Raw genomic sequence first — 56,080 nt, forward strand, 5'->3', positions numbered from 1 at the left:
CAAAACTCTATGCCTGTCTTTTTTCACCCGCCCATTACTGGGGATTCCTCAGCGCCTTCGCGGGGTTTTTTTATTTTGTCTTATACTGGCACAGGCAGCGTAAAGCATTTTGGTTGATCCCGGTCAAACATATCGGCTATGGCGTAAAAGGAAAAAGGCGGTATAATCCGGCGATTTTTTTTGTGGCTGCCCCTCAGAGGAGAAAGAGAATGAAGATCGTGGAAGTGAAACACCCACTCGTCAAACACAAGCTGGGCCTGATGCGTGAGCACGACATCAGCACCAAACGCTTCCGTGAACTCGCCTCAGAAGTTGGCAGCTTACTGACTTATGAAGCAACTTCCGATCTGGCGACCGAAAAAGTCACCATCGAAGGCTGGAACGGCCCGGTAGAAATTGAGCAGATCAAAGGCAAGAAAATTACCGTAGTGCCGATTCTGCGCGCGGGTCTGGGGATGATGGAAGGCGTGCTTGAGCACGTGCCGAGCGCGCGCATCAGCGTGGTGGGCATCTATCGTAACGAAGAGACCCTTGAGCCGGTGCCTTACTTCCAGAAGCTGGTATCCAACATCGACGAACGCATGGCGCTGGTGGTTGACCCGATGCTGGCGACCGGCGGCTCCATGATCGCCACCATCGACCTGCTGAAAAAAGCGGGCTGCTCCAGCATTAAGGTGCTGGTTCTGGTGGCGGCGCCGGAAGGCATCGCCGCGCTGGAGAAAGCGCATCCGGACGTTGAGCTGTACACCGCGTCCATCGACCAGGGCCTGAACGAGCACGGATACATTATTCCGGGGCTCGGCGACGCCGGCGATAAGATTTTTGGTACGAAATAAATGATGAAGTAGAAAAAGCCGACTTTGAGAGTCGGCTTTTTTTTGAATAAAACACACCAACAGCAATCAACAAACGACTCTCAGAGGAAAATGCCATGACGCGCCGTGCTATCGGGGTGAGTGAAAGACCGCCGCTTTTACAGACAATCCCGCTTAGTTTGCAACATCTGTTCGCCATGTTTGGCGCAACGGTACTGGTGCCCGTTCTGTTCCATATCAACCCGGCCACGGTACTGCTGTTTAACGGCATCGGAACGCTGTTATATCTTTTCATCTGCAAAGGCAAAATTCCGGCTTATCTCGGATCGAGCTTTGCGTTTATCTCCCCGGTGCTGCTTCTGCTGCCGCTGGGCTACGAAGTCGCTCTCGGCGGCTTTATCATGTGCGGCGTGCTGTTTTGCATCGTCTCCTTTATTGTCAAAAAAGCCGGAACCGGCTGGCTGGACGTGATGTTCCCACCGGCGGCGATGGGCGCGATTGTCGCGGTTATCGGCCTGGAGCTGGCGGGCGTGGCGGCGAATATGGCCGGTCTGCTGCCCGCTGACGGGCAATCGCCGGACAGCAAAACCATTATTATTTCGATGGTGACGCTGGCGGTGACGGTTTTCGGTTCGGTGCTGTTCCGCGGTTTCCTGGCGATTATCCCGATTTTAATCGGCGTCCTGGTCGGCTACGCGCTCTCCTTCGTGATGGGCGTCGTCGATACCACGCCCATCGCCGAGGCCCACTGGTTCGCGCTGCCGACCTTCTACACCCCGCGCTTTGAATGGTTTGCGATTTTCACCATTCTCCCCGCCGCGCTGGTGGTGATCGCCGAGCACGTTGGACATCTGGTAGTCACGGCCAATATCGTCAAAAAAGATCTGATCCGCGATCCGGGCCTGCATCGTTCAATGTTTGCCAACGGCCTGTCTACGGTGATCTCCGGCTTCTTTGGCTCCACGCCAAACACCACCTACGGCGAGAACATTGGCGTGATGGCGATCACCCGCGTCTACAGCACCTGGGTTATCGGCGGCGCGGCGATCATCGCGATTCTGCTCTCCTGCGTCGGCAAGCTGGCGGCGGCGATCCAGATTATCCCGCTGCCGGTAATGGGCGGCGTCTCGCTGCTGCTGTACGGGGTTATCGGCGCTTCGGGTATCCGCGTGCTGATCGAATCTAAAGTTGATTACAACAAGGCGCAGAACCTGATTCTGACCTCCGTTATCCTGATCATCGGCGTCAGCGGGGCAAAAGTGCATATCGGCGCCGCCGAGCTGAAAGGCATGGCGCTGGCGACCATCGTTGGCGTCGGGCTGAGCCTGATCTTCAAACTGATTAGCGTGCTGCGTCCGGAAGAGGTGGTTCTCGACGCTGCGGATAGCGAAGAAGCAAAACATTGATCCTTATACCGGGCGGCGATCCTGCCCGGTTCTCTCCTTGCGTATTTCTGTGCTAAACTCTCCGCGTTTTTCTGCAAGCCTATGTTGAGGTCCATCTGAACGCACCGGCACAGCTCTCTTTGCCACTGTATCTTCCCGATGATGAAACTTTCGCGAGTTTCTGGCCGGGCGATAACCCTTCTCTTCTTGCCGCCCTTCAGAACGTGCTGCGGCAGGAACATAGCGGATACATCTACATCTGGTCACGCGAAGGGGCGGGGCGCAGCCATCTCCTGCACGCGGCCTGCGCGGAGCTCTCCCAGCGCGGCGATGCGGTGGGCTACGTACCTCTGGATAAACGGACGTGGTTTGTTCCTGAAGTGCTGGACGGGATGGAGCACCTGTCGCTGGTTTGTATCGATAATATTGAGTGCGTAGCGGGCGATGAACTGTGGGAAATGGCGATTTTCGACCTCTACAACCGCATTCTCGAGTCCGGTAAAACCCGACTGTTGATTACCGGCGACCGACCGCCGCGCCAGCTCAAGCTTGGCCTGCCGGATCTGGCTTCGCGTCTTGACTGGGGGCAAATCTACAAGCTGCAGCCGCTGTCGGATGAAGACAAACTCCAGGCGCTTCAGCTTCGCGCCAGACTGCGCGGTTTCGAAATGCCGGAAGACGTCTGTCGGTTCCTGCTTAAGCGGCTGGATCGCGAAATGCGTTCGCTGTTTATGACGCTCGATCAGCTCGATCGCGCTTCCATTACCGCCCAGCGCAAGCTGACCATTCCTTTCGTGAAAGAGATCCTCAAGCTTTAGCGGGCCGCGGCCTGAGGATCAACAACTTAGTTAACGATTTCCAGAACCTGCTCCGGCGGGCGACCGATACGGGCCTCACCGTGGCTAACGACGATAGGCCGTTCAATCAGCTTTGGATTATCAACCATCGCCTGGATCAGCGCATCTTCGCTCAGCTGCGGGTTAGCGAGATCGAGGGATTTATAGAGATCTTCTTTCTGGCGCATTAAGTCGCGCGCGCTGGCCATCCCCAGCATCTTCAGCAGCTGGCGCAGCGTGGCGGCATCCGGCGGCGTCTCCAGATAGAGCACCACTTCGGGATCGATGCCGTTAGCCTTCAGCAGGCTCAGCGTGTCGCGACTCTTGGAGCAGCGCGGGTTGTGATAGATTTTGACCGTATCGGACATGAGGTCTCCTTACATTTTCTGGTACGGTTTGAAGCGTTCCTGCAGCTGACGCAGCTGATCGATACGCGCATCGTAGCGGGCCTGCTGCAGGCTGCCTAATTTTACCTGTGAGCTGGCGCTGCTGAGCAGGGTAATGGCCTGATCGAGTCGGCCAACCAGCGCCATGCCTTCCGCTCGGGCTGCCAGCTCCTGATCGCGATTTCCCAGTTTTGCTTCCGCTTGCGCCAGCAAATCCCAACCATTGACGTCATCTTTATTATTGAAGGTATAGCGGTTAAGGATCGTCGCCGCTTCCCCCGGCTGCCCGCCTTCCAGCAGTGCGTTGGCGAGGTTGAGCTGCAGCACCGGATTAGTACGCAGCTCGCGGGCGCCCTTCAGGCGATTAATCGCGTCTGTGGCTCTCTTTTGCCCGAGATCGATATCGGTCGCCAGGTCAAGGTACCAGGCGTTCTGCGGTTCGGCGCTAAGCAGCGGCTGCAGCGTTTTGCGCGCCAGATCGTAATTGTTATTGCCCATGGCCAGCAGCGCGCGGCCGTACTGGGCGGCGTGCTGCTCGCGAATATTGCCTTTTTCCCAGCTGCTCAGCAGGTCGTTGCCCAGCTTATTGTCGCCGGAGGTGTACATGCCCAGCGTTCTGGCCTTCGCCAGGTAGAAGTCAGCGGAGGACTGCACGACAACCGGGCGCATCTGGTTCGCACGGTTGCGGGCGTCGGCGAGACGGCTTTCCGGTAAGGGGTGGGTCAGCAGCATTTCCGGCGGCCGGGTGGAGTAGCGCGACTCGTCGAGCAGCTTACCCATAAACGCCGGCATCGCCTGCGGGTCGAACCCGGAGCGCTGAAGGACCTGAATGCCAATGCGGTCGGCCTCTTCTTCGTTTTGACGGGTAAAGCTGATCAGCCCCTGCTGGCTGCCCGCCAGGGTGCCGGTCAGCGCGGCCATCCCGGCCTGCGGGCTGGCCATCGCCAGCAGAATTGACCCCAGCGCGCCGACCCAGGTCAGCGGAGCGTTACGCTTTTGGTCTTCCATCGCGCGGGCGAGATGGCGCTGGGTGACGTGAGAAATTTCGTGCGCCATTACTGACGCCAGCTCGCTTTCGTTATCTGAATAGCGGAACAGTGCCGAGTGCAGTACGACGTTACCGCCGAAGAAAGCAAAGGCGTTTATTTGATCGTTATTAATCAGATAAAAGTGGAACGGGGTGCGAACGGAATTGGCGTGCGACACCAGGCGCATGCCTAAACCGTTAATATACTGCACCAGCAGCGGATCGTTGATTAACGGCGCGCTGCCGCGCAGCTGGCGCACGTAGTAATCTCCCATCTGCATTTCCTGGCCGATGGAGAGCGTGCTTCCTGCGGAGGTGCCCATGTCCGGCAGAGTGTCTGCGGTATCGGCAAAAGCAGGTAATATTGAACCCAGCGTCAGCGACGCTATGACGGTCGCCACCAGCGTTTTCTTCAACTGCCTGAACATAACCTCTGTCCTGTAATGTAGGTGTGCCAGTTTGACCGATTGTGCGGCGTAATGTTCCCTGACCGCAAGCAGGTCCAGCGAGTTTAGCCGTCGTTCGCGGCGTTGCAAATATGATATTCATCCGGCCAGTAATGTTTGTGGTTTTACCCATAAAAAGCGAAGTCTTTTTTGTGACATTTCGATACAATTCCTGAGATTGTTACAGCTCCGCTCTTCAGGGAAGGGTTTTATGCTCCAGATGTTAATGCAGTGGTACCGTCGTCGGTTCAGCGACCCGGAGGCGATAGCGCTGCTGGTCATTTTGCTGGCTGGGTTCGGCATTATGTTTTTCTTCAGCGGCCTGCTGGCGCCTTTGTTAGTGTCGATTGTTCTGGCCTATCTGCTGGAGTGGCCCACCGTCAGACTGGAGCGTATCGGGTTTTCACGTACCTGGGCCACCTCGGTCGTTCTGATTCTGTTCGTCGGCATTCTGCTGCTGATGGCGTTTGTGGTGATGCCGGTTGCCTGGCAGCAGGGCATTTATCTGATTCGCGATATGCCCGGGATGCTGAATAAACTTTCCGATTTCGCCGCCACGGTGCCGCGCCGTTATCCGGCCCTCATGGATGCCGGCATTATCGACGCGATGGCGGAGAATATGCGCAGCCGCATGTTAACCGTCGGCGACTCGGTGGTGAAATATTCGCTGGCCTCCCTGGTCGGGCTGCTGACCCTGGCGGTCTATCTGGTGCTGGTGCCGCTGATGGTTTTCTTTCTGCTGAAAGATAAAGAGCAGATGCTTAACGCCGTACGCCGGGTGCTGCCGCGCAACCGCGGCCTGGCCGGGCAGGTATGGAAAGAGATGAACCAGCAAATTACCAACTATATTCGCGGTAAGGTGCTGGAGATGATCGTCGTCGGCGTGGCGACGTGGATTGGCTTTATCCTTTTTGGCCTCAACTATTCGCTGCTGCTGGCGGTGCTGGTGGGGTTCTCGGTATTAATCCCCTATATCGGCGCGTTTGTGGTCACTATTCCGGTGGTGGGCGTGGCGCTGTTCCAGTTTGGCGCGGGAACCGAGTTCTGGAGCCTGTTTGCGGTGTACCTGATTATTCAGGCGCTGGATGGCAACCTGCTGGTGCCGGTACTCTTCTCGGAAGCCGTTAACCTGCATCCGCTGGTGATTATTCTGTCGGTGGTGATTTTTGGCGGTCTGTGGGGATTCTGGGGCGTGTTCTTCGCTATCCCGCTGGCGACGCTCATCAAAGCGGTGGTGCACGCCTGGCCGGATGGCCTGATAGTGGAAGACGAGCATTAGCGCGAAGCCGCAAGGAATACCCTAAAAAAAGACGCCGGGTGGTTGAGAACGACCCGGCGTCTTGCGTTTATCTTAGCGTCAGGCGTTTTCTTTCAGCCAGTTCAGCACCACGTCGTGGTGATTGCTGGTTTTGAAATCATCAAACACATGTTCGATTTTGCCGTTGGCGTCGATGAGGAAGCTAATACGATGGATACCGTCGTAGGTTTTCCCCATAAAGGTTTTTTCACCCCAGATACCAAACTGCTCGCATACCTGATGATCTTCATCAGACAGCAGAGTGAAGTTCAGCAGCTCTTTTTCGGCGAAACGGGAGAGTTTTTCTGGTTTATCCGTACTGATACCCAGTACTTCAACGCCTGCTTTTTTCAGGTCGTCCATATTATCGCGTAAACCGCACGCCTGTACGGTGCAGCCCGGGGTCATGGCTTTCGGATAAAAATAAACCAGAACACGCTGTCCCTGGAAGTCGGTCAAATTTACTTCCTCGCCGTCCTGGTCCGGTAAGCTAAATTTCGGTGCAATATCACCGGCTTTCAGTGGGTTCATCACTCAAACTCCATCCTGTTCATCATGCTGTGAATAATTAACAATGTTAATACTGCCTTGTGCATTCAGTTCTGTACATAGGGCTTTGAACGCTTGTTCGATATTTGATGCATTTTGCGTAGTCGGGCTGTGGGCGGTGATTTGAATAAAAAGCTGTGCTGACTCGTCGTTCGCTCCGGGCTGAGTGCGGGAAACCAGCTCGGCAATGTTCATTTTCCACGTATCGCACAGCGCCGTAAATCGCTCAATGATATGCGGCGAATCCGGCACCTCAACCTGAACCCAGACGGTGTTCTGCATCGCCTGAGGCGGTCTCGCGGTTGTACGCTTCATCACGATAAGCAGATCCAGCTCGGCGCCTTTCAGCGGCAGAGTGGATTCAATCAGGTTAATTGCATTCCACGAGCCGGAAAGCAGCATGATAAACGTAAACTCATCGCCAAGCATGGCCAGCCGACTGTCTTCAATATTACAGCCGCAGCTGCTGACGTGACGAGTGATCGTATTCACGATGCCTGGGCGGTCAGCACCCAACGCGGTAATAACCAGATAGTGTTGTAATGAGGCTGTCAAACCTGTTCTTCCTTTAAAAAGGTGAGGTAACGTTAGGAAAGCATAAAAAAAACCGGCATACAACATCCCTGATGGCATCGGGTCTCTTGCTTTTATTACGACTCCAAACGTAACATTGAGAATCTTGTCCCACTTATGCTCTGAGGATGGCCCATGTTTACGGGAAGTATTGTAGCGCTTGTCACGCCAATGGATGAAAACGGCAACGTCTGCCGGTCAAGCCTGAAAAAACTGATTGATTATCATGTCGCCAGCGGAACCTCGGCGATCGTTTCGGTAGGGACTACCGGAGAGTCCGCAACATTGAGCCATGAAGAGCATGGTGATGTGGTGATGCAGACGCTGGAGCTGGCCGACGGGCGTATCCCGGTCATTGCCGGTACCGGTGCAAATGCAACCGCAGAGGCGATTAGCCTGACCAAGCGATTTAACGATAGCGGCGTGGTTGGCTGCCTGACGGTAACGCCGTATTACAACCGTCCGACCCAGGAAGGGCTGTTCCAACACTTTAAAGCTATCGCAGAACATACTGACCTGCCGCAAATCCTGTATAATGTGCCGTCCCGTACCGGTTGCGATATGCTGCCTGAAACCGTTGGTCGTCTGGCGGAAATTAAAAATATTATCGGTATTAAGGAAGCGACGGGGAACTTAAGCCGCGTTCATCAGATCAAAGAGCTGGTTTCAGATGACTTTATTCTGCTGAGCGGCGATGACGCGACCGGAATGGACTTTATGCAGCTTGGCGGTCATGGCGTGATTTCCGTAACGACAAACGTTGCGGCGCGCGAAATGGCCGAGATGTGCCGACTGGCGCTAGCAGGTCAATTTGCCGAAGCTCGTGCGATTAACCAGCGTCTGATGCCATTGCATACCAAATTATTTGTCGAACCCAACCCTATTCCGGTCAAATGGGCCTGTAAGGCGTTGGGTCTTGTGGCGACCGATACGCTACGCCTGCCGATGACCCCGATTACCGAAAACGGTATTAAGGTTGTGACCGCAGCGCTGAAGCATGCCGGTTTGCTGTAAAGTTTAGGGAGATTTGATGGCTTACTCAGTACAGAAGTCGCGCCTGGCGAAGGTTGCGGGTGTTTCGCTGGTTCTACTCCTCGCGGCCTGTAGTTCTGACTCGCGCTACAAGCGTCAGGTGAGCGGCGACGAGGCCTATTTGCAGGCTACGCCGCTTAGTGAACTTCACGCGCCAGCAGGGATGATCCTGCCGATTCAGGTGGGTGATTATAATATTCCGGTTGCGACCAGCACCGGTAACACTGGCAAAGCCCTGGACATTCGTCCGCCGGCCCAGCCACTGGCGCTGGTCAGCGGCGCGCGTACGCAGTTTAACGGTGATACCGCGACGCTGATGGTGGAAAACGGACGCAGTGGTTCGCTGTGGGCGCAGGTGGCAAGCATCGTGCAGTCGAAAAACTACACTATCGCGAAACGCGACGATGCCAGCCAGACGCTGAATACCGACTGGGTCGAATGGAATCGCCTCGATGAAGACCAGCAGTATCGTGGTCGCTATCAAATCTCAGTTAAGCAGCAGGGCTATCAGCAGGCGGTGATCGTGAAGCTGGTGAATCTGGAGCAGGCGGGTAAACCTGTTGCCGATCCGGCTTCGCTGCAGCGCTACAGTACCGCCATGCTGAACGTCATCTCCGAAGGTCTGGATCTGAACGCCACCAGCGCGCAGAACGCCGCGCAGAAAAACGCCGGGGCGACCTTCGACGTGCAGAGCGGCGCTGATGATACCGGCCTGCCGATGCTGATCGTTCGCGCGCCGTTTAACCTGGTGTGGCAACGCCTGCCGGGCGCGCTGGAAAAAGTGGGCATGAAGGTCACCGATAGCTCTCGTTCTCAGGGCAGCTTCTCCGTCACCTACAAACCGCTTTCCGATAGCGGCTGGACCGATCTGGGCGCCCGCGACCCGCAGCTAGTTTCCGGCGATTATAAACTGCAGGTCGGGGACCTCGATAACCGCAGCAGTCTGCAGTTCATCGACCCGAAAGGCCATACGCTGACGCAGTCGCAAAATGATGCCCTGGTCGCCGTATTCCAGGCTGCATTAAGTAAGTAATTAACAGGGCTGGAGCAATCCGGCCCTTTTTAATGTATAGTGACGCAAACGTGTGCGTCGGCAGAAAAGCACAAATTTTTATCGTTAATCATCACTGGAGTGACAAAGATGCAAAAGCAAGCTGAGTTGTATCGTGGTAAAGCGAAGACGGTATACAGCACCGAAAACCCGGATCTGTTGATACTCGAATTCCGTAACGATACGTCAGCAGGGGACGGCGCTCGCATTGAGCAGTTCGATCGTAAAGGCATGGTGAACAACAAGTTCAACCATTTCATTATGAGCAAGCTGGCGGAAGCGGGTATCCCGACCCAGATGGAAGCGCTGTTGTCCGATACCGAGTGTCTGGTTAAAAAGCTGGATATGGTGCCGGTGGAGTGCGTGGTGCGTAACCGCGCTGCCGGTTCGCTGGTGAAACGCTTAGGGATTGAAGAGGGCATCGAGCTCAACCCGCCGCTGTTCGACCTGTTCCTGAAGAACGACGCCATGCACGACCCGATGGTCAACGAATCCTACTGTGAAACCTTTGGCTGGGTGAGCAAAGAGAACCTGGCGCGTATGCAGGAGCTGACCTACAAAGCTAACGATGTGCTGAAAAAGCTGTTTGACGATGCGGGCCTGATCCTGGTGGACTTCAAGCTGGAGTTCGGTCTGTTCAAAGGCGAAGTGGTGCTGGGGGATGAATTCTCTCCGGACGGCAGCCGTCTGTGGGATAAAAAAACCATGGATAAAATGGACAAAGACCGCTTCCGTCAGAGCCTTGGCGGCCTGATTGAAGCCTACGAAGAAGTCGCTCATCGCCTGGGCGTGAAGCTCGACTAATCCCCCGACGCCAGAAGAAGTTTTCTTCTTCTGGCGCTCTTCTTGCTGTTTCCTGTGGTAATCCTCCGCTGAACCGCCTACGATCTTATTCATTGGTTAATATGATGAATTGAGGTGCTTATGCGCTGGCAAGGACGTCGCGAGAGCGACAATGTGGAAGATCGTCGTGGTCAATCTGGTTCACCGATGGGCGGCGGAGGCGGTTTTCGTCTCCCCAGCGGTAAAGGCGGCATTGTACTGCTGATTATTGTTCTGGTGGCGGGCTATTACGGCGTGGATTTAACCGGCATGCTGACCGGCGAGCCGGTATCTCAACAGCAAACCACCCAACGCTCCATTAGCCCGCAGGATGAAGAGGCCGCGAAATTCACGAAGGTGATTCTGGCGGACACGGAAGATACCTGGGGCGCTATTTTTAAAGATATGGGCCGTCAGTACCCGCAGCCCAAACTGGTGATGTACCGCGGCGCGACGCGGACCGCCTGCGGCACCGGTCAATCGGTCATGGGGCCTTTTTACTGCCCTGCGGACAGCACGGTGTATATCGACCTGTCATTCTACGATGAGATGAGAAACAAGCTTGGCGCCGGCGGCGATTTCGCGCAGGGTTACGTTATCGCCCACGAGGTTGGCCATCACGTACAAAAGCTGTTGGGTATTGAATCGAAAGTGCGCCAGCTGCAGCAAAACGCTTCGCAGGCGGAAGCGAACCGTCTGTCGGTAAAAATGGAGCTACAGGCGGACTGCTTTGCCGGCGTCTGGGGCTACAACATGCAGAAGCAAGACTACATGGAGACCGGCGATCTGCAGGAAGCGCTGAATGCCGCAGAGGCGATTGGCGACGATCGCCTGCAGCAGCAGAGCCAGGGGCGCGTCGTGCCGGACAGCTTTACCCACGGAACGTCGCAGCAGCGCTATACCTGGTTTAAACGCGGTTTCGATAGCGGCGACCCGGCGCAGTGCAATACCTTCGGCAACGCGCTGTAATGCTCTGTTGTCATGGATGAACTGCGTCACCTGACGGCGCAGATGGCGCGCGAAGGCGTTCGTCGTCTGCTGGTCCTCAGCGGCGACGATGCCTGGACTCTGCGTCAGGCGCAAAGAGTACGTACCGCGCTGGCGGGCGACGGGCTGTGGGTCGGCCCGCGTCCGATGCCCGAGCCGTACGTCTCGTCTGCTGCCCTGAAATCGCTGCTGGGCCGCGAATTCCAGCACGCCTTTTTCGATGCCCGCGAGGGTTTTGATGTGGCGGCCTTTGCCGCATTAGCCGGTACGCTGCGCGCCGGAAGCTGGCTGGTATTGCTCACCCCCGACTTTGCGCAATGGCCGGCCCGTCCTGATGCGGATTCTCTGCGCTGGAGCGACGCTCCCGACCCCATCCCTACGCCGAATTTTGTTTATCGTTTTTGCCAACAGATTAGTGCGGATAACGCGTCCATTCTCTGGCGGCAGGGCAATGAACTTGCGGTGCCCGCGTTACCCGTGCGCCCGCCATGGCATCCCGCCGACGGACATCCGCAGGCGGAGCAGGCTGCCGTGCTTGCCGAACTGGCCCGGTTCCCTCCCGGTATTGCGGCGCTAACCGCCGAGCGCGGGCGAGGCAAGTCCGCGCTCGCGGGAATGCTTATTCGCCATCTGGGGGGAGATGCCATCGTCACAGCACCGGCGCGGGGAGCAGCGGAGGTGATGGCGACATTCGCCGGGGAGGCTTTCCGCTTTATGGCCCCCGACGCACTGCTGGCTTCCGGCTGCACCGCCGGATGGCTGATTGTCGATGAGGCCGCGGCCATCCCCGGGCCGCTGCTGCGCCAGCTGGTCTCCCGCTTCCCGAGGACGCTGTTGACCACTACCGTTCAGGGGTACGAGGGGACGGGACGCGGCTTTTTGCTTAAGTTTTGCGCCAGTTTTGCGCACTTACGGCAGTTTAGCCTGACGACGCCCATCCGTTGGGCAAGCGGCTGCCCGCTGGAGGCAGCGATTGCGCGGCTGCTGCTGTTCAACGACGAGACCTTTCAGCACGCGCCAGGCGGCGATATCGCGCTGGAAAGCGTCAGCCAGGAGAGCTGGCGGCGACAGCCTGCGTTACCGGAAGCGATGTATCAGCTGCTCTCCGGGGCCCACTATCGCACGTCGCCGCTGGACCTCCGGCGCATGATGGATGCGCCGGGGCAGCATTTTGCCTGCGCCCGCGGCGGGGAGCGCATCGCCGGATCGCTATGGCTGGTGGAGGAGGGCGGTCTTGAGCCGCCGCTTAGCCAGGCGGTGTGGGCCGGCTATCGTCGTCCGCGCGGCAATCTGGTGGCGCAGTCGCTGGCGGCGCACGGCGGTAGCCCACTGGCGGCTACGTTGGCGGGGCTGCGCATCAGCCGTATTGCCGTGCATCCGGCTCGCCAGCGCGAAGGGCTGGGGCAGCGGCTGGTGGTCCGGGCGGCGTCGCAGGCTGCGGACCGGGATTATCTCTCGGTGAGTTTTGGCTACACGCCTGAGCTGTGGCGCTTCTGGCAACGCTGCGGTTTTATGCTGGTGCGGCTGGGCACGCATCGGGAGGCCAGCAGCGGCTGTTACACCGCGATGGCGCTCTATCCTCTCAGCGAAGCGGGCCATCGCCTGGCACGCGAAGAAGCCCAACGGCTGCAGCGCGACGAATTCTGGCTGCGCGAGTGGCGAGATGAACCTGTGCCGCTGGCGGCGCTGAAAGCGACTATTCTTACTGAAGAAGACTGGCTGGAGGTGGCGGGTTTTGCTTTTGCCCATCGTCCGCTACTGACCTCGGCGGGTAGCCTCAATCGCCTGCTTATATTGGTGGAGCTGCCGCTTCCGGCGCTGCGGGCCCGCCTGCAGCAGCAGGATGAGGCCGCGCTTTGCCGGACGTTAGGCTTATCCGGACGGAAAGCGCTGCTGGCCAGGCTGCGCGAAGAGGCGGCGCAGGCGCTGCTCAGCCTGGATGAAAACCGCGCCAACGACCTGCGCCGGCAGGTTCAAATGCTGCAATTTTTTTAACTAACTCCTTCAGTTAAATGGCATGGTCATATTTCGCCTGCGGCGTAAACTTCCTTGCAGACATTAAGGAGACAGCCATGAAACACGATCATTTTATTGTTCAGAGCCCCGCGACACCTGCACAGCAACTGCTGCTGCTGTTTCATGGCGTCGGCGATAACCCGGTGGCCATGGGGCAAATCGGTAGCTGGTTTGCGCCGCTGTTTCCCGATGCGCTGATTGTCAGTATCGGCGGCGCTGAGCCGTGCGGTCCGCCTCCGGGACGCCAGTGGTTTTCCGTGCAGGGCGTTAGCGAAGAAAATCGCCAGCAGCGGGTGGATGCCATCATGCCGACCTTTATTGAAACGGTGCGCTACTGGCAACAGCAGAGCGGCGTCAGCCCGCAGGCGACGGCGCTGATCGGCTTCTCACAGGGGGCGATTATGTCGCTGGAGAGCATTAAAGCCGAGCCGGGTCTGGCCTCGCGGGTGATCGCCTTTAACGGCCGCTATGCGACGCTGCCGGAGACCGCGACGACCGCGACCACTGTTCACCTGATCCACGGCGGTGAAGATCGGGTGATCGATCTGGCGTGGGCGGTAGCGGGGCAGGAGGCGCTGCAGCAGGCCGGCGGTGACGTGACGCTGGATATTGTTGAAGATCTGGGGCACGCGATTGACGATCGCAGTATGCAGTTTGCCCTCGATCATCTGCGCTTTACCGTACCGAAGCACTATTTCGACGAAGCCCTCAGCGGCAGCACGCCGAAAGACAGCGATATTATTGAACTGCTGTGAATAATAAACCCGGAGGCGGCGCGATGCGCCTGTCCGGGCTACCGGACCTGCAGACGAGCAGGAAACCCGTAGCCCGGGCAAGGCGCGTTAAGCGCCGCCCCCGGGAAAAGAGCGCAGAGTGGGATAATTTCCCGGAGGCGATGCTGCGCATCAGTCCGGGCTACTTGACCCGCGTCGAACTCGCCGGGCGATTGCTTTATGGCAATCCGCAGTAAGATGTTACTTCTTCTTCGACGGGTCGTTCTTCGGCCAGTCGTCATCGTCGTCCCACTTGTCGTTGAAGTCGCGATGCGGGGGCAGATCCGGTTTATTGTTGAGAAATTTTTTGTGGTCAACGCGGGTCAGATCTTTAATCACGTTGATCATCACGCCCACCAAAAATACCAACACCAGAACCCACCAGTATTTCGTTAGCCAATCCATGCGCTTACCTCTTCTCTATTGATGCCGTCAGGCGACCAGCTGTTCCATGATACGTTGGTACATCCGCGCCAGCAGCTGGAGGTCGGCGGCATTCACACACTCGTTTATTTTATGAATGGTGGCGTTCACCGGCCCCAGTTCAACCACCTGCGCGCCCATACGCGCGATAAAGCGCCCGTCGGAGGTGCCGCCGTTGGTCAGCAGCTGCGGTTTTATTTCATTATAGTGCTCAATGGCGTTAACCACCGCATCAACCAGCTTACCGCGGCTGGTCAGGAACGGCTGGCCTGAGAGCCACCAGTCGACGCTGTAGCGCAGCGCGTACTTCTCCAGCAGCGCCACGACGCGCGCTTTAATCATTTCGTCGGTCAGCTCGGTGCTAAAGCGGAAGTTGAACTGGACGAACATATCGCCGGGAATTACGTTGTTGCTGCCGGTGCCGGACTGCACGTTAGCGATTTGCATACTGGTCGGCGGAAAGAACTCGTTGCCCTTATCCCATTCGATATTTACCAGCTCCGCCAGCATCGGCGCGGCGCGGTGCACCGGGTTATCGGCGAGATGCGGGTAGGCCACGTGCCCCTGTACGCCGTGAATGGTCAGGTTGCAGGTCAGAGAGCCGCGACGGCCGTTTTTCACCACATCGCCGACGACTTCAGTGCTGGACGGTTCGCCGACCAGGCAATAATCCAGGCGCTCGTTGCGCGCCATCAGCGCTTCAACAACCTTAACGGTGCCGTTTTTCGCGCTGGCTTCTTCATCAGAAGTGATCAGGAAGGCCAGACGACCTTTATGATTCGGATACTGAGCGACAAAACGTTCGGCGGCGACGACCATTGCCGCGAGCGAGCCTTTCATATCCGCGGCGCCGCGGCCAAACAGCATGCCGTCGCGAATGGTGGGTTCAAAGGGGGGATTAATCCAGCGATCGGCGTCCCCCGACGGGACGACATCGGTATGGCCGGCAAACGCCAGCGTTTCCCCGCGCCCGCGCCAGGCCCAGAAGTTTTGGGTATCCCCGAAATCCATCGGTTCAACGGTAAAGCCAATCGCACGCAGGCGTTCAATCATTAACGCCTGGCATCCCGCATCATCGGGGCTGAGGGAAGGGCGGCGAATAAGCTGCTGAGCCAGCTCAATGACCGGGCAAGACATAGACTACACCTCGTTAAACTGCTGATAACTTGATTCACTGAAACCCAGCAGCATAGGCTGACCGGGCGCGCAGAGCAATGGGCGTTTAATGATTGCCGGCATTTCCAGCATCAGTTTTGCCGCAGCGTCGGCGTTATTGATACCGGCGCGGACCGTTTCATCCAGCTTGCGCCACGTCGTCCCCCGGGTGTTAAGCAGGGCTTCCCAGCCGAGTTCAGCGATAAAGGTATCTAATAAAGTGCGATCCAGACCATCGACACGATAATCATGAAAGCGATATTCTATCTGCTGCGTCTCCAGCCAGCGGCGAGCCTTTTTTATGGTGTCGCAGTTTTTTATCCCGTACATGGTAAGCATGATTAAACCTTTTCCGTTGAATTAAACGATTGGCTAAGAATGTTCCGAATATATAAGCCCTGAATAAATAATACGTGAAATGCTTTAATAAATATCGTTTTTTCCCGTCGGGATATATTCATCGTTACATTTTGGCTGTTTTTTGAACGCCCCCTGACGGCGTTTCCTGGCCTCGAGGCGGATTCCGGTGATTCAGGCTGATGAACAAATGTTGCTAAATGTTGCTGTTGGTCACATTAAAATGCGCAAAATCGGCTCATAGTACTTACGAATGAAAGAGAACGTTCCGCAGGGGGTAATGAAAGTTATCAGTACGATAGCGCAAACAGGCTTTTAACCATCAATGAATTTGCATAAAATCACCCATAATAATAAGAGAGGCTATTATGATTGAACACGAACTGGGGAACTGGAAAGACTTTATCGAAGGCATGCTTCGTAAATAGTTTTCCGCAATAAAAGCATGGCGATTTCACAGGCAGAATAATAATGCAGTTGAAGCGACCACATGAAAAAGGCGACCTGTCCGGTCGCCTTTTCTGTTATTTGGCCCTGGCGAAAATATCGTCAGGGCGCGTCCCGATTATTGCGGCCGTTCCTTGAGCGGGAAGCGGCGGCGTACCAGCACAAAGAACAGCGGCACGAAGAAGATAGCCAGCACCGTGGCGGAAATCATCCCGCCCATCACCCCGGTGCCGACGGCATGCTGGCTGCCGGAGCCCGCCCCGGTGCTGGTGGCCATCGGCAGTACGCCGAAGATAAACGCCAGCGAAGTCATCAGGATCGGCCGCAGACGCTGGCGGCAGGCGGAGAGCGTGGCGGTAAGCAGATCTTCGCCTTTCTGATTCAGCTCATTGGCAAATTCGACAATAAGAATGGCGTTCTTCGCCGACAGGCCGATAACCGTCAGCAGGCCCACCTGGAAATAGACATCGTTTTCCAGGCCGCGCATCCAGGTCGCCAGCAGCGCGCCGATAACCCCCAGCGGCACCACCAGCATCACCGAGAACGGCACCGACCAGCTTTCATACAGCGCCGCCAGGCACAGGAACACCACCAGCAGCGAAATGGCGTACAGCGCCGGCGCCTGCGCCCCGGAGAGCCGCTCCTGATAAGACATCGCCGTCCATTCGAGACCAAAGCCGTTCGGCAGCTGCTGGGCCAGCTCTTCCATAATCGTCATGGCGGTACCGGTACTGACGCCCGGCGCGGCTTCTCCGACGATCTCTACCGCCGAGTAGCCGTTGTAGCGCTCCAGACGCGGCGAGCCTGTCTCCCAGCGCGAGGTCGCGAAGGCGGAGAAGGGCACCATCGTACCGCTGCTGTTGCGCACGTACCACAGGTTGATATCGTCCGGCAGCATGCGATACGGCGCGGCCGCCTGAACGTAGACCTTCTTCACGCGGCCGCGATCCATAAAGTCGTTGACGTAGCTTGACCCCCACGCGGTCTGCAGGGTGTCGTTGATATCGTCGATAGAGACGCCCAGCGCCTGCGCTTTACGCTGATCGATGTCCACCTGAAGCTGCGGACTATCGTCGAGGCCGTTGTGGCGGACGCGGGTGAGCTGGTTATTTTTGCCGGCCAGCTCCAGCAGGGTATCGCGGGCGGCCATCAGCGCTTCGTGTCCGTTGCCCGCGTGATCCTCCAGCTCCATATCGAAACCGGCGGAGCTGCCCAGACCGCTGATGGCCGGCGGACTGCTGGCAAAGACGCGCGCTTCTTTAATTTTGTTAAACGCTTTGGTTGCGCGTTCGATGATGGCAAAAGATGAACCGGTTGTGGGATCGCGTTCGTCCCAGTCCTTCAGGCGTACGAACATACGCGCCACGTTCTGGCCGTTGCCGCCGGGGCCGGAGCCGATGGTCGCGAACACCGATTCAACGTTTTGCTTCTCATTGTTCAGGAAGTAGTCTTCCGCCTGCTGCACCACCTTCAGGGTTTGCTGTTGGGTTGAGCCGCTCGGCAACTGCACCGAAGTGGTAAACATGCCGCGGTCTTCCAGCGGCAGGAATGACGTGGGCAGATGCAGAAACAGAAAGACCATCCCGCCCAGCAGCAGGACGTAGATCATTATCCAGCGCAGCGAACGATGAAGAATTTTGCCGACCGCGGTTTCGTAGCGGCTGGCGTTACGGTTAAACGTGCGGTTAAACCAGCCAAAAAAGCCCCGCTGCCCGTGGGTTTCGCCTTTATGAACGGGTTTAAGCAATGTGGCGCACAGCGCCGGGGTGAGGATCATCGCCACCAGCACCGACAGCACCATCGCCGAGACGATGGTAATCGAGAACTGGCGGTAGATCGCGCCGGTGGTGCCGCCGAAGAAGGCCATCGGCACAAATACCGCCGATAGCACCATGGCGATACCGACCAGCGCGCCCTGAATCTGCCCCATTGATTTTCGCGTCGCTTCACGCGGCGAGAGGCCCTCCTCGCTCATGATACGCTCGACGTTCTCTACCACCACGATGGCATCGTCCACCAGCAGGCCTATCGCCAGCACCACCGCGAACATGGTTAAGGTGTTGATGCTGTAGCCGCAGGCGTAAAGGACGGCAAAGGTTCCCATCAGCACCACCGGAACGGCGATGGTCGGGATCAGCGTGGCGCGGAAGTTCTGCAGGAACAGATACATCACGAGAAAGACCAGCGCGATGGCTTCAAGCAGCGTTTTCACAACGTCGGTAATCGACGCTTTAACGAATGAGGTGGTTTCGTAAGCGACTTTATATTCCAGGCCGTGCGGGAAATATTGCGACAGCTCGTTCAGACGGCTGATAACGCGTTCAGCGGTCGCCATTTCGTTTGCGCCAGAGGCCAGCTTAACCCCCAGCCCGGACGCCGCCTGGCGGTTGTAGCGGCTGAGGTAATCGTATTTTTCCGCCCCCATCTCGACGGTGGCGACGTCGCCAAGGGTGACTTCCGAACCGTCCTGATTAACCCGCAGGGTAATATCACGGAACTGTTCCGGCGTTTGTAACAGCGATTGTGAATTAATCGTCGCGTTGAGCGCCTGTTTATCCACCGACGGCGTGCCGCCCAACTGGCCGACGGCGATCTGCGCGTTCTGCGAAGAGATGGCATCAGTGACGTCTTTCGCCGTCATCTGAAAGCTGTTGAGTTTGGCCGGATCGAGCCAGATGCGCATCGAATACTGCGAACCATAGGCGTCAATATCTCCGACGCCGTTGACCCGGCTGAGCGGGTCCTGAATATTACTGGCGACGTAGTCGGCGATATCCTGTTTATCCATACTGCCGTCGGTAGAGACGAAGGCGATCGTCAGGATATTAGTATCCCCGGTTTTACGCACCGTTACGCCCTGGTTCTGGACGGCCTGCGGCAGTTTGCGCATCGCCGACTGTAGCTGGTTCTGCACCTGCTGGACCGCTTCATCCGGATCGGTCCCGGCGGTAAAGCTCAGCGTCACGGTGGCCTGGCCGGTGCCGCTGCTTTGGGATGACATATACATCAGGTTATCGAGGCCGGTCATATTTTGCTCGATAACCTGGGTGACCGTATTTTCCAGCGTCTGTGCCGAAGCGCCCGGATAGTTCGCTGTGATCCGTACGTTAGGCGGGGCAAGGTCGGGATATTGCTCAACGGGAAGCGACAAAATTGCGAGCGTACCGGTCAGGCATAAAAGTATTGCCAGTACCCACGCAAAAATGGGGCGATCGATAAAAAAATTCGCCATCAGAATTAGGACCTCATTTTGCACATTTTTTTGTTATTGCACAGCCTGTGACACTCTAGCGGCAAGCCCTCAGGCAATCGTGGAGAAAATAAGGAGATAGTGTAATTTATCGTGTGCCTTTTATGGCAGAGTAAAGAACTCTCTTTCTTCCTCTATCTGCTCCTTCCTTTCGGCGCGCCGCTGCGGTGGCGCATACGTAGCGCATTATTACTTAGCTAAATAAAACGTGATTTCATTTAAGTCAAAAAAATTGATCCACCTCGGGTTATTACCAAAAAATCGGCAACCTGTGCAAATGCACATTGTTCCGGCACCGTTTTGTCGGGTAATAGATAAGCATGCGAATTGAGGGGTTATTCACCACGAAGACTGAAGGATGTCATGAACCACTTTATTTTAAGCGATAGTCATAAGTGCATCGGATGCAAGGCTTGTGAAGTTGCCTGCGTCATGGCGCACAACGATGAGCAGCATGTTTTGACCCCGCAGCGTTTTTTGCCGCGCATTACGGTTATCAAAAACGAGCAAAAACGTAACGCCGTAACCTGCCACCATTGTGAAGGGGCGCCGTGCGCCCGCAGTTGTCCCAATGGCGCCATCAGCCAGCTTAACGACAGCGTCCAGGTTAATCAGGAGAAATGCATCGGCTGTAAATCCTGTATGGTTGCCTGCCCGTTTGGCGTGATGCAAATCGTCCTGACGCCGGTACAGGAGGAGAGGGTCAAAGCGACGGCGCATAAATGCGATTTGTGCAGCGGTCGCGAAGAGGGGCCCGCCTGCGTACAAAACTGCCCGGCCGAAGCGCTGGTACTGGCAACGGACAGCACGCTGGTGAATCTGGCGAAACAGCGGCGTCAGCGCGCGGCGCGTCTTGGCCACCCCGGCGCGGCGATGGCGCCTTGCTCCGCGGGCAAAGTCGCGCAGATGGCCGCGACGCCGCCGCGCGGCGAGCCCGACAAGCTATCCGCCGAGGCGCGTAAGGCCAATTTTAGCGAAATCTATCTGCCGTTCAGCGCCGGGCAGGCCAACCGCGAGGCGGAGCGCTGCCTGACGTGCGGCGAGCACAGCATTTGTGAATGGACCTGTCCGCTGCATAACCATATTCCGCAGTGGATTGAACGCGTGAAAGAGGGGGATATTTCCGCCGCCGTGGAGCTTTCTCACCAGACCAACTGCCTGCCGGAAATTACCGGCCGCGTCTGCCCGCAGGATCGCCTGTGCGAAGGGGCCTGCACGCTGCGCGATGAGCACGGTTCGGTGACTATCGGCAACATTGAACGCTATATCTCCGACCAGGCGCTGGCCAACGGCTGGCGACCGGATCTTTCTCAGGTCGTTGAAAGCGGCAAGCGGGTGGCGATTATCGGCGCGGGTCCTGCCGGGCTCGCCTGCGCCGACCGTCTGGTGCGTAACGGCGTGAGTCCGGTGGTCTTTGACCGTCACCCGGAAATTGGCGGTCTGCTGACCTTTGGTATTCCGGCCTTTAAGCTGGATAAATCTCTGCTTGCCCGGCGGCGGGAAATCTTTACCCAGATGGGCGTGCGCTTTGAGCTGAACTGCGAGATAGGCAAAGATATCCCGCTGACGACGCTGCTTGATGACTATGACGCGGTATTTATTGGCGCCGGAACCTATCGCTCGATGAAAGCGGATCTGCCGAATGAAGACGCGCCCGGCGTATATGACGCGCTGCCGTTCCTGATTGCCAACACCAAACAGGTGATGGGGCTGCTTGAGCTGCCTGAAGAGCCTTACGTCAACACCGAAGGGCTGAACGTCGTGGTGCTCGGCGGCGGCGATACGGCGATGGACTGCGTGCGTACCGCGCTGCGCCACGGCGCGAAGCAGGTTACCTGCGCCTATCGTCGCGATGAAGCCAATATGCCTGGTTCGAAGAAAGAGGTGAAAAACGCGCGCGAAGAGGGGGCGCAGTTTGAATTTAACGTCCAGCCGGTCACCCTGGAGCTGAACGAAAAGGGACACGTCAACGGCGTACGCTTTCTGCGTACCCGGCTGGGCGCGCCGGACGCTCAGGGGCGCCGCAGCCCGTCGCCAATCCCCGGAAGCGAGTTTGTCATGCCCGCCGACGCGGTGATCATGGCTTTTGGTTTCCATCCGCACGGTATGCCGTGGCTGGAATCGGTGGGCGTTAAGCTCGACAGCCGGGGTCGAATCAAGGCCAATGTGGAAAGCCGCTACCGCTACCAGACCACCCATCGCAAAGTGTTTGCCGGCGGCGATGCGGTGCGTGGCGCCGATCTGGTGGTGACCGCCATGGCGGAAGGCCGCCACGCGGCGCAGGGGATAATGGACTTCCTCGAGGTTAAATCGATCCCGCTTCACTGACGACAAAGCGGGCTTCACAGCGTAGTATGGAATCGTCATTTCACGCTGTGGGGCTCGTATGTCACTCAATATCAACATTATCAAAGATAAAATCCTCTCCGAAAACTGGTTCCTTTTGCGCAACATGACCTATGAACTGACGCGCAGCGACGGCAGCGTGGTTCGCCATAGACGCGAAGTCTACGATCGCGGCAACGGCGCTACCATCTTGCTGTATAACCGCCATAAGCAGACCGTCGTGCTGGTTCGCCAGTTCCGCATCGCGACCTGGATAAACGGCAACGAAGACGGGATGCTGATTGAAACCTGCGCCGGGCTGTTGGACAGCGATGAGCCGGAGGAGTGCGTGCGCAAAGAAGCCATTGAAGAGACCGGTTTCGAAGTGGGTGAAGTGCGCAAACTGTTTGAACTGTTTATGTCGCCCGGTGGCGTCACCGAGCTTATCTATTTCTTTATTGCCGAATATAACGATACTCAGCGGGCCAACGATGGCGGCGGCGTTGATGATGAAGATATTGAGGTGCTGGAGCTCCCTTATCATCGCGCGCTGGAGATGATGGCGAACGGGGAGATCCGCGATGGCAAAGCGGTGATCCTGCTGCAATATTTGCAAACCTCCGGGCTGATGAACGGGGATCTCTGATAAATCCGATTGAGTAAAACCTCGCCGCTGGTGAACATAGCCGCTGTGTATGGCGTTTTCTCCGGGGTTGTGCCGCTCATGTTGCATCGGGTTATTTTGTTTCTGCTTTTCGGTTTACTGCCGACGTCGCTGGTGCGGGCGGCGCCGGCACAACAGCTCTTCAATGACTGGCAGGTAACCTGCAACAATCAGAACTTCTGCGTGGCCCGCAACGTCGGGCTGCATCACGGCCTGGTCATGACCCTCACCCGCAGCGCCGGGGCGGCTACCAGCGCCAGCCTGCGCATTGAACTCGGCGGCGTGGGCAATCCGGTCGCGGCGCTGGCGCCGATTGCGCCGCGCCTTCGCCTCGATGGTAAACCCCTGTCTCTGGGCGATAAACATTGGCAGATCGCCGACAAACTGCTTGAAACCGACGATAGCGTCACCATTGATGCCTTTCTGCAGCAGGTGCAGGCAGCAAAGGCGATAACCCTCGAAAATGGCCTGCAGGCCATCTCTTTACAGGGGCTGAAAGCCGCCCTGCTGTTTATCGATAGCCGGCAGAAGCGCGTGGGGAGCGAAACCGCGTGGGTAGGGAAGGGGGAAGAGCCGCCGCTCAGCGTTCCGCCCGCCCCGGCACTGCGCTCGGTGGCGAGAATCGACGTGGCGGAGTCCCCCCTCAGCCGCGATGAACTTAACGATCTCATGGATTATGGCAACGAGCGCATGAACAGCAGCGCCTGTTCGCTGGATCCGTTTCGCCGCGAGGTGCGGGTTGCCGCGCTGACCGACGATAGGGTGCTGCTGATGACCAGCTGCGAAGCGGGCGCCTACAACACCATTTGGCTGGCCTGGCTGGTGTCGCGCCAGCGGCCGTATATTGCTCATCCGGTACGGCTCACTCTGCCTTTCCAGCCCCCCGGCGACGGGCCGCGCGATGTCGAACTGGTAAACGCCCGCTACGACGATCGACGCCAGGAACTGGTGACGCTAGATAAAGGGCGCGCGCCCGGCGACTGCGGGACGCAAACGCGCTGGCGCTATGACGGCCAGCGGTTTAGCCTTGTACGCTACGCGCGGCAGCCGCAGTGCGATAACTGGCAGGGGCCAGACGCCTGGCCCACGCTCTGGGTTACCCGTTCAGTACCTCGTCCCCTACGGTAACGATATGCTCAACGGTAAAGCCGAAGTAAGGGAAGAGCTTATCCGCGGGGGCCGATTCACCGTAGCCGGTCATGCCGACGATTTTGCCTTTTAGCCCCACATACTTATACCAGTAGTCGGCGATGCCGGCCTCAACCGCGACGCGGGCGCTGACGTCCGACGGCAGGACCGATTCCCGGTAGGCTTCCTCCTGGGCATCAAACACGTCGGTCGATGGCAGGGAAACCACGCGCACGTTCACCCCTTTGGCCAGCAGCTTCTCCGCCGCCAGCACGGTGATCTCGACTTCCGAACCGGTAGCTATCAGTATCAGGTCCGGCTTGCCGCCAGCGTCCTTCAGCACGTAGCCGCCGCGGGTGATATTCTGTACCTGCTCCGGCGTGCGCGCCATTTGCGCCAGATTTTGCCTTGAGAGGATCAGCGCCGTCGGCCCGCTGTGACGTTCGACCGCCAGCTTCCACGCCACCGCGGCCTCCACCTGATCGCACGGTCGCCAGGTGCTGAAGTTTGGCGTCAGGCGCAGGCTGGCCAGCTGTTCTACCGCCTGGTGCGTCGGACCATCTTCGCCGAGACCGATGGAGTCGTGGGTATAGACCATGATTTGCCGTGCTTTCATCAGCGCCGCCATACGCGCCGCGTTGCGGGCATATTCGACGAACATCAGGAAGGTGGCGGTATAGGGGACAAACCCGCCGTGATGCGCGATGCCGTTGGCGATGGCCGTCATCCCGAACTCGCGTACGCCGTAGTGGATATAGTTACCCGCCGGATCCTCTTTCAGCGAAGTCGATCCTTTCCAGATGGTCAGGTTGCTGGGCGCGAGGTCAGCGGAGCCGCCCAGCAGTTCCGGCAGATGCGGGCCGTAGGCATCGAGGGCATTTTGCGAAGCCTTGCGGGTGGCGATTTTCGCCGGGTTAGCCTGCAAATTGGCAATATACTTCCGCGTCGTTTCATCCCACGACTCAGGCAGTCCGCCGCTCATGCGCCGCGTAAACTCCGCCGCCAGCTGCGGATGAGCCTGCTGATAGGCGGCAAACTTCTCCTCCCAGCTTTTCTGCGCCTTTTGTCCCTTTTCACGCGCGTCCCAGGCCCGGTAGATCTCTTTCGGGATCTCAAACGCCGGGTGATGCCAGCCCAGCTGCTGGCGCGCCAGCGCCACTTCCTGTTCTCCCAGCGCCGCGCCGTGGGCCTCTTCTTTCCCTGCTTTATTCGGCGAACCAAAGCCTATCACCGTACGGCAGATAATCAGCGAGGGTTTGTCCTTCACGCTCTGGGCTTCCAGAATCGCTTTCTTCACGGCTTCGGGGTCGTGGCCGTCAATTTCATGCACCACATGCCAGTGATAGGCCTCAAAGCGTTTTGCCGTGTCATCGGTAAACCAGCCTTTGGTTTCGCCATCAATGGAAATGCCGTTGTGGTCGTAGAAGCCGATCAGCTTGCCCAGTCCTAACGTCCCCGCCAGAGAGCACACTTCGTGAGAAATCCCCTCCATCAGGCAGCCATCGCCCATAAACACGTAGGTGAAGTGATCGACGATCTCATGATCTGGCTGATTAAACTGGGCCGCCAGCGTGCGCTCGGCGATAGCCAGGCCCACGGCATTCGCCAGTCCTTGCCCCAGCGGACCGGTGGTGGTTTCCACTCCCGGCGTATAGCCAATCTCCGGGTGGCCCGGGGTTTTTGAATGCAGCTGACGGAAGTTTTTTATCTCTTCGATGGGCAGGTCATAGCCCGTCAGATGCAGCAGGCTGTAGAGCAGCATCGACGCGTGGCCGTTGGAGAGAATAAAGCGGTCGCGATCGTACCATTGCGGGTTTTCAGGATTGTGCTTGAGGAAATCGTTCCATAGCACCTCGGCGATATCGGCCATACCCATTGGCGCGCCGGGGTGGCCGGAGTTAGCTTTCTGGACTGCATCCATACTCAGGGCGCGGATGGCGTTGGCTAGTTCTCTACGGGACATAATGTGCTCCTGAAACAATAGGTTACATGAGTTTTTATTGGTTTAGGATAGAGAGGGTGATGAGTTGCATAACTAAAAAGCATAGCAGACGGGGCTATCATTGCTTCTGAAACTAAGTTACATAAACAATATAAATCGATAACAAATATAACTTTGTTATGGCGAGAGTTTGGCGGTGTTCAAAGTTTACGAAGCCGTCAGGCGAGATACTAGGTGGCCCTTTAGGGTGAACACCAGGTAGGCGATAACGTTTCACCCCCTACGATCGATACGTGAAAGGAACGATAAAATGGATGAGCAGTTAAAACAAAGCGCCCTTGATTTCCACGAATTCCCGGTCCCCGGAAAAATCCAGGTCTCCCCGACCAAACCGCTGGCTACCCAACGCGATCTGGCCCTGGCCTACTCGCCGGGTGTCGCCGCGCCCTGCCTGGAAATCGAGAAGGATCCGCTGGCAGCCTTTAAATATACCGCGCGCGGCAACCTTGTGGCGGTGGTCTCCAACGGCACGGCCGTTCTGGGGCTGGGCAATATCGGCGCGCTGGCCGGTAAGCCGGTGATGGAAGGCAAAGGCGTTCTGTTTAAAAAATTCGCTGGTATCGATGTGTTCGATATTGAAGTCGATGAACTGGACCCGGACAAATTTATCAACGTCGTCGCGGCGCTGGAGCCGACCTTCGGCGGTATCAACCTTGAAGATATTAAAGCGCCGGAGTGCTTCTACATCGAGCAAAAGCTGCGCGAGCGCATGAATATTCCGGTTTTCCATGACGATCAGCACGGGACGGCGATTATCAGTACCGCGGCGATTCTTAACGGTCTGCGGGTGGTGGAGAAAAACATCTCCGACGTGCGGATGGTGGTCTCCGGCGCGGGCGCGGCGGCGATTGCCTGTATGAACCTGCTGGTGGCGCTGGGGATGCAGAAACACAACATCGTGGTCTGCGACTCGAAAGGCGTTATCTATAAGGGCCGCGAGCCGAATATGGCGGAGACGAAAGCGGCCTATGCGGTCGAAGACAGCGGCAAACGCACGCTGGATGACGTGATTGACGGGGCGGACATTTTCCTCGGCTGCTCGGGCCCGAAAGTGCTGACTCAGGAGATGGTGAAGAAAATGGCCCGCGCGCCGATGATTCTGGCGCTGGCTAACCCGGAGCCGGAGATTCTGCCGCCGCTGGCGAAAGAGGTGCGCTCCGACGCCATTATTTGTACCGGCCGCTCCGACTATCCGAACCAGGTAAACAACGTGCTGTGCTTCCCGTTCATCTTCCGCGGCGCGCTGGACGTCGGCGCAACGGCGATTAACGAAGAGATGAAGCTGGCGGCGGTGCACGCGATTGCCGAGCTGGCGCACGCTGAACAGAGCGAAGTGGTGGCCTCCGCCTACGGCGATCAGGATCTGAGCTTCGGCGCGGAATATATCATTCCGAAGCCGTTCGACCCGCGGCTGATCGTCAAGATTGCTCCGGCAGTAGCGAAAGCGGCGATGGACTCCGGCGTCGCGACCCGCCCGATCGCCGATTTTGATGCGTACATCGAGAAGCTCAGCGAGTTCGTCTACAAAACGAATCTGTTTATGAAGCCGATTTTCTCGCAGGCGCGCAAAGAGCCGAAGCGGGTGGTACTGGCGGAAGGCGAAGATACCCGCGTACTGCACGCGACTCAGGAGCTGGTCTCCCTTGGGCTGGCGAAACCGATTCTGATCGGTCGTCCCGGCGTCATTGAGATGCGCATCCAGAAGCTGGGACTGCAGATCAAAGCCGGGGTTGATTTTGAGATCGTCAATAACGAATCCGATCCGCGCTTCAAAGAGTACTGGAATGAATATTACACCCTGATGAAGCGGCGCGGGATCACCCAGGAGCAGGCGCAGCGGGCGGTGATCAGCAACACTACGGTCATTGGCGCGATCATGGTGCAGCGCGGCGAAGCCGATGCGATGATCTGCGGCACCATCGGTGACTATCACGAGCACTACAGCGTCATTCAGCCGCTGTTTGGCTACCGTGAAGGGGTTCATGCGGCCGGGGCGATGAACGCGCTGCTGCTGCCGAGCGGCAACACCTTTATCGCCGACACCTACGTCAACCACGATCCCTCGCCGGAGCAAATTGCCGAGATCACCCTGATGGCGGCAGAAACCGTTCGTCGATTCGGGATTGAACCGCGGGTGGCGCTGCTGTCGCACTCGAACTTTGGTTCCTCGGACTGCCCGTCCGCCAGCAAAATGCGCCAGGCGCTGGAGCTGGTGAAGGCGCAGGCGCCGGAGTTGATGATCGATGGCGAAATGCACGGCGATGCCGCGCTGGTGGAAAGCATTCGTAATGAGCGGATGCCGGACAGCCCGCTGAAAGGTTCGGCCAATATTCTGGTGATGCCGAATATGGAAGCGGCGCGTATTAGTTACAACTTACTTCGCGTCTCCAGCTCTGAAGGCGTCACCGTCGGACCGGTGCTGATGGGCGTCGCAAAGCCGGTGCATATCCTGACGCCAATTGCTTCGGTACGGCGTATCGTGAATATGGTCGCGCTGGCGGTTGTTGAAGCGCAAACTCAGCCGCTGTAATTTTCATTTAATTATTTCAGGCGCGGGAATTCTCCCGCGCTTTTTTATTTCTGTTTATAAGTGATCTATCTCACCTTTCAAATCAACTTGCCGAATTTTGTTATTTACTCCAGCGGAAACTTGTCACGATAAGCGCAAGTTTTAGCGGAGCGGTGAGCCATGGATAAAGAACGCATCATTCAGGAATTTGTACCCGGCAAGCAGGTGACGCTGGCGCATCTGATTGCGCACCCTGGGGCAGAACTGGCGAAAAAGATCGGCGTTCCCGAATCCGGCGCTATCGGCATTATGACCTTAACCCCTGGAGAAACCGCCATGATCGCCGGTGATTTAGCGATGAAGGCCGCCGATGTGCATATCGGTTTTCTCGACCGGTTTAGCGGCGCGCTGGTGATTTATGGCTCGGTCGGCGCGGTAGAAGAGGCGCTGCTGCAGACGGTGAGCGGGCTTGGCCGATTATTAAATTACACCCTCTGCGAGTTAACCAAAAGCTAATTAGAGGCGGCAATGAAACGTATTGCATTTGTCGGTACGGTGGGTGCGGGAAAAACAACGCTATTTAATGCGTTACAGGGAAATTATTCCCTCGCGAGAAAAACGCAGGCCGTGGAATTTAACGAGAAAGGCGATATTGACACCCCGGGGGAATATTTCAGCCATCCGCGCTGGTACCACGCATTAATTACCACGCTGCAGGATGTCGATACGCTGATTTATGTCCACGCGGCAAATGATACCGAAAGTCGCTTACCCGCCGGGCTACTGGATATTGGCGCGAATAAACGACATATCGCCGCGATCAGCAAAACGGATATGCCGGACGCCGACGTCGCCGCGGTGCGGCAACTGCTGTACGGGATGGGGTTTCAGGAGCCGATTTTCGAACTCAACGCTCACGACCCGCAAAGCGTAGAGCATCTGGTGAATTACCTGAGTGAGCTCAGCCAAAAGGAGGAAGGGGCAGGTGAAGAAACTTATCACAGCTAACGATATTCGTGCGGCCCACGCGCGAGGCGAAGAGGAAATATCGGTTGTGCTGCGCGCCAGCATCATCACCCCGGAAGCCCGCGAAGTCGCGGAGCTGCTGGGCGTCGCCATCCAGGAGTGCGATGAATCCGCGCCAGAGCCGGCAGTCCCGGCGGCAGAGGAAAAAACCGAAAGCCAGCGCATTCGCGAAACCATTATTGCCCAGCTGCCGGAAGGGCAGTTTACCGAAAGCCTGGTGGCGCAGCTGATGGAAAAAGTGATGAAGGAGAAGCAGTCGCTGGGGATGGACGCGATGCAGCCCAGCTTTAAGGCGGTCACCGGTAAAGGCGGCGTAAAGGTCATTGACGGCAGCAGCGTGAAATTCGGCCGCTTCGACGGCGCCGAACCGCACCGCGTCGGCTTAACGGATTTGGTCACCGAGCAGGACGGCAGCAGCATGGCCGCCGGGTTTATGCAGTGGGAAAACGCCTTCTTCCCCTGGACGCTGAACTATGACGAGGTCGACATGGTGCTGGAGGGCGAACTCCACGTGCGCCATGAAGGCGAAACTATGGTGGCCAAAGCCGGGGACGTGATGTTTATCCCGAAAGGTTCGAGCATAGAATTCGGCACGCCGTCGACCGTGCGCTTCCTGTACGTCGCCTGGCCTGCGAACTGGCAATCGCTATGAAAGATTTTATTACCGAAGCCTGGCTCAGAGCGAACCATACGCTCAGCGAAGGGGCAGAAATTCATCTGCCCGCCGACGCCCGTCTGACGCCTTCGGCCCGGGAGCTGCTGGAAAGCCGCCGTTTGCGCATTAAGTTTCTCGACGAGCAGGGCAGCCTGTTTGTCGATGACGACGCGCAGCAGCCGCAGCCGGTACACGGTTTAACCAGCAGCGGTACGCATCCGCAGGCCTGCTGCGAGCTGTGCCGCCAGCCGGTAGACAAAAAACCGGACACCCTGACCCATCTGACGGCGGAAAAAATGGTCGCCAAAAGCGATCCGCGGCTGGGCTTTCGCGCCGCCCTCGACGCCACCATCGCCCTGGCGGTATGGCTGCAAATCGAACTGGCGGAGCCCTGGCAGCCCTGGCTGGCGGATATCCGCTCGCGCCTGGGCAATATTATGCGCGCCGACGCCGTGGGTGAACCGCTGGCGGCGCAGTCTATCGTCGGGCTGAACGAGGATGAACTGCATCGCCTTTCCCACCAGCCGCTGCGCTATCTCGACCACGATCATCTGGTGCCGGAAGCCGGCCACGGCCGCGATGCCGCGCTGCTCAATCTGCTGCGCAGCAAAATACGCGAAACGGAAACGGTCGCCGCGCAGGTCTTTATTACCCGCAGTTTTGAGGTCTTACGTCCGGACATTCTGCAGGCGCTCAACCGCCTCTCCAGCACCGTCTACGTGATGATGATTTTAAGCGTGGCGAAACATCCGCTAACCGTCAGTCAGATCCAACAGCGTCTGGGAGGGGAGCAATGATTATTCAACGCGCCCGTCAACTGGCTTTGCGTTCGCCCGCCCGGGTGGTGTTTGCGGACGCGCTGGATATCCGCGTCCTCAAAGCGGCGCACTACCTCCAGCAGCAGGGGCTGGCAAAGCCGATTTTGATCGCCAGCCCCTTTGCCCTGCGCCAGTTCGCCCTCAGCCACCGCCTGCCGATGGACGGTATGCAGATCGTCGACCCGCACAGCAACCGGCAAATGCGCGAAGCGTTTGCCCGGCGCTGGCTTGCCCGCGCCGGAGAAAAAACGCCGCCGGACGCGGAGGAAAAACTCAACGACCCGCTGATGTTCGCCGCCGCCATGGTCAGCGCCGGGAAGGCCGACGTGTGTATTGCCGGCAATCTCTCCTCGACGGCGAACGTGCTGCGCGCCGGATTACGCATTATTGGCCTTCAGCCTGGCTGCAAAACGCTGTCGTCGATCTTTCTGATGCTGCCGCAGTACGTCGGACCGGCGCTGGGATTTGCCGACTGCAGCGTGGTGCCGCAGCCGACGGCGGCGCAGCTGGCGGATATCGCCATCGCCAGCGCGGAGACATGGCAGGCCATTACCGGCGAGGAGCCGCGGGTGGCGATGCTGTCGTTTTCCAGCAGCGGCAGCGCCCGTCATCCCAACGTCGCCAACGTACAGCAGGCCACAGAGATCGTGCGTCAGCGCGCTCCGCAGCTGATGGTGGATGGCGAACTGCAGTTTGACGCCGCCTTCGTACCGGAGGTCGCCGCGCAAAAAGCACCCGCCAGTCCGCTGCAGGGGCGGGCCAACGTGATGGTTTTTCCGTCGCTGGAAGCCGGCAACATCGGCTACAAAATCGCCCAGCGCCTGGGCGGCTATCGTGCGGTCGGGCCGCTGATTCAGGGGCTGGCCGCACCGCTCCACGACCTCTCCCGAGGCTGTAGCGTGCAGGAAATTATCGAACTGGCGTTAGTGGCAGCCGTGCCGCGCCGGAGTGACGTAAGCGGCGAGTGCCGCTTACCCACGCAGGTTGAATGAACGGTCCCGTTCTGGACCCCCTTAAGTAAGAGGAAAACACAATGGAAGCATTAGGAATGATTGAAACCCGGGGCCTGGTTGCGCTGATTGAGGCCTCTGATGCGATGGTGAAAGCCGCGCGCGTGAAGCTGGTTGGCGTGAAGCAGATTGGCGGCGGTCTGGTGACCGCGATGGTGCGCGGCGACGTGGCGGCCTGCAAAGCCGCTACCGATGCCGGCGCCGCTGCGGCGCAGCGCATCGGCGAGCTGGTCTCGGTGCACGTGATTCCGCGTCCGCACGGCGATCTGGAGGAGGTGTTCCCCATCAGTTTTAAAGGCGACAGCAACATCTGATGGTCGGGCCGGATAAGACGCGCCAGCGTTGCCCTCCGGCATTAACGCGCGCCATTGCCTGATGGCGCTGCGCTTATCCGGCCCACGACTTACCACGCAATTCAGGGAGGCGGTATGAAACTGGCAGTCGTCACGGGACAGATTGTCTGCACCGTCCGCCATCAGGGGCTGGCGCACGACAAGCTGCTGATGGTGGAGATGATTGATGCCGCGGGCAAGCCCGACGGGCAGTGCGCCGTCGCCATCGACAGCATCGGCGCGGGGCCCGGCGAATGGGTGCTGCTGGTGAGCGGAAGCTCGGCGCGACAGGCACACCGCAGCGAGGCGTCTCCTGTGGATTTGTGCGTCATCGGTATCGTCGATGAAGCGGTGGCCGGCGGTCAGGTGATTTTCCATAAATAGGACTGAACATCATGAATCAACAGGATATTGAACAGGTGGTGAAAGCGGTACTGCTGAAAATGACGGCCAGCAGCCAGCCGGACGACGCCGTTCATGAGATGGGCGTCTTTGCCTCCCTGGATGACGCCGTCGCGGCGGCAAAGGTGGCCCAGCAGGGGCTGAAAAGCGTGGCGATGCGCCAGCTGGCGATTCACGCCATCCGTGAGGCGGGCGAAAAACACGCCAGAGAATTAGCGGAGCTTGCCGTCAGCGAAACCGGCATGGGTCGCGTTGAAGATAAATTTGCCAAAAACGTGGCCCAGGCGCGCGGCACGCCGGGCGTGGAGTGCCTCTCTCCGCAGGTGCTCACCGGCGATAACGGCCTGACGCTGATTGAAAACGCGCCCTGGGGCGTGGTGGCCTCGGTCACCCCCTCCACCAACCCGGCGGCGACGGTAATTAATAACGCCATCAGCCTGATTGCCGCGGGCAATAGCGTGGTGTTCGCCCCGCATCCGGCGGCGAAAAGGGTTTCCCAGCGGGCGATTATGCTGCTCAACCAGGCGGTGATTGCCGCGGGCGGTCCGGCCAATCTGCTGGTCACCGTGGCGAACCCGGACATCGAAACGGCCCAGCGGCTGTTTAAGTACCCCGGTATTGGCCTGCTGGTGGTCACCGGCGGTGAAGCGGTGGTGGAGTCCGCGCGCAAGCATACCAATAAACGTCTGATTGCCGCCGGCGCCGGTAACCCGCCGGTAGTGGTCGACGAAACGGCCGACCTGGCGCGCGCCGCACAGTCCATCGTCAAAGGCGCCTCGTTTGATAACAACATCATCTGCGCCGACGAAAAGGTGCTGATTGTGGTCGATAGCGTCGCCGACGAGCTGATGCGCCTGATGGAAGGCCAGCAGGCGGTGAAGCTCAGCGCGGCCCAGGCCGAGCAGCTTCAGCCGGTGCTGCTGAAGAATATCGATGAGCGCGGCAAAGGTACGGTCAGCCGTGACTGGGTGGGACGTGACGCGAGCAAGATTGCCGCCGCCATCGGCCTGAACGTGCCGCCGCAGACGCGCCTGCTGTTCGTGGAAACCCCGGCCAGCCATCCATTTGCCGTGACGGAACTGATGATGCCGGTGCTCCCTGTCGTACGGGTGGCCAGCGTCGATGACGCTATCGCGCTGGCGGTGCAGCTGGAGGGCGGCTGCCACCACACGGCGGCGATGCACTCGCGCAATATCGACAACATGAATCAGATGGCGAACGCCATTGATACCAGCATTTTCGTTAAAAACGGGCCGTGCATCGCCGGGCTCGGGCTGGGCGGAGAGGGCTGGACCACCATGACCATCACCACGCCAACCGGGGAGGGGGTGACCAGTGCGCGCACCTTCGTTCGCCTGCGGCGCTGCGTGCTGGTGGATGCCTTCCGAATTGTATAAGGGATGACTCATGGCACACGACGAACAACGTTGGCTCACCCCCAGACTGCAAAAAGCGGCCGCCCTGTGTAATCAGACGCCTGCCGCCAGTGAATCACCGCTGTGGCTGGGCGTGGATTTAGGCACCTGCGACGTGGTGTCGATGGTTGTCGACAGCGAAGGGCAGCCGGTGGCGGTGTGTCTGGACTGGGCTGACGTCGTGCGTGACGGCATCGTCTGGGATTTCTTCGGCGCCGTCACCATCGTGCGCCGCCATCTCGATACGCTCGAACAGCAGCTTGGCTGTCGCTTCAGCCACGCGGCGACCTCGTTTCCGCCGGGCACCGACCCGCGTATTTCGATCAACGTACTCGAATCTGCCGGGCTGGAAGTTAGCCACGTGCTGGATGAACCGACCGCGGTGGCGGATCTGCTACAGCTCGACAACGCGGGCGTGGTGGATATCGGCGGCGGCACCACCGGGATCGCTATCGTCAAAAGGGGCGAGGTGACGTACTCCGCCGATGAAGCGACCGGCGGTCACCATATCTCCCTGACCCTTGCCGGTAACCGCCGCATGCCGCTGGAAGAGGCGGAGCAGTACAAGCGCAGCAACGTCCAGGAGATCTGGCCGGTGGTGAAGCCGGTATACGAAAAGATGGCCGAGATTGTTGCTCACCATATCGAAGGCCAGGGCATTGCTGATTTATGGCTGGCGGGCGGCTCCTGTATGCAGCCGGGCGTGGACGCGCTGTTTCGCAAGCGCTTCCCGGAATTACGGGTGCATTTACCGCAGCACAGCCTGTTTATGACCCCGCTGGCGATAGCCAACAGCGGGAGAGAGAAAGCGGAGGGAATCTATGCAAGCTGAACTGCAGACGGCGCTCTTTCAGGCATTCGATACCCTGAATCTGCAGCGGGTGAAAACCTTCAGCGTGCCGCCGGTGACGCTGTGCGGCCTCGGCGCGCTGAGCGCCTGCGGTCAGGAAGCGCAAGCGCGAGGCGTAAGCCATCTGCTGGTGATGGTCGACAGTTTCCTGCATCAGGCGGGAATGACCGCCGGGCTTGCGCGCAGCCTGGCGATGAAGGGGGTGGCGATGACCGTCTGGCCCTGTCCGCCGGGAGAGCCGTGCATTACCGACGTCTGCGCGGCGGTGGCGCAGCTGCGCGAATCGAAGTGCGACGGCGTGGTGGCCTTTGGCGGCGGTTCGGTGCTTGACGCGGCGAAAGCGGTCGCGCTGTTGGTCACTAACCCGGAGCAGACGCTCAGCGCGATGACGGAAAGCAGCGTACTGCGCCCGCGTCTGCCGCTCATTGCGGTGCCGACCACCGCCGGAACCGGCTCGGAAACCACCAACGTGACGGTGATTATCGATGCGGTCAGCGGGCGCAAGCAGGTGCTGGCGCACGCCTCGCTCATGCCCGACGTGGCGATTCTCGACGCCGCCCTGACCGAAGGCGTTCCGCCGCCGGTGACGGCGATGACCGGGATTGACGCGCTGACCCACGCCGTTGAGGCGTACAGCGCGCTCAACGCGACGCCCTTTACCGATAGCCTGGCGCTTGGCGCAATAGCGATGATCGGCCAGGCGCTGCCGAAGGCCGTGGGCTACGGCCACGACCTCGCCTCCCGCGAAAGCATGCTGCTGGCTTCCTGTATGGCGGGAATGGCCTTTTCCAGCGCGGGTCTTGGCTTGTGTCATGCGATGGCGCATCAGCCCGGCGCGGCGCTGCATATTCCACACGGGCAGGCCAACGCCATGCTGCTGCCGACGGTAATGCGGTTTAACCGCATGGTATGCCGCGAGCGTTTCAGCCAGATCGGCCGGGCGCTGACCGCTAAAAAAACCGACGACCACGAGGCTATTGCCGCCGTTGAGGCGCTGATCGCCGAAGTCGGCCTGAGCAAACGACTCTCTGACGCCGGGGCGAAGCCCGAACATTTCAGCGCATGGGCGCAGGCGGCGCAGGAGGACATTTGTCTGCGCACTAATCCACGCACCGCCACCCGGGAGCAGATTATCGATCTGTACGCGGCGGCGCGCTGATGCGGCCATTTTCCCGGAGGCGTGTGGCTGTCCCGGCTCGCGCTGCGCTTAGCCGGGCTACAGGATCGCAGCCGTCTGCTATTCCGTAGCCCGGGTAAGGCGTTCACGCCGCGACCCGGGAAAGCCCCCGGAGCGCGGTTAATGCCCCGGCGTTCACAGTATCTACAAATCATAAATGACAGGGAGTAAAGGCTATGGGAATTAACGAAATCATCATGTACATCATGATGTTCTTTATGCTGATTGCCGCCGTGGACAGGATCCTGTCGCAGTTTGGCGGCTCGGCGCGCTTTCTCGGCAAGTTTGGCAAAAGCATCGAAGGATCCGGCGGCCAGTTCGAAGAGGGGTTTATGGCGATGGGCGCGCTGGGCCTGGCGATGGTCGGGATGACCGCGCTGGCGCCGGTACTGGCGCACCTGCTCGGGCCGGTGATAATTCCGCTGTATGAAATGCTCGGCGCCAACCCGTCGATGTTCGCCGGAACGCTGCTGGCCTGCGATATGGGCGGCTTCTTCCTCGCTAAAGAGCTGGCGGGCGGCGACGTGGCGGCGTGGCTCTATTCCGGCCTGATCCTCGGGGCGATGATGGGGCCGACGCTGGTGTTCTCCATTCCGGTCGCGCTCGGCATCATCGAGCCCTCCGACCGCCGCTACCTGGCGCTGGGCGTGCTGGCCGGGATCGTCACGATTCCGATCGGCTGCATCGCCGGCGGCCTGGTGGCCATGTACTCCGGCGTGGAGATTAACGGACAGCCGGTGGAGTTCACCTTCGCGCTGATCCTGATGAATATGATCCCGGTGCTTATCGTCGCGGTGCTGGTGGCGCTGGGGCTGAAGTTTATTCCGGAAAAAATGATCAACGGCTTCCAGATCTTCGCCAAATTTCTGGTGGCGCTGATCACCATCGGCCTGGCCGCGGCGGTCATCAAGTTCCTGCTCGGCTGGGATCTGATCCCGGGGCTCGACCCGATCTTTATGGCTCCCGGCGACCAGCCCGGCGAGGTGATGCGCGCCATTGAAGTCATTGGCTCGATCTCCTGCGTGCTGCTCGGCGCTTATCCGATGGTGCTGCTGCTGACCCGCTGGTTTGAAAAGCCGCTGATGCGCGTCGGTAATTTGCTGAAAATCAACAATATGGCTGCCGGCGGGATGGTAGCGACGCTGGCCAACAACATCCCGATGTTCGGCATGATGAAGCAGATGGATACCCGCGGCAAAGTCATCAACTGCGCGTTCTCCGTCTCCGCCGCTTTCGCGCTGGGCGACCACTTAGGCTTCGCCGCCGCCAACATGAACGCCATGATCTTCCCGATGATCGTCGGCAAGCTGATCGGCGGCGTCACCGCCATTGGCGTAGCGATGCTGCTGGTGCCGAAAGATGAAAACGCACCGGCGGCGGCGAAAACCGAAGCGGAGGCGCAATCGTGAAAACTCGCCAGCTGCTGAGCGTCGGTATCGATATCGGCACCACCACCACTCAGGTGATCTTCTCCCGCCTTGAGCTGGTTAACCGTGCGGCGGTGTCGCAGGTGCCGCGCTACGAATTCATCAAACGCGAAATTAGCTGGCAAAGCCCGGTCTTCTTTACCCCGGTTGATAAGCAGGGCGGTCTGAAGGAGGCCGAACTCAAGGCGCTGATTCTGGCGCAGTACCAGGCCGCCGGGGTTGCCCCCGAATCGGTGGACTCTGGGGCGATCATTATCACCGGCGAAAGCGCGAAAACCCGCAACGCAAGGGCGGCGGTGATGGCGCTCTCGCAGTCGCTCGGCGACTTTGTGGTGGCCAGCGCCGGGCCGCATCTGGAATCGGTGATTGCCGGTCACGGCGCCGGGGCGCAAACCCTTTCTGAACAGCGGATGTGCCGGGTGCTGAACATTGATATCGGCGGTGGTACTTCAAACTACGCGCTGTTTGAAGCGGGAAAAATCAGCGCCACCGCCTGCCTGAACGTTGGCGGGCGCCTGCTGGAGACCGACGGCCAGGGGCGGGTGGTTTATGCCCATCAGCCGGGACAAATGATCGTCGATGAGGTTTTTGGCGCAGGCGCCGATGCGCGCGCGTTGAGTGCTTCGCAGTTAGCGCAGTTAGCGCAGGTAGCGCGGCGGATGGCGGAGCTGATCGTCGAAGTTATCGACGGCACGCTCTCACCGCTGGCGCAACGGCTGATGCAAACCGGCCTGCTGCCCGCAGGCGCGGTACCCGAGGTGATAACCCTTTCCGGCGGAGTGGGCGAGTGCTACCGCAACCAGCCCGCGGATCCGTTCTGTTTTTCTGATATTGGGCCACTGTTGGCCACGGCGCTGCATGAGCATCCGCGGCTGCGGGAGATGAACGTGCAGTTCCCGGCGCAAACCGTACGCGCCACGGTGATTGGTGCCGGCGCGCACACGCTCTCGCTTTCCGGCAGCACCATCTGGCTGGAGGGGGTTCAGCTCCCGCTGCGCAATCTGCCGGTGGCGATCCCGCTTGATGAAGCCGATCTGCTGAGCGCCTGGCAGCAGGCGCTGATGCAGCTCGATCTGGATCCGGGATCGGATGCTTACGTGCTGGCGCTTCCTGCTTCGTTGCCGGTGCGCTACGCCGCCCTGCTGGTGGTGATTGACGCGCTGCTGGCTTTTGTCGCGCGCTTTCCCAACCCGCATCCCCTGCTGGTGGTGGCCGAGCAGGACTTTGGCAAAGCGCTGGGCATGCTGCTGCGCCCGCAGCTGCAACAACTCCCGCTGGCGGTCATCGATGAGGTGAGCGTACGGGCGGGGGACTATATCGACATTGGTACGCCTCTTTTTGGCGGATCGGTTGTGCCGGTGACGGTGAAATCACTCGCATTTCCTTCCTGAGGGAACGACTTATGAAACTAAAGACCACATTGTTCGGCAATGTTTATCAGTTTAAGGATGTAAAAGAGGTGCTGGCTAAAGCCAACGAACTGCGTTCGGGGGATGTGCTGGCGGGGGTAGCGGCGGAAAGTTCGCAGCAGCGCGTGGCGGCGAAGCAGGTGCTCTCCGATATGACGGTCGCCGATATTCGTAACAATCCGGTGATTCCTTATGAAGAGGACTGCGTGACGCGCCTGATTCAGGATGACGTCAACGAAACCGCCTATCAGCGGATTAAAAACTGGACTATCAGCGACCTGCGCGAATACGTGCTTAACGATGAGGTCACCAGCGATGACATCGCGTTTGTGCGCAAAGGGCTGACCTCAGAAGTGGTGGCGGCGGTGGCGAAGGTCTGCTCCAACGCCGACCTGATCTACGGCGCGAAGAAAATGCCGGTGATTAAAAAAGCCAACACCACCATCGGCCTGCCGGGCACCTTTAGCTGCCGCCTGCAGCCGAACGATACCCGCGATGACGTGCAGAGCATTGCCGCGCAAATCTACGAAGGGCTCTCGTTCGGCGCGGGCGATGCGGTGATCGGCGTTAACCCGGTAACCGATGACGTGGAGAACCTGACCCGCGTCCTCGATACCGTCTACGGCGTTATCGACAAGTTTAATATCCCGACCCAGGGCTGCGTGCTGGCGCACGTTACCACCCAGATTGAAGCGATCCGTCGCGGCGCCCCGGGGGGGCTTATTTTCCAGAGCATCTGCGGCAGCGAAAAGGGGCTAAAAGAGTTCGGCGTGGAGCTGGCGATGCTCGATGAAGCGCGGGCGGTCGGCGCCGAGTTTAACCGTATCGCCGGGGAGAACTGCCTGTACTTTGAAACCGGGCAGGGCTCGGCGCTGTCGGCCGGCGCGAACTTCGGCGCCGACCAGGTGACGATGGAGGCGCGCAACTATGGCCTGGCGCGGCACTACGATCCGTTCCTCGTCAATACCGTGGTGGGCTTTATCGGGCCGGAGTACCTCTATAACGATCGGCAGATTATTCGCGCCGGTCTTGAAGATCACTTTATGGGCAAGCTGAGCGGCATCTCGATGGGCTGCGACTGCTGCTACACCAACCATGCCGACGCCGACCAGAACCTCAATGAAAACCTGATGATTCTGCTCGCCACCGCCGGCTGCAACTACATCATGGGCATGCCGCTCGGCGACGACATCATGCTCAACTATCAGACCACCGCGTTTCACGATACCGCTACCGTCCGTCAGCTGCTGAATCTACGGCCGTCGCCGGAGTTCGAACGCTGGCTGGAAACCATGGGCATTATGGCAAACGGTCGTCTGACCCAACGGGCGGGCGATCCGTCACTGTTCTTTTGATGACGCGGGGATGACACATGATGGATCAAAAGCAGATTGAAGAAATTGTACGTAGCGTGATGGCGTCAATGGGACAACCGCAGACGGCAGCAGCAGCGCCTGAGGCGACGGTGACGAAGTGCGCCAGCCAGTGCGAGGTCGCGGCGGAGAGCTGCGCGCTGGATTTAGGTTCGCCAGAGGCGAAAGGCTGGATTGGCGTGCAGCAGCCGCATCGTGCGGAAGTGCTGGCCGAACTGAAGCGCAGCACCGCGGCGCGCGTGTGTACCGGCCGCGCCGGTCCGCGTCCGCGCACCCTCGCGCTGCTGCGCTTCCTCGCCGACCACTCGCGCTCCAAGGATACGGTGCTGAAAGAGGTACCGGAGGAGTGGGTGAAAACCCAGGGATTGCTGGAGGTGCGCTCCGAAATTAGCGACAAAAACCTCTACCTGACGCGCCCGGATATGGGCCGTCGGCTGAGTCCGGAGGCGATTGACGCGCTGAAGGCGCAGTGCGTGGCGAATCCTGACGTTCAGGTGGTGGTATCCGATGGCCTCTCTACCGACGCGATTACCGTCAACTATGAAGAGATCCTGCCGCCGCTGCTGTCGGGCCTGAAGCAGGCCGGACTGAAGGTCGGTACGCCGTTCTTCGTCCGCTACGGGCGGGTCAAAATTGAAGATCAGATTGGCGAAATTCTCGGCGCGAAGGTGGTCATCCTGCTGGTAGGCGAACGTCCGGGGCTGGGGCAGTCGGAAAGCCTCTCCTGTTACGCCGTGTATTCGCCGCGCGTGGCGACCACCGTCGAAGCGGACAGGACCTGTATTTCCAATATTCACCAGGGCGGCACGCCCCCGGTAGAAGCCGCGGCGGTGATTGTCGATTTGGCCAAACGCATGCTGGAGCAGAAGGCTTCCGGCATCAACATGACTCGGTAAGGAGGCATCATGCCTGCATTAGATTTAATTCGCCCTTCGGTGACGGCCATGCGCGTGATTGCCTCAGTGAATGACGGCTTTGCCCGCGAGCTTAAATTACCGCCACATATACGTAGCCTCGGACTCATCACGGCGGATTCGGATGATGTGACTTATATTGCCGCTGACGAAGCGACAAAACAGGCGATGGTGGAAGTGGTCTACGGTCGTTCTCTTTACGCCGGCGCGGCCCACGGCCCTTCGCCAACCGCAGGTGAAGTGCTGATTATGCTGGGCGGCCCGAACCCGGCGGAAGTGCGCGCCGGTCTGGATGCGATGGTGGCGCATATCGAAACTGGGGCCGCGTTCCAGTGGGCCAACGATGCCGAAGATACGGCGTTTCTGGCGCACGTGGTGTCGCGTACCGGCTCTTATCTCTCGTCTACCTCCGGCATTGCGCTTGGCGATCCGATCGCTTATCTGGTGGCGCCGCCGCTGGAGGCGACCTTCGGTATCGATGCGGCAATGAAATCGGCCGACGTGCAGCTGGTGACCTACGTGCCGCCGCCGTCGGAAACCAACTATTCCGCCGCCTTTTTGACGGGGAGCCAGGCCGCCTGTAAAGCCGCCTGTAACGCCTTTACCGATGCCGTTCTGGATATTGCCCGTCATCCAATCCAGCGCGCGTAAGGGGGAAGCGATGATCAACGCCCTGGGATTACTGGAAGTGGACGGCATGGTGGCCGCCGTTGACGCGGCGGATGCGATGCTGAAGGCGGCCAACGTGCGGCTGCTCAGCCATGAGGTTCTTGACCCCGGCAGGCTGACGCTGGTGGTGGAAGGCGACCTGGCGGCGTGCCGGGCGGCGCTGGATGCCGGCAGCGCTGCGGCGCAGCGTACGGGGCGCGTTATCAGCCGTCGGGAGATTGGACGCCCGGAAGAGGATACCCAGCGGCTGATCGCCGGTTTTCAACGGCTGCCGCAAACGCCGGAGCCGCCGGTGGTCGTGGAATCCTCAGAACCCTTGCTGACGCTGCTCTCTTCGACGCGTCAGGGAATGACGGCAGGGGAGGTGGCCGCCCATTTCGGCTGGTCGCTTGAAGAGGCCAGGAAGGCGCTGGAGCAGCTCTTTTCTACCGGAGCGTTGCGTAAACGCAGTAGTCGCTATCGCTTAAAAAATTAACCAGTCGGAGGTGCCGGGAACGCGAAAGCGCTCCCGGTTTATCAGATCATGAAAAAGAAAAAACCGGCCAACCTGCACCATCTTTATCATGAAGCATTACCCGAAGACGTTAAACTGACGCCGATGGTCGAGGTGGACAACGTCCATCAGCGGCGGACCACCGATGTCTATGAACATGCCCTGACGATTACCGCCTGGCAGCAGATTTACGATCAGCTGCATCCGGGGAAATTTCACGGTGAATTTACCGAAATCCTGCTCGATGATATTCAGGTCTTTCGCGAATATACCGGCCTGGCGCTGCGCCAGTCCTGCCTGGTGTGGCCGAACTCCTTCTGGTTCGGTATTCCGGCAACCCGCGGCGAGCAGGGGTTTATTGGCTCACAGTGCCTCGGCAGCGCCGAAATCGCCACCCGACCCGGCGGCACCGAGTTTGAGCTCAGCACGCCGGATGATTACACCATTCTGGGCGTAGTGATCTCGGAGGATGTCATTTCCCGCCAGGCCAGCTTCCTGCATCACCCGGAGCGGGTGCTGCATATGCTGCGTAACCAGTCGGCGCTGGAGGTCAAAGAGGAGCACAAGGCGGCGCTGTGGGGCTTTGTACAGCAGGCGCTGGCGACGTTTAGCGAGAATCCGGAGAACCTTCATCAGCCCGCTGTGCGTAAGGTGTTGGGCGATAATCTCCTGCTGGCGATGGGGGCGATGCTGGAGGAGGCGCAGCCGATGATTACCGCCGAGAGCATTAGCCACCAGAGCTATCGGCGTCTGCTTTCCCGGGCGCGGGAGTACGTGCTGGAGAATATGTCGGAGCCGCTGACGGTTCTCGATTTATGTCAGCAGCTGCACGTCAGCCGCCGTACGCTGCAAAACGCCTTTCACGCCATTCTGGGGATCGGGCCGAACGCCTGGCTGAAGCGCATTCGTTTAAACGCGGTGCGCCGGGAGCTGATTAGCCCGTGGTCGCAGAGCACGACGGTTAAGGATGCGGCGATGCAGTGGGGATTCTGGCACCTGGGCCAGTTCGCTACCGATTATCAGCAGCTGTTCGCCGAGAAACCGTCGCTGACGCTGCATCAGCGGATGCGGCAGTGGGCGTGATGACGATCTATTTAGCGGATGGCGATTCGCGCCGTCATCGCAGGCCTGATAAGCGTAGCGCCATCAGGCAAAACGGCGCCGTATCTGGCCTGCGAACCGCACTATCAGGCAACGTTAAACCCAATCGCGCACCTGAATAAACTCGCTCAGCGCCGCTTCCGGGCTGCCCGCTTCCGGCTGGTAGTCGTATTCCCAGCGCACCAGCGGCGGCATCGACATCAGAATGGATTCGGTGCGGCCGCCGGTTTGCAGGCCGAACAGAGTACCGCGATCCCACACCAGGTTGAACTCCACGTAGCGCCCGCGGCGGTAGAGCTGAAAAGCGCGCTCGCGCTCGCCCCAGACCCTCTCTTTACGCCGCTCGACAATGGGCAGATACGCATCGGTGAAGCCATTGCCCACCGCCTGCATAAAGTCGAAACAATGGTCAAAGTTCGGGGTATTCAAATCATCGAAAAACAGGCCGCCGATGCCGCGCTGTTCGTTACGATGCTTGAGGAAGAAGTAGTCGTCGCACCACTTTTTATAGCGCGGATAAACCTCTTCGCCGAAGGGCTGGCACAGGTCGCGGGCGGTGCGATGCCAGTGAACGGCATCTTCTTCAAAGCCGTAGTAGGGGGTTAAATCGAAGCCGCCGCCGAACCACCATACCGGCTCGGCGCCCGGTTTTTCCGCGATAAAGAAGCGCACGTTGGCGTGGCTGGTGGGGATATAGGGGCTGCGCGGGTGCACGACCAGCGAGACGCCCATCGCTTCAAAGCTGCGGCCCGCCAGCTCAGGGCGGTGCGCGGTTGCGGAGGCCGGCATCGCCTCGCCGTGCACGTGCGAAAAGTTAACGCCAGCCTGCTCAAAGATACCGCCATCGCGCAGCACCCGGCTGCGTCCGCCGCCGCCGCCTTCCCGCTGCCAGCTATCTTCGATGAATTCGCTGCCGTCAACGGCGCTGAGCTTTTGGCAGATAGCATCCTGGAGCTGGAGAAGGAAAGCTTTTACCTGGTGGTGCGCATCGGGTCTCATTAACGTCTCTTCGAGTGGGCTTTCTGGTTATCGAACCAGTGGAAATAGCTGATGATGCCGTTGGCAATCGCCGTGGCGATTTTCTGCCGGAACGCGGTGGTGCCGAGCAGTTTTTCTTCGTTCGGATTGGTAATAAACGAGGTTTCTACCAGCACCGACGGAATCGACGGCGATTTCAGCACCACAAACGCCGCCTGCTCGGTATTGCGGCTGTGCAGCTTGTGCACCGGCTTGATCTTTTTCAGGATATGGGAACCGAGCGTCAGGCTGTTTTTGATGGTATCAGTTTGTACCAGGTCGAACAGCACTTGCTGCAATAGGTGGTCTTTATCCGTCGTTTTCTTGCCGGCCACTTCATCCGCCCGGTTTTCACGGTCCGAGAGATACTTTGCCATGGCGCTACTGGCGCCGCGGTTGGAAAGGGCGAAAACGGAAGCGCCGGCCGCGCTCGGGTTGGTGAAACCATCGGCGTGAATTGACATAAAAAGATCGGCGCCGTGCTGGTGGGCGATCTCCACCCGGTCATAGAGCGGAATAAAGGTATCGCCGCTGCGCGTCAGGCGCGCATCGATGCCGTTGCTGCGCAGAATGCTGCGCACGTTTTTAGCGATCGCCAGCACGACGTGCTTCTCTTTTGAACCGTTATGGCCGATAGCGCCGGTATCAATACCGCCATGGCCCGGGTCGAGCATCACGACGCGTTTGGCGCCTTTTTTCTTCGCTGCGGGTTTGCTGTGCCCATTGGATGTTTTCAATGGCTGTTGTTCTTTCGCGCTGGCCTGTGAGGCGATCCCTGAAAGCGTGATTGCTGCCAGCCCGGCTTTCAGCACCTGGCGGCGCGAAGCAAGTATTTTTAATGGTTTAAAAGTGCTCATTCGGCCTGAATTGCAAACAAGTGGTAACCAATGTTATATCGTATCGTCTTTTCTGATACGACCATTCAAAATAAGAATTGTTTTACTTTTCATTTCAATACATGACAAAGTCATAGTATGCCATTTTTTGCGGCTCATTGCGCCTGATATTGGCTATCGGGCACAATCACGCCATAATCTCTGTTTTTAACCGTCAATGGTGGGGAATACCATGGAGATACGCGTTTTTCGCCAGCAAGATTTCGAAGAGGTCATCACCCTGTGGGAGCGTTGCGATCTCCTTCGCCCATGGAACGATCCGGAAATGGATATTGAACGTAAGCTGAACCACGATGCCAGCCTGTTTCTGGTCGCCGAAGTTAACGGTGAAGTGGTTGGCACGGTGATGGGCGGTTATGACGGGCATCGCGGGTCTGCCTATTATCTTGGCGTGCATCCTGAATATCGCGGTCGCGGTATTGCTAATGCGCTGCTTAATCGGCTGGAGAAAAAGCTGATCGCCCGCGGCTGTCCGAAAATAAATATTATGGTTCGCGAAGATAATGACGTGGTGCAGGGGATGTACGAACGCCTTGGCTATGAGCATTCAGACGTGCTGTGCCTCGGCAAGCGCTTAATTGAAGATGAAGAATACTGAGTTTATCCCCGCCGATTTCGATACTCACGGCCGCCTGCGTTTGCCGTTTCTCTTTTGGTGCGTGTTGCTGCTTCAGGCGCGGACGTGGGTGCTATTTCTGATGGCCGGCGCGTCACGCCAGCAGGGCGACGCGCTGCTGAATCTGTTTTATCCGGACCACGATAATTTTTGGCTGGGATTGCTCCCCGGCATTCCGGCGGTGCTGGCGTTTATCATTAGCGGGCATCGTCAGCGCTTCCCCCGGCTCTGGCCCATGATGCGCTGGCTGCTGGTGCTTTCCCAGCTCTTGCTGTTGGTCTGGCAACCGCTGTTGTGGATGAGCGGTGAGTCGCCTTCGGCGGTGACCATCGGCCTGCTGGCGGCGGATCTTTACGCGCTCTGGTGGCTGTTAAGCAGCCGTCGGCTGAAAGCCTGTTTTCGCGAAGAACAGGTTTAACGGCACTTTTTGCCGATCGCGCACTCCAACTTGCGTTGAATACATCAGAAAGGACACTCAGTCATGAAATCGCTACGTTTACTTCTCTGCGCACTACCGCTGGCTTTAACCGGCTGCTCAACGATGAGCTCGGTGAACTGGTCGGCGGCTTATCCGTGGAACTGGTTTGGTTCCTCTATGGAGGTGAGCGAACAGGGCGTAGGCAACCTGACGGCGTCAACGGCGCTGAGCGAGCAGGCGATCGGCGACGCGCTCGGCAGCAGCTACCGCCTGCGCAGCGGCATGAAAACGGCTAACGGCAATATTGTGCGCTATTTCGAAGCGTTAAAAGATGACAAGGTCGCGCTGACCATCAACGGCGAGAGCGGGACTATTAGCCGCATCGACGTGCGCGATAGCAATATCAAAGCCGCCAGCGGCGTGAAAATCGGTACCCCGTTCAGCGATATCTACAGCAAAGCGTTTGGCAACTGCCAGAAAGGCAGCAACGATAACGGTGCCGTGGTGGAGTGCAAGGCCGAGGGTAGCCAGCATATCAGCTATGCCTTCACCGGCAACTGGAGCGGCCCTGAAGAGCTAATGCCCTCCGACGACACGCTGAAAAACTGGAAGGTGAGCAAAATTATCTGGCGTCGCTAATTTGATCTGAAGTGATTCGAGGTCCTGAAAAAGCGGGTACAATAGCGCCTTAAAAAGCCACAGCGTTGTGGTTGTACTATTTCAGGAGGAGCGATGTCTCAGGTTCAGAGCGGCATTTTGCCGGAACATTGCCGTGCGGCGATTTGGATTGAAGCAAATGTCAAAGGCGATGTTGACGCCCTGCGCGAAGCCAGCAAGGTGTTTGCCGATAAGTTAGCCACCTTTCAGGCGAAATACCCGGAAGCGAAGCTGGGGGCGGTGGTCGCTTTTGGCCATAACGTCTGGCGTCAGCTAAGCGGTGGCGTCGGGGCTGAAGAGCTAAAAGACTTCCCGTCCTATGGCAAAGGTCTGGCCCCGGCCACCCAGTATGATGTGCTAATCCACATTCTGTCCGCGCAGCATGAGCTGAATTTTTCTGTCGCTCAGGCGGCCCTGTCCGCTTTTGGCGCAGCGATTGATGTTAAAGAAGAGATTCACGGCTTTCGCTGGATTGAAGAGCGCGATCTGAGCGGCTTTGTCGACGGTACTGAAAACCCGGCGGGGGAAGAGACCCGCCGTGAAGTGGCGGTGATTCAGGATGGCGTCGATGCGGGCGGCAGCTACGTATTTGTGCAGCGCTGGGAGCACAACCTCAAGCAGCTTAATCGCATGAGCGTTCCCGATCAGGAGATGATGATCGGCCGTACCAAAGAAGCCAACGAAGAGATTGACGGCGACGATCGTCCGGATACCTCTCACCTGAGCCGCGTGGATCTGAAAGAAGAAGGTAAAGGGCTGAAGATTGTGCGTCAGAGCCTGCCGTACGGTACCGCCAGCGGGACCCACGGCCTCTACTTTTGCGCCTACTGCGCGCGTCTGCACAATATTGAACAGCAGCTGCTGAGCATGTTCGGCGATACCGACGGTAAGCGCGACGCGATGCTGCGTTTTACCAAACCGGTGACCGGCGGATACTACTTCGCGCCTTCGCTGGATAGACTGCTGGCGCTGTAAGATCTTCTCCTGACCCTCTCCTGCGGGGAGAGGGGACCGTTCGGCGCGGCCGGCAGGCGTCGAACGTTTTCCGGTTCTGCATGCGTGATTCAGATAAGCTTTGCCATTCCCTTATTCTCTTTTCGACTTCCAAATCGCCAAACGGTATATAAAACCGTTACTCCTTTCATAGCCGTTATAAATATGATGATCAGCAGAAAATCATCATATTGATAAGGGTGCGCAATGGCCGTTAAATCACTAAAAAAAGGATATCTGGCGCTGGCTGCTTCTGTGCTGCTGGTCGCGCAGGCGCAGGCGACGGAATTGCTGAACAGTTCCTACGATGTTTCCCGCGAGCTGTTTGCCGCCCTTAACCCGCAGTTCGAACAGCAGTGGGCGAAAGATAACGGCGGCGATAAGCTGACGATTAAACAATCTCATGCCGGGTCATCAAAACAGGCGCTGGCGATTCTGCAAGGGCTGAAGGCCGACGTGGTGACCTACAATCAGGTGACCGATGTCCAGATTCTGCACGACAAAGGCAAGCTGATCCCCGCCGACTGGCAAAGCCGTCTGCCGAATAACAGCTCGCCGTTTTACTCCACCATGGGCTTCCTGGTGCGTAAAGGCAACCCGAAGAATATCCACGACTGGAATGACTTAGTGCGTTCCGACGTGAAGCTGATTTTCCCGAACCCAAAAACCTCCGGCAACGCGCGTTACACTTATTTAGCGGCGTGGGGCGCGGCGGACAAGGCTGACGGCGGCGATAAAGCGAAAACCGAGCAGTTCATGACCCAGTTCCTGAAAAACGTCGAAGTGTTTGATACCGGCGGTCGCGGGGCTACCACGACCTTCGCCGAGCGCGGTCTGGGCGATGTGCTGATCAGCTTCGAATCGGAAGTGAATAACATCCGCAAACAGTATGAAGCGCAGGGCTTTGAGGTGGTTATCCCGAAAACCAACATCCTGGCCGAGTTCCCGGTGGCGTGGGTGGATAAAAACGTCCAGGCCAACGGTACCGAGAAAGCGGCAAAAGCCTATCTCAACTACCTGTACAGCCCGCAGGCGCAGACCATCATCACCGATTACTACTACCGCGTGAATAACCCGGACGTGATGAACAAACTGAAAGATAAATTCCCGCAGACCGAACTGTTCCGCGTGGAAGATAAATTTGGCTCCTGGCCTGATGTGATGAAAACCCATTTTGCCAGCGGCGGTGAGCTGGACAAACTGCTGGCGGCGGGGCGTAAGTAATGTTTGCAGTATCGACTAAACGCGTGCTGCCGGGCTTTACCTTAAGCCTCGGGACCAGCCTGCTGTTCGTCTGCCTTATCCTGTTGTTGCCGCTCAGCGCGCTGGTGATGCAGCTTGCCCAGATGAGCTGGGCGCAGTACTGGGACGTGGTGACCAATCCGCAGGTGGTGGCGGCCTATAAAGTGACGCTGCTGTCGGCGTTTGTCGCCTCCATTTTTAACGGCGTGTTCGGCCTGCTGATGGCGTGGATCTTAACCCGCTACCGCTTCCCGGGCCGCACGCTGCTTGATGCGCTGATGGATTTGCCGTTTGCGCTGCCGACGGCCGTTGCCGGCTTAACCCTCGCCTCGCTCTTCTCCGTGAACGGGTTGTACGGCGAGTGGCTGGCGAAATTTGATATTAAAGTCACCTATACCTGGCTCGGTATCGCGGTGGCCATGGCCTTTACCAGCATCCCGTTTGTGGTGCGTACCGTGCAGCCGGTGCTGGAAGAGTTAGGTCCGGAATATGAAGAGGCGGCGGAAACCCTGGGCGCCACGCGCTGGCAGAGCTTTCGCAAGGTGGTGCTGCCGGAGCTCTCCCCGGCGCTGATGGCGGGCGTTGCGCTGTCCTTTACCCGCAGCCTCGGTGAGTTCGGCGCGGTGATTTTTATCGCCGGCAACATTGCGTGGAAAACGGAAGTGACCTCGCTGATGATTTTTATTCGTTTGCAGGAGTTTGATTACCCGGCGGCGAGCGCGATTGCTTCGGTGATCCTCGCGGCCTCGCTGCTGCTGCTGTACTCGATTAACACTCTGCAAAGTCGCTTTGGTCGACGTGTGGTAGGTCACTGATGGCGGAAGTTACGCAATTGAAGCGATACGATGCGCCCCGCATCAACTGGGGTAAATGGTTTCTGATCGGTGCGGGCGTGCTGGTTTCCGCGTTTATTCTCGTCGTGCCGACGGTGTATATCTTCGTTCAGGCCTTCAGCAAGGGGCTGATGCCCGCGCTGGAAAACCTGGCGAACCCGGATATGCTGCACGCCATCTGGCTGACCGTGCTGATTGCATTGATCACCGTGCCGGTGAACCTGGTGTTCGGCACGCTGCTGGCGTGGCTGGTGACGCGCTTTAACTTCCCGGGACGTCAGCTGCTGCTGACCCTGCTGGATATTCCTTTTGCCGTGTCGCCGGTGGTAGCGGGCCTGGTGTATCTGCTCTTTTACGGCTCCAACGGGCCGCTGGGCGGCTGGCTGGATGAGCACAACCTGCAGATCATGTTCGCCTGGCCGGGCATGGTGCTGGTGACGGTCTTTGTGACCTGCCCGTTTGTGGTGCGCGAGCTGGTGCCGGTGATGTTAAGCCAGGGGAGCAACGAAGACGAAGCGGCGGTGCTGCTGGGCGCGTCAGGCTGGCAGATGTTCCGCCGCGTGACGCTGCCGAATATCCGCTGGGCGCTGCTTTACGGCGTGGTGCTGACCAACGCCCGCGCGATTGGCGAGTTTGGCGCCGTTTCCGTCGTCTCCGGCTCTATTCGCGGTGAAACCCTGTCGCTGCCGTTACAGATTGAGCTGCTGCAGCAGGACTACAACACCATCGGTTCGTTTACTGCCGCCGCGTTGCTGACGCTGATGGCTATTTTGACCCTGTTTTTGAAGAGTGTGGTGCAGTGGCGTTTAGAAAATCAGGAAAAACGTCAGCATCAGGAGGGAAATCATGAGCATTGAGATTGCCAATATTAAGAAGTCTTTTGGTCGCACCCAGGTGCTGAATGATATCTCGCTGGATATCCCTTCCGGACAAATGGTGGCGCTGCTCGGGCCGTCTGGCTCCGGTAAAACCACGCTGCTGCGTATTATCGCCGGGCTTGAGCATCAGACCAGCGGGCACATCCGCTTTCACGGCACCGACGTGAGCCGTCTGCATGCCCGCGATCGCAAGGTGGGCTTTGTATTCCAGCATTACGCGCTGTTCCGCCATATGACCGTGTTCGACAATATTGCGTTTGGCCTGACCGTACTGCCGCGCCGCGAGCGCCCGAATGCGGCGGCCATCAAAGCGAAAGTGACCAAACTGCTGGAGATGGTACAGCTTGCGCATCTGGCGGATCGCTTTCCGGCGCAGCTCTCCGGCGGGCAGAAGCAGCGCGTGGCGCTGGCGCGTGCGTTAGCCGTTGAACCGCAGATACTGCTGCTGGATGAACCCTTCGGCGCGCTGGACGCCCAGGTGCGTAAAGAGCTGCGTCGCTGGCTGCGTCAGCTGCATGAAGAGCTGAAGTTCACCAGCGTCTTCGTCACCCACGATCAGGAAGAGGCGATGGAAGTTGCCGACCGCGTGGTAGTGATGAGCCAGGGCAACATTGAGCAGGTTGACGAGCCGGAGCAGCTCTGGCGCGAACCGGCGACCCGCTTTGTGCTGGAATTTATGGGCGAGGTGAACCGTCTGCAGGGCACCATTCGCGGCGGACAATTCCACGTGGGCGCGCACCGCTGGCCGCTGGGCTATACCTCCGCGCATCAGGGGCCGGTCGATCTGTTCCTGCGTCCGTGGGAAGTTGACGTGAGCCGCCGAACCAGCCTCGATTCACCGCTGCCGGTGCAGGTGCTGGAAGCTAGCCCTAAAGGTCACTACACGCAATTGGTGGTACAACCGCTGGGCTGGTATACCGAGCCGCTGACCGTGGTCATGCGCGACGACGTCCCGCCGCACCGGGGAGAGCGCCTGTTTGTCGGTCTGCAGCATGCCCGTATTTATCACGGGAAGGAACGCATTGAGACGCGCGAGGATATTGCTCTGGCTGAGTCAGCCTGATAGGTTATCGCGTATGTTTTTCGCCCGGTGGCGTAATGCTTACCGGGCTTTTTATTGGGCAAAACCGTGAATACATTAGAACAAACAATCGGCAACACGCCTCTGGTCAAACTGCAGCGCATGGGGCCGGACAACGGCAGCGAAATCTGGGTCAAACTTGAAGGCAACAATCCGGCGGGGTCGGTGAAAGACAGGGCGGCCCTGTCGATGATTGTCGAGGCCGAAAAGCGCGGAGAGATTAAACCCGGTGATGTGCTGATTGAAGCGACCAGCGGCAACACCGGCATTGCGCTGGCGATGATCGCCGCGCTTAAAGGCTATCAGATGAAGCTGCTGATGCCGGACAACATGAGCCAGGAGCGCCGTGCCGCCATGCGCGCCTACGGTGCGGAGCTGATTCTGGTCACCAAAGAGCAGGGAATGGAAGGCGCGCGTGACTTAGCGTTAGCCATGGCGCAGCGCGGCGAAGGCAAGCTGCTCGATCAGTTCAACAACCCGGACAACCCGTACGCGCACTACACCACTACCGGGCCGGAAATCTGGCAGCAGACCGACGGGCGGATCACCCATTTTGTCTCCAGCATGGGTACCACCGGCACCATTACCGGCGTATCGCGTTTTCTGCGCGAGCAGGATAAAGCGGTGAGCATCGTGGGGCTGCAGCCGGAAGAGGGGAGCAGTATTCCCGGAATTCGCCGCTGGCCTGCCGAATATATGCCGGGCATTTTTAACGCGCAGCTGGTGGACGCGGTGCTCGATATCCATCAACAGGATGCCGAAAACACCATGCGGATGCTGGCGGTGAAGGAGGGGATTTTCTGCGGCGTCAGTTCCGGCGGCGCGGTGGCGGGCGCGCTACGTGTGGCGGGTGAAAATCCTGGCGCGGTAGTGGTGGCGATCGTTTGCGATCGCGGCGATCGCTACCTTTCTACCGGCGTATTTGGCGAAGAGCACTTTACCCAAGGCGCGGGAATTTAAACCTCGGGCGCGTCGAGCAGGTCCGTACCGTAGGAGTTATCCACGGTGCAGAGCCAGCGTTCACCCTGCTGATGAAAGACATAGGTTGCGCGCCGCGTGACCTGTGTTATCCCGGCTTCCGCCGTCGGGATATCCAGCCGGGTTTCCATAATCACCAGCGCATTGCCGCCGCCTTCGATAATCTCCATTTTTCCCTGCGTCACCACCAGCCGGTGCTGGAAATAGTCGGCAATGGCGATAAACGCGTTGCGGATATTTTCTTTGCCCCGCACGACCATGCCTGGCTTGACGACCAGCGCGGCGTCATCAGCGTAATACTCCATCAGTGTCGCGTAATCCTCCTGGGAGATAGCGCGATCGCAGGCTTCGATGGCGGCTTTAAGCTGTGGGTTGGGATTGGGCATTTCTGGCGATCCTTAAATTGCCGGGCTTTAATAAAAGCCTTTTGCTTACTTTGCCGTCAGCTTATCAAGAAACGCCCACAGCTTCTCATTCATTTCGCGATAATCGCAGGCACGCATCTCCTGTTCACTACGAATGAAACGCCTGCCTCTGGCGGCGCTAAGCTCCTGCTGCGAATGGGCGATCAGCAGCTCAATGACCTCAGCATCAAACTCCATGTGGCACTGGAAGCCATAAACCCGGTCGCTGTATTTCACAATTTGCCGCGGGCAGCCTTCGCTGGAGGCCATCACTTCCGCCTCCGGGGTCAGGCCTGGCATATCGTTATGCCAGTGGCCGACGACCAGCGAGGGGCCAAAATGGGCCAGTTTGTCATCCTGCAGGCCCGCGGTGGTGAGCGTGATGGGATAGTGACCCACCTCTTTTTCCGGACTTTGCATGACCGGCGCGCCCAGCGCTTCACCGATAAGCTGCGAGCCCAGGCATATCCCTACCACGATCCGTCCTGCGGCAATGGCCTGCGCAATCAAACGCTGCTCGGCGTGGCTATCAAACCAGGGGCACTCAGATAATGTCGTGCGCGGCGACTGCGGACCGCCGAGCACAACCAGCATATCAAAAGCGTTGGCGTTTTCCGGTAGCCTGTCCCCCGCGTATACCCGCGACCAGCTGATACCGTAGCCGCGCGCCTGCGCCCAGTGCAGGTAAGCTCCCGGCGCTTCAAAGACTTCATGGACGATAAAGTGGATCTGCATAGCGTTAACTCCCGTCACTGTTGTTGTAATATCTGGTATAAGTCATTGGCGAGCTTATTCATTTCATTGTCGCTGAGCGTCGCAAGCGACAGCCTCAGCCCGTGCGAAGGGGCGCGAATGCCGAACGTTTCGCCTTCGCGAACCAGCCAGCCGGCGTGCGCCAGACGGAGCGCTACCGGCTGGCTCGGCTCTTCCAGCGGGAACCAAAAATTAAGGCCGTCTCCCGGCGTCAGATGGGTGATTCCGCGGCTGGCGAGGGCGGCAATCAGCTTTTCATGCTGCTGACGATAGTGGCGCCGGGTTTCCGCCAGAGAGGCCATAAAGGTGTTGTCGTTAAGGCAGGCGATGACCAGATCCTGCAACAGATGGCTGACCCATTGGCTACCGGAATTAAGCCTCAGCCGCAGCGCCGCCGACGTGTCAGCGTCGCTGGCGACGATGGCCAGACGCAAATCTGGTCCCAGGGTTTTTGACAGGGAGCGTACCAGCGCCCAACGCTGACTTTCCGCGGCGATAGGGGAGTACCAGGGCGTGGCGGAGAGCAGCGCGAAATGGTCGTCAACAATCACCAGAACCTGCGGATAGCGGGCCAGTATTTCGCGTATTGCCCGGGCGCGGGATTCGCTGAGGCTACAGCCGGTCGGATTGTGCGCGCGCGGGGTAATAATGACCGCCCGGGCGCCGTTGCTCAGCGCCTCTTCAAGGGCCCCAGGCTGCATGCCTTCCCCGTCGACCGGTACCGGCGAAGGGCTAAAACCGGCGTAGCGCAGCATATTGATGCTGCTGAGAAAGCAGGGGTCTTCGATGGCCACGCTATCGCCGGGCAGCAGCAGGGCGCACAGCAGGCGCTCAAGCGCATCGACAGCGCCGCTGGCAAGGTTAATATCGGCATCCAGGTTCACATCGTTGTTAACCCAGCGGCTGGCCCACGCGGCCAGCCGTGGTTCAACCGCCGCATCGCCGTACAGGCGAGGCGCTGGCGCAATTGCGCCGAGATAGCGCTTGAGGTTTGCCAGGCGAGCGGGGTCGGGATTGCCGCTGGAGATATCCTTCAGCGGCGAAGAGGGATCGCCACCTTCAAGGGCGGGCAGGGTATTATGGGTTTTAATGGCGGTACCATTACGCCCCTGGCTGATAGCCAGGCCAGAGGTCACCAGTCGCTTATAGGCGGCAGCGACGGTATTGCGGTTAACCAACAGCTTGCCCGCCAGCTCGCGGACCGGCGGTAAAACATCGCCAGGCTTGAGTACGCCGCTTTGTACCAGATGGCGGATGCTATCGAAGATCTCACTGGCAGTTTTTCCAACGATCATTATTGACCTATGACAAAATGAATTTTAGCATAGGACGAATGATAATCAGAGTATGACCCGCTGTCCAGCGGGGGGAGAAAGGATGGGCCAGCAAGATGAAATACAATCGGTGCTCTTCAACGATAAAAGTCGGGCGCTTCAGGTCGATATTGTGGCCGTGCAGTCGCAGGTGGTCTACGGCAGCGTAGGCAACAGTATTGCGATACCGGCGATAAAGCAGCACGGCCTGCGGGTCATCGCGGTGCCGACGGTGCTGTTCAGCAATACGCCGCACTATGATACTTACTATGGCGGCGTTATCCCGGAAGAGTGGTTTGCCGGCTATTTAAAGGCGCTGGAGGAGCGTGACGCCCTGCGCGAGCTGCGGGCGGTAACGACCGGCTATATGGGCAGCGCCGTGCAGATTAAGCGTCTGGCGCAATGGCTGCTGCGCATTCGCGAGCAGCATCCTGAACTGTGTATTCTCGTTGATCCCGTCATTGGCGATGTGGATAGCGGTATTTACGTCAAGGCCGAGATCCCTGAAGCCTATCGTACGCATTTGCTCCCGCTGGCGCAGGGGATCACGCCCAATCTGTTTGAGCTGGAGACGCTAAGCGGTCTGCCTTGCCATAATCAGCAGGAGGCGATTATTGCCGCCCGTAGTCTGCTCTCTGATTCACTGAAATGGGTCGTTATCACCAGCGCGCCGGG

At 58.6% G+C, this 56,080-nt stretch carries 56 protein-coding genes and 1 pseudogene (1 of these 57 cut by a window edge); 43 read left to right on the top strand and 14 right to left on the bottom strand.

What is annotated here, in order from left to right; genetic code table 11:
* Positions 1 to 209: 209 nt before the first annotated feature.
* From upp to SIK97_RS19875, 3 genes are all read left to right on the top strand, one after another.
* Positions 210 to 836 carry a uracil phosphoribosyltransferase gene (gene upp, locus SIK97_RS19865; protein WP_004123492.1) on the top strand — a complete coding sequence of 209 codons (627 nt, stop codon included), beginning with the start codon at positions 210 to 212 and terminating at the stop codon, positions 834 to 836.
* Between the two features lie 95 nt (positions 837 to 931).
* On the top strand, positions 932 to 2,221 hold the full coding sequence (gene uraA / locus SIK97_RS19870; protein ID WP_004853099.1) for a uracil permease: 1,290 nt from the start codon (positions 932 to 934) through the stop codon (positions 2,219 to 2,221).
* A 95-nt stretch (positions 2,222 to 2,316) separates the two neighbouring features.
* Positions 2,317 to 3,018, top strand: a complete 702-nt coding sequence (locus SIK97_RS19875) for a DnaA inactivator Hda (RefSeq protein WP_211800913.1) — start codon at positions 2,317 to 2,319, stop codon at positions 3,016 to 3,018.
* A gap of 26 nt (positions 3,019 to 3,044) precedes the next feature.
* Here the strand turns inward: SIK97_RS19875 and arsC are convergent, their stop codons facing one another.
* Together arsC and bepA are read right to left on the bottom strand one after the other, a co-directional pair.
* Positions 3,045 to 3,404 carry an arsenate reductase (glutaredoxin) gene (gene arsC / locus SIK97_RS19880; RefSeq protein ID WP_004853095.1) on the bottom strand — a complete coding sequence of 120 codons (360 nt, stop codon included), beginning with the start codon at positions 3,402 to 3,404 and terminating at the stop codon, positions 3,045 to 3,047.
* Positions 3,405 to 3,413: 9 nt separating this feature from the next.
* Positions 3,414 to 4,877: a beta-barrel assembly-enhancing protease gene (gene bepA / locus SIK97_RS19885; RefSeq protein WP_004853093.1), complete on the bottom strand. Its 1,464-nt coding sequence runs from the start codon at positions 4,875 to 4,877 to the stop codon at positions 3,414 to 3,416.
* Between the two features lie 229 nt (positions 4,878 to 5,106).
* Here bepA and SIK97_RS19890 point away from each other — a divergent pair, with 229 nt between their 5' ends.
* Positions 5,107 to 6,174 carry an AI-2E family transporter gene (locus SIK97_RS19890; RefSeq protein ID WP_004123481.1) on the top strand — a complete coding sequence of 356 codons (1,068 nt, stop codon included), beginning with the start codon at positions 5,107 to 5,109 and terminating at the stop codon, positions 6,172 to 6,174.
* Positions 6,175 to 6,252: 78 nt separating this feature from the next.
* Here the strand turns inward: SIK97_RS19890 and bcp are convergent, their stop codons facing one another.
* A complete protein-coding gene (bcp, locus tag SIK97_RS19895; protein ID WP_004104423.1) occupies positions 6,253 to 6,723 on the bottom strand; it encodes a thioredoxin-dependent thiol peroxidase in 471 nt (156 codons plus the stop codon).
* 3 nt (positions 6,724 to 6,726) lie between these two features.
* Positions 6,727 to 7,296 carry a glycine cleavage system transcriptional repressor gene (locus SIK97_RS19900; protein WP_004123480.1) on the bottom strand — a complete coding sequence of 190 codons (570 nt, stop codon included), beginning with the start codon at positions 7,294 to 7,296 and terminating at the stop codon, positions 6,727 to 6,729.
* Positions 7,297 to 7,449: 153 nt separating this feature from the next.
* On the opposite strand from SIK97_RS19900, the gene dapA reads away from it, so the two are divergent.
* The 7 genes from dapA (at position 7,450) to SIK97_RS19935 (ending at position 14,192) form a co-directional block, all read left to right on the top strand.
* Positions 7,450 to 8,328: a 4-hydroxy-tetrahydrodipicolinate synthase gene (gene dapA, locus SIK97_RS19905; RefSeq protein WP_004853086.1), complete on the top strand. Its 879-nt coding sequence runs from the start codon at positions 7,450 to 7,452 to the stop codon at positions 8,326 to 8,328.
* Between the two features lie 16 nt (positions 8,329 to 8,344).
* Complete coding sequence (bamC, locus tag SIK97_RS19910; RefSeq protein ID WP_004853085.1) at positions 8,345 to 9,379, top strand: outer membrane protein assembly factor BamC; 1,035 nt, start codon at positions 8,345 to 8,347, stop codon at positions 9,377 to 9,379.
* Between the two features lie 108 nt (positions 9,380 to 9,487).
* Positions 9,488 to 10,201, top strand: a complete 714-nt coding sequence (gene purC / locus SIK97_RS19915; protein WP_004104417.1) for a phosphoribosylaminoimidazolesuccinocarboxamide synthase — start codon at positions 9,488 to 9,490, stop codon at positions 10,199 to 10,201.
* A 120-nt stretch (positions 10,202 to 10,321) separates the two neighbouring features.
* Entirely contained in the window at positions 10,322 to 11,188 is an 867-nt protein-coding gene (locus SIK97_RS19920; protein WP_014839185.1) for a neutral zinc metallopeptidase, read from the top strand.
* 12 nt (positions 11,189 to 11,200) lie between these two features.
* Complete coding sequence (locus SIK97_RS19925; RefSeq protein ID WP_057174119.1) at positions 11,201 to 13,201, top strand: tRNA(Met) cytidine acetyltransferase TmcA; 2,001 nt, start codon at positions 11,201 to 11,203, stop codon at positions 13,199 to 13,201.
* Positions 13,202 to 13,278: 77 nt separating this feature from the next.
* Complete coding sequence (gene ypfH, locus SIK97_RS19930) at positions 13,279 to 13,977, top strand: esterase (protein WP_004853078.1); 699 nt, start codon at positions 13,279 to 13,281, stop codon at positions 13,975 to 13,977.
* Positions 13,974 to 14,192: a hypothetical protein gene (locus tag SIK97_RS19935; protein WP_239692889.1), complete on the top strand. Its 219-nt coding sequence runs from the start codon at positions 13,974 to 13,976 to the stop codon at positions 14,190 to 14,192. Before ypfH ends, SIK97_RS19935 begins: the two co-directional genes overlap by 4 nt.
* Before the next feature lie 4 nt (positions 14,193 to 14,196).
* On the opposite strand, the gene SIK97_RS19940 is transcribed toward SIK97_RS19935, so the two are convergent.
* The 3 genes from SIK97_RS19940 to SIK97_RS19950 are packed head-to-tail and all read right to left on the bottom strand — an operon-like array spanning position 14,197 to position 15,912.
* Positions 14,197 to 14,400: a YpfN family protein gene (locus SIK97_RS19940; RefSeq protein WP_004123464.1), complete on the bottom strand. Its 204-nt coding sequence runs from the start codon at positions 14,398 to 14,400 to the stop codon at positions 14,197 to 14,199.
* A gap of 27 nt (positions 14,401 to 14,427) precedes the next feature.
* Positions 14,428 to 15,555 (bottom strand): succinyl-diaminopimelate desuccinylase, encoded by a 1,128-nt coding sequence (dapE, locus tag SIK97_RS19945; RefSeq protein WP_004853076.1) that lies wholly within the window; start codon positions 15,553 to 15,555, stop codon positions 14,428 to 14,430.
* Positions 15,556 to 15,558: 3 nt separating this feature from the next.
* Complete coding sequence (locus SIK97_RS19950) at positions 15,559 to 15,912, bottom strand: ArsC family reductase (protein ID WP_004853073.1); 354 nt, start codon at positions 15,910 to 15,912, stop codon at positions 15,559 to 15,561.
* Between the two features lie 386 nt (positions 15,913 to 16,298).
* Here SIK97_RS19950 and ypfM point away from each other — a divergent pair, with 386 nt between their 5' ends.
* Positions 16,299 to 16,358 carry a protein YpfM gene (gene ypfM, locus SIK97_RS19955; RefSeq protein WP_100181659.1) on the top strand — a complete coding sequence of 20 codons (60 nt, stop codon included), beginning with the start codon at positions 16,299 to 16,301 and terminating at the stop codon, positions 16,356 to 16,358.
* A gap of 137 nt (positions 16,359 to 16,495) precedes the next feature.
* On the opposite strand, the gene acrD is transcribed toward ypfM, so the two are convergent.
* A complete protein-coding gene (gene acrD, locus SIK97_RS19960) occupies positions 16,496 to 19,609 on the bottom strand; it encodes a multidrug efflux RND transporter permease AcrD (RefSeq protein WP_004853071.1) in 3,114 nt (1,037 codons plus the stop codon).
* 381 nt (positions 19,610 to 19,990) lie between these two features.
* Between acrD and aegA the strand changes: the two genes are divergently transcribed.
* The 3 genes and pseudogenes from aegA to SIK97_RS19975 all read left to right on the top strand — a co-directional run bounded on the left by aegA (position 19,991) and on the right by SIK97_RS19975 (position 23,744).
* Positions 19,991 to 21,955 (top strand): formate-dependent uric acid utilization protein AegA, encoded by a 1,965-nt coding sequence (gene aegA, locus SIK97_RS19965; RefSeq protein WP_025106618.1) that lies wholly within the window; start codon positions 19,991 to 19,993, stop codon positions 21,953 to 21,955.
* Positions 21,956 to 22,013: 58 nt separating this feature from the next.
* Positions 22,014 to 22,611: pseudogene (gene nudK / locus SIK97_RS19970) on the top strand (GDP-mannose pyrophosphatase NudK).
* Positions 22,612 to 22,676: 65 nt separating this feature from the next.
* Positions 22,677 to 23,744: a DUF1176 domain-containing protein gene (locus SIK97_RS19975; RefSeq protein ID WP_032693170.1), complete on the top strand. Its 1,068-nt coding sequence runs from the start codon at positions 22,677 to 22,679 to the stop codon at positions 23,742 to 23,744.
* On the opposite strand, the gene tkt is transcribed toward SIK97_RS19975, so the two are convergent.
* Positions 23,713 to 25,707, bottom strand: a complete 1,995-nt coding sequence (gene tkt / locus SIK97_RS19980; protein WP_032750864.1) for a transketolase — start codon at positions 25,705 to 25,707, stop codon at positions 23,713 to 23,715. The genes SIK97_RS19975 and tkt overlap by 32 nt on opposite strands.
* A gap of 289 nt (positions 25,708 to 25,996) precedes the next feature.
* Between tkt and maeB the strand changes: the two genes are divergently transcribed.
* The 18 genes from maeB to eutR all read left to right on the top strand — a co-directional run bounded on the left by maeB (position 25,997) and on the right by eutR (position 43,308).
* Positions 25,997 to 28,276: an NADP-dependent oxaloacetate-decarboxylating malate dehydrogenase gene (gene maeB / locus SIK97_RS19985; RefSeq protein ID WP_057173953.1), complete on the top strand. Its 2,280-nt coding sequence runs from the start codon at positions 25,997 to 25,999 to the stop codon at positions 28,274 to 28,276.
* A gap of 159 nt (positions 28,277 to 28,435) precedes the next feature.
* Positions 28,436 to 28,771 carry an ethanolamine utilization microcompartment protein EutS gene (eutS, locus tag SIK97_RS19990; protein ID WP_004123425.1) on the top strand — a complete coding sequence of 112 codons (336 nt, stop codon included), beginning with the start codon at positions 28,436 to 28,438 and terminating at the stop codon, positions 28,769 to 28,771.
* Between the two features lie 12 nt (positions 28,772 to 28,783).
* Positions 28,784 to 29,263 (top strand): ethanolamine utilization acetate kinase EutP, encoded by a 480-nt coding sequence (gene eutP / locus SIK97_RS19995; RefSeq protein WP_009654912.1) that lies wholly within the window; start codon positions 28,784 to 28,786, stop codon positions 29,261 to 29,263.
* Entirely contained in the window at positions 29,241 to 29,933 is a 693-nt protein-coding gene (gene eutQ, locus SIK97_RS20000) for an ethanolamine utilization acetate kinase EutQ (RefSeq protein WP_014230335.1), read from the top strand. The genes eutP and eutQ overlap by 23 nt, the downstream gene beginning before the upstream one ends.
* Complete coding sequence (eutT, locus tag SIK97_RS20005; protein WP_014839175.1) at positions 29,930 to 30,733, top strand: ethanolamine utilization cob(I)yrinic acid a,c-diamide adenosyltransferase EutT; 804 nt, start codon at positions 29,930 to 29,932, stop codon at positions 30,731 to 30,733. The genes eutQ and eutT overlap by 4 nt, the downstream gene beginning before the upstream one ends.
* Complete coding sequence (gene pta, locus SIK97_RS20010; protein WP_032750862.1) at positions 30,730 to 31,746, top strand: phosphate acetyltransferase; 1,017 nt, start codon at positions 30,730 to 30,732, stop codon at positions 31,744 to 31,746. Before eutT ends, pta begins: the two co-directional genes overlap by 4 nt.
* A 41-nt stretch (positions 31,747 to 31,787) precedes the next feature.
* Positions 31,788 to 32,078, top strand: coding sequence for an ethanolamine utilization microcompartment protein EutM (gene eutM / locus SIK97_RS20015; RefSeq protein WP_000387720.1), 291 nt, complete (start codon positions 31,788 to 31,790; stop codon positions 32,076 to 32,078).
* Between the two features lie 114 nt (positions 32,079 to 32,192).
* Positions 32,193 to 32,480 (top strand): ethanolamine utilization microcompartment protein EutN, encoded by a 288-nt coding sequence (eutN, locus tag SIK97_RS20020; protein WP_004853058.1) that lies wholly within the window; start codon positions 32,193 to 32,195, stop codon positions 32,478 to 32,480.
* An 11-nt stretch (positions 32,481 to 32,491) separates the two neighbouring features.
* A complete protein-coding gene (locus SIK97_RS20025; RefSeq protein WP_025106624.1) occupies positions 32,492 to 33,895 on the top strand; it encodes an aldehyde dehydrogenase family protein in 1,404 nt (467 codons plus the stop codon).
* A gap of 10 nt (positions 33,896 to 33,905) precedes the next feature.
* Complete coding sequence (gene eutJ / locus SIK97_RS20030; RefSeq protein ID WP_032750859.1) at positions 33,906 to 34,745, top strand: ethanolamine utilization protein EutJ; 840 nt, start codon at positions 33,906 to 33,908, stop codon at positions 34,743 to 34,745.
* Positions 34,735 to 35,922, top strand: a complete 1,188-nt coding sequence (eutG, locus tag SIK97_RS20035; protein WP_032750855.1) for an ethanolamine utilization ethanol dehydrogenase EutG — start codon at positions 34,735 to 34,737, stop codon at positions 35,920 to 35,922. The genes eutJ and eutG overlap by 11 nt, the downstream gene beginning before the upstream one ends.
* Before the next feature lie 194 nt (positions 35,923 to 36,116).
* Positions 36,117 to 37,349, top strand: a complete 1,233-nt coding sequence (gene eutH, locus SIK97_RS20040; RefSeq protein ID WP_004853049.1) for an ethanolamine utilization protein EutH — start codon at positions 36,117 to 36,119, stop codon at positions 37,347 to 37,349.
* A complete protein-coding gene (gene eutA / locus SIK97_RS20045; protein ID WP_057173346.1) occupies positions 37,346 to 38,758 on the top strand; it encodes an ethanolamine ammonia-lyase reactivating factor EutA in 1,413 nt (470 codons plus the stop codon). The genes eutH and eutA overlap by 4 nt, the downstream gene beginning before the upstream one ends.
* Positions 38,759 to 38,769: 11 nt before the next feature.
* Positions 38,770 to 40,131: an ethanolamine ammonia-lyase subunit alpha gene (gene eutB / locus SIK97_RS20050; RefSeq protein WP_004104373.1), complete on the top strand. Its 1,362-nt coding sequence runs from the start codon at positions 38,770 to 38,772 to the stop codon at positions 40,129 to 40,131.
* Positions 40,132 to 40,151: 20 nt separating this feature from the next.
* Positions 40,152 to 41,045 carry an ethanolamine ammonia-lyase subunit EutC gene (eutC, locus tag SIK97_RS20055; protein WP_032751914.1) on the top strand — a complete coding sequence of 298 codons (894 nt, stop codon included), beginning with the start codon at positions 40,152 to 40,154 and terminating at the stop codon, positions 41,043 to 41,045.
* A gap of 9 nt (positions 41,046 to 41,054) precedes the next feature.
* Positions 41,055 to 41,714, top strand: coding sequence for an ethanolamine utilization microcompartment protein EutL (gene eutL, locus SIK97_RS20060; protein WP_004853042.1), 660 nt, complete (start codon positions 41,055 to 41,057; stop codon positions 41,712 to 41,714).
* Positions 41,715 to 41,724: 10 nt separating this feature from the next.
* Positions 41,725 to 42,207: an ethanolamine utilization microcompartment protein EutK gene (eutK, locus tag SIK97_RS20065; protein ID WP_014230327.1), complete on the top strand. Its 483-nt coding sequence runs from the start codon at positions 41,725 to 41,727 to the stop codon at positions 42,205 to 42,207.
* Positions 42,208 to 42,255: 48 nt separating this feature from the next.
* Entirely contained in the window at positions 42,256 to 43,308 is a 1,053-nt protein-coding gene (gene eutR, locus SIK97_RS20070; protein ID WP_025106630.1) for an HTH-type transcriptional regulator EutR, read from the top strand.
* A gap of 114 nt (positions 43,309 to 43,422) precedes the next feature.
* Here eutR and hemF read toward each other — a convergent pair whose 3' ends face one another.
* Together hemF and amiA are read right to left on the bottom strand one after the other, a co-directional pair.
* A complete protein-coding gene (gene hemF, locus SIK97_RS20075) occupies positions 43,423 to 44,325 on the bottom strand; it encodes an oxygen-dependent coproporphyrinogen oxidase (protein WP_057173345.1) in 903 nt (300 codons plus the stop codon).
* A complete protein-coding gene (amiA, locus tag SIK97_RS20080) occupies positions 44,325 to 45,200 on the bottom strand; it encodes an N-acetylmuramoyl-L-alanine amidase AmiA (RefSeq protein ID WP_004870750.1) in 876 nt (291 codons plus the stop codon). The genes hemF and amiA overlap by 1 nt, the downstream gene beginning before the upstream one ends.
* Positions 45,201 to 45,411: 211 nt before the next feature.
* Here amiA and SIK97_RS20085 point away from each other — a divergent pair, with 211 nt between their 5' ends.
* The 9 genes from SIK97_RS20085 (at position 45,412) to cysM (ending at position 52,917) form a co-directional block, all read left to right on the top strand.
* Positions 45,412 to 45,837, top strand: coding sequence for a GNAT family acetyltransferase (locus tag SIK97_RS20085; protein WP_004853033.1), 426 nt, complete (start codon positions 45,412 to 45,414; stop codon positions 45,835 to 45,837).
* Positions 45,824 to 46,273 carry a DUF2919 domain-containing protein gene (locus SIK97_RS20090; RefSeq protein ID WP_004853030.1) on the top strand — a complete coding sequence of 150 codons (450 nt, stop codon included), beginning with the start codon at positions 45,824 to 45,826 and terminating at the stop codon, positions 46,271 to 46,273. Before SIK97_RS20085 ends, SIK97_RS20090 begins: the two co-directional genes overlap by 14 nt.
* A gap of 63 nt (positions 46,274 to 46,336) precedes the next feature.
* A complete protein-coding gene (locus SIK97_RS20095; protein WP_014839169.1) occupies positions 46,337 to 46,912 on the top strand; it encodes an RpoE-regulated lipoprotein in 576 nt (191 codons plus the stop codon).
* 93 nt (positions 46,913 to 47,005) lie between these two features.
* Positions 47,006 to 47,905 (top strand): Dyp-type peroxidase, encoded by a 900-nt coding sequence (locus tag SIK97_RS20100; RefSeq protein WP_009654897.1) that lies wholly within the window; start codon positions 47,006 to 47,008, stop codon positions 47,903 to 47,905.
* Positions 47,906 to 48,130: 225 nt separating this feature from the next.
* Complete coding sequence (gene cysP / locus SIK97_RS20105) at positions 48,131 to 49,147, top strand: thiosulfate/sulfate ABC transporter substrate-binding protein CysP (RefSeq protein WP_014230322.1); 1,017 nt, start codon at positions 48,131 to 48,133, stop codon at positions 49,145 to 49,147.
* Positions 49,147 to 49,980, top strand: a complete 834-nt coding sequence (gene cysT, locus SIK97_RS20110; RefSeq protein WP_004123378.1) for a sulfate/thiosulfate ABC transporter permease CysT — start codon at positions 49,147 to 49,149, stop codon at positions 49,978 to 49,980. Before cysP ends, cysT begins: the two co-directional genes overlap by 1 nt.
* The gene (gene cysW, locus SIK97_RS20115) at positions 49,980 to 50,855 is read left to right on the top strand and encodes a sulfate/thiosulfate ABC transporter permease CysW (protein ID WP_004853017.1); all 876 of its coding nucleotides are present in this window, start codon (positions 49,980 to 49,982) and stop codon (positions 50,853 to 50,855) included. The genes cysT and cysW overlap by 1 nt, the downstream gene beginning before the upstream one ends.
* Entirely contained in the window at positions 50,845 to 51,939 is a 1,095-nt protein-coding gene (cysA, locus tag SIK97_RS20120; protein ID WP_004853015.1) for a sulfate/thiosulfate ABC transporter ATP-binding protein CysA, read from the top strand. The genes cysW and cysA overlap by 11 nt, the downstream gene beginning before the upstream one ends.
* Positions 51,940 to 52,005: 66 nt before the next feature.
* Positions 52,006 to 52,917, top strand: a complete 912-nt coding sequence (gene cysM / locus SIK97_RS20125; RefSeq protein WP_014230319.1) for a cysteine synthase CysM — start codon at positions 52,006 to 52,008, stop codon at positions 52,915 to 52,917.
* Here cysM and SIK97_RS20130 read toward each other — a convergent pair.
* The 3 genes from SIK97_RS20130 to ptsJ are packed head-to-tail and all read right to left on the bottom strand — an operon-like array spanning position 52,914 to position 55,387.
* Positions 52,914 to 53,321, bottom strand: coding sequence for a YybH family protein (locus SIK97_RS20130; protein ID WP_047723142.1), 408 nt, complete (start codon positions 53,319 to 53,321; stop codon positions 52,914 to 52,916). The two genes, cysM and SIK97_RS20130, sit on opposite strands and share 4 nt — an antisense overlap.
* Before the next feature lie 45 nt (positions 53,322 to 53,366).
* Entirely contained in the window at positions 53,367 to 54,074 is a 708-nt protein-coding gene (locus SIK97_RS20135; protein WP_048260624.1) for a type 1 glutamine amidotransferase, read from the bottom strand.
* Positions 54,075 to 54,088: 14 nt separating this feature from the next.
* Entirely contained in the window at positions 54,089 to 55,387 is a 1,299-nt protein-coding gene (gene ptsJ, locus SIK97_RS20140) for a transcriptional regulator PtsJ (RefSeq protein ID WP_057173344.1), read from the bottom strand.
* 82 nt (positions 55,388 to 55,469) lie between these two features.
* On the opposite strand from ptsJ, the gene pdxK reads away from it, so the two are divergent.
* A protein-coding gene (pdxK, locus tag SIK97_RS20145) for a pyridoxine/pyridoxal/pyridoxamine kinase (protein WP_025106636.1) crosses the window boundary here: on the top strand, positions 55,470 to 56,080 show its 5' portion. The gene runs 256 nt beyond the window's last position; 611 of the gene's 867 nt are visible here — the first part of the coding sequence; the start codon lies at positions 55,470 to 55,472; its stop codon lies off the right edge, out of view.

The sequence above is a fragment of the Klebsiella sp. JN_Kp126 genome, from assembly GCF_033843325.1.
In the GTDB taxonomy this organism is placed as follows: domain Bacteria; phylum Pseudomonadota; class Gammaproteobacteria; order Enterobacterales; family Enterobacteriaceae; genus Klebsiella; species Klebsiella michiganensis.

Excerpts from the sequence above, each read along its gene's own strand:
- upp (WP_004123492.1), top strand. The coding sequence starts at position 210 with ATGAAGATCGTGGAAGTGAAACACCCACTCGTCAAACACAAGCTGGGC.
- uraA (WP_004853099.1), top strand. The coding sequence starts at position 932 with ATGACGCGCCGTGCTATCGGGGTGAGTGAAAGACCGCCGCTTTTACAG.
- arsC (WP_004853095.1), bottom strand. The coding sequence starts at position 3,404 with ATGTCCGATACGGTCAAAATCTATCACAACCCGCGCTGCTCCAAGAGT.
- bepA (WP_004853093.1), bottom strand. The coding sequence starts at position 4,877 with ATGTTCAGGCAGTTGAAGAAAACGCTGGTGGCGACCGTCATAGCGTCG.
- SIK97_RS19890 (WP_004123481.1), top strand. The coding sequence starts at position 5,107 with ATGCTCCAGATGTTAATGCAGTGGTACCGTCGTCGGTTCAGCGACCCG.
- bcp (WP_004104423.1), bottom strand. The coding sequence starts at position 6,723 with ATGAACCCACTGAAAGCCGGTGATATTGCACCGAAATTTAGCTTACCG.
- dapA (WP_004853086.1), top strand. The coding sequence starts at position 7,450 with ATGTTTACGGGAAGTATTGTAGCGCTTGTCACGCCAATGGATGAAAAC.
- bamC (WP_004853085.1), top strand. The coding sequence starts at position 8,345 with ATGGCTTACTCAGTACAGAAGTCGCGCCTGGCGAAGGTTGCGGGTGTT.
- purC (WP_004104417.1), top strand. The coding sequence starts at position 9,488 with ATGCAAAAGCAAGCTGAGTTGTATCGTGGTAAAGCGAAGACGGTATAC.
- SIK97_RS19920 (WP_014839185.1), top strand. The coding sequence starts at position 10,322 with ATGCGCTGGCAAGGACGTCGCGAGAGCGACAATGTGGAAGATCGTCGT.
- SIK97_RS19925 (WP_057174119.1), top strand. The coding sequence starts at position 11,201 with ATGGATGAACTGCGTCACCTGACGGCGCAGATGGCGCGCGAAGGCGTT.
- ypfH (WP_004853078.1), top strand. The coding sequence starts at position 13,279 with ATGAAACACGATCATTTTATTGTTCAGAGCCCCGCGACACCTGCACAG.
- SIK97_RS19940 (WP_004123464.1), bottom strand. The coding sequence starts at position 14,400 with ATGGATTGGCTAACGAAATACTGGTGGGTTCTGGTGTTGGTATTTTTG.
- dapE (WP_004853076.1), bottom strand. The coding sequence starts at position 15,555 with ATGTCTTGCCCGGTCATTGAGCTGGCTCAGCAGCTTATTCGCCGCCCT.
- SIK97_RS19950 (WP_004853073.1), bottom strand. The coding sequence starts at position 15,912 with ATGCTTACCATGTACGGGATAAAAAACTGCGACACCATAAAAAAGGCT.
- acrD (WP_004853071.1), bottom strand. The coding sequence starts at position 19,609 with ATGGCGAATTTTTTTATCGATCGCCCCATTTTTGCGTGGGTACTGGCA.
- aegA (WP_025106618.1), top strand. The coding sequence starts at position 19,991 with ATGAACCACTTTATTTTAAGCGATAGTCATAAGTGCATCGGATGCAAG.
- SIK97_RS19975 (WP_032693170.1), top strand. The coding sequence starts at position 22,677 with ATGTTGCATCGGGTTATTTTGTTTCTGCTTTTCGGTTTACTGCCGACG.
- tkt (WP_032750864.1), bottom strand. The coding sequence starts at position 25,707 with ATGTCCCGTAGAGAACTAGCCAACGCCATCCGCGCCCTGAGTATGGAT.
- maeB (WP_057173953.1), top strand. The coding sequence starts at position 25,997 with ATGGATGAGCAGTTAAAACAAAGCGCCCTTGATTTCCACGAATTCCCG.
- eutS (WP_004123425.1), top strand. The coding sequence starts at position 28,436 with ATGGATAAAGAACGCATCATTCAGGAATTTGTACCCGGCAAGCAGGTG.
- eutP (WP_009654912.1), top strand. The coding sequence starts at position 28,784 with ATGAAACGTATTGCATTTGTCGGTACGGTGGGTGCGGGAAAAACAACG.
- eutT (WP_014839175.1), top strand. The coding sequence starts at position 29,930 with ATGAAAGATTTTATTACCGAAGCCTGGCTCAGAGCGAACCATACGCTC.
- pta (WP_032750862.1), top strand. The coding sequence starts at position 30,730 with ATGATTATTCAACGCGCCCGTCAACTGGCTTTGCGTTCGCCCGCCCGG.
- eutM (WP_000387720.1), top strand. The coding sequence starts at position 31,788 with ATGGAAGCATTAGGAATGATTGAAACCCGGGGCCTGGTTGCGCTGATT.
- eutN (WP_004853058.1), top strand. The coding sequence starts at position 32,193 with ATGAAACTGGCAGTCGTCACGGGACAGATTGTCTGCACCGTCCGCCAT.
- SIK97_RS20025 (WP_025106624.1), top strand. The coding sequence starts at position 32,492 with ATGAATCAACAGGATATTGAACAGGTGGTGAAAGCGGTACTGCTGAAA.
- eutJ (WP_032750859.1), top strand. The coding sequence starts at position 33,906 with ATGGCACACGACGAACAACGTTGGCTCACCCCCAGACTGCAAAAAGCG.
- eutG (WP_032750855.1), top strand. The coding sequence starts at position 34,735 with ATGCAAGCTGAACTGCAGACGGCGCTCTTTCAGGCATTCGATACCCTG.
- eutH (WP_004853049.1), top strand. The coding sequence starts at position 36,117 with ATGGGAATTAACGAAATCATCATGTACATCATGATGTTCTTTATGCTG.
- eutB (WP_004104373.1), top strand. The coding sequence starts at position 38,770 with ATGAAACTAAAGACCACATTGTTCGGCAATGTTTATCAGTTTAAGGAT.
- eutC (WP_032751914.1), top strand. The coding sequence starts at position 40,152 with ATGGATCAAAAGCAGATTGAAGAAATTGTACGTAGCGTGATGGCGTCA.
- eutL (WP_004853042.1), top strand. The coding sequence starts at position 41,055 with ATGCCTGCATTAGATTTAATTCGCCCTTCGGTGACGGCCATGCGCGTG.
- eutK (WP_014230327.1), top strand. The coding sequence starts at position 41,725 with ATGATCAACGCCCTGGGATTACTGGAAGTGGACGGCATGGTGGCCGCC.
- eutR (WP_025106630.1), top strand. The coding sequence starts at position 42,256 with ATGAAAAAGAAAAAACCGGCCAACCTGCACCATCTTTATCATGAAGCA.
- hemF (WP_057173345.1), bottom strand. The coding sequence starts at position 44,325 with ATGAGACCCGATGCGCACCACCAGGTAAAAGCTTTCCTTCTCCAGCTC.
- amiA (WP_004870750.1), bottom strand. The coding sequence starts at position 45,200 with ATGAGCACTTTTAAACCATTAAAAATACTTGCTTCGCGCCGCCAGGTG.
- SIK97_RS20085 (WP_004853033.1), top strand. The coding sequence starts at position 45,412 with ATGGAGATACGCGTTTTTCGCCAGCAAGATTTCGAAGAGGTCATCACC.
- SIK97_RS20090 (WP_004853030.1), top strand. The coding sequence starts at position 45,824 with ATGAAGAATACTGAGTTTATCCCCGCCGATTTCGATACTCACGGCCGC.
- SIK97_RS20095 (WP_014839169.1), top strand. The coding sequence starts at position 46,337 with ATGAAATCGCTACGTTTACTTCTCTGCGCACTACCGCTGGCTTTAACC.
- SIK97_RS20100 (WP_009654897.1), top strand. The coding sequence starts at position 47,006 with ATGTCTCAGGTTCAGAGCGGCATTTTGCCGGAACATTGCCGTGCGGCG.
- cysP (WP_014230322.1), top strand. The coding sequence starts at position 48,131 with ATGGCCGTTAAATCACTAAAAAAAGGATATCTGGCGCTGGCTGCTTCT.
- cysT (WP_004123378.1), top strand. The coding sequence starts at position 49,147 with ATGTTTGCAGTATCGACTAAACGCGTGCTGCCGGGCTTTACCTTAAGC.
- cysW (WP_004853017.1), top strand. The coding sequence starts at position 49,980 with ATGGCGGAAGTTACGCAATTGAAGCGATACGATGCGCCCCGCATCAAC.
- cysA (WP_004853015.1), top strand. The coding sequence starts at position 50,845 with ATGAGCATTGAGATTGCCAATATTAAGAAGTCTTTTGGTCGCACCCAG.
- SIK97_RS20130 (WP_047723142.1), bottom strand. The coding sequence starts at position 53,321 with ATGCCCAATCCCAACCCACAGCTTAAAGCCGCCATCGAAGCCTGCGAT.
- SIK97_RS20135 (WP_048260624.1), bottom strand. The coding sequence starts at position 54,074 with ATGCAGATCCACTTTATCGTCCATGAAGTCTTTGAAGCGCCGGGAGCT.
- ptsJ (WP_057173344.1), bottom strand. The coding sequence starts at position 55,387 with ATGATCGTTGGAAAAACTGCCAGTGAGATCTTCGATAGCATCCGCCAT.